This window comes from Streptomyces sp. NPDC053048 (assembly GCF_044547045.1).
Classification (GTDB): Bacteria; Actinomycetota; Actinomycetes; order Streptomycetales; family Streptomycetaceae; genus Streptomyces.
Genome location: NZ_JBITZS010000015.1, coordinates 1 through 56,771, shown reverse-complemented (window position 1 = coordinate 56,771; position 56,771 = coordinate 1). Strand labels below are relative to the sequence as shown.

Annotated in this window: 56 protein-coding genes, 1 tRNA gene and 1 pseudogene (1 of these 58 running past the window's edge); 42 read left to right on the top strand and 16 right to left on the bottom strand. The window is 70.0% G+C overall.

Annotated elements, in window-relative coordinates; all coding sequences use genetic code 11:
* The 11 genes from ACIG36_RS31630 to ACIG36_RS31580 all read left to right on the top strand — a co-directional run.
* Positions 1–682, top strand: the 3' portion of a protein-coding gene (locus ACIG36_RS31630) for a hypothetical protein (protein ID WP_399935445.1). It extends 677 nt beyond the left edge of the window; 682 of the gene's 1,359 nt are visible here — the last part of the coding sequence; its start codon lies off the left edge, out of view; it ends in the stop codon at positions 680–682.
* A gap of 113 nt (positions 683–795) precedes the next feature.
* On the top strand, positions 796–1,314 hold the full coding sequence (locus ACIG36_RS31625) for a hypothetical protein (RefSeq protein ID WP_399935442.1): 519 nt from the start codon (positions 796–798) through the stop codon (positions 1,312–1,314).
* 152 nt (positions 1,315–1,466) lie between these two features.
* Positions 1,467–2,306, top strand: a complete 840-nt coding sequence (locus ACIG36_RS31620; protein ID WP_399935439.1) for a hypothetical protein — start codon at positions 1,467–1,469, stop codon at positions 2,304–2,306.
* 134 nt (positions 2,307–2,440) lie between these two features.
* Complete coding sequence (locus tag ACIG36_RS31615) at positions 2,441–3,154, top strand: hypothetical protein (RefSeq protein ID WP_399935437.1); 714 nt, start codon at positions 2,441–2,443, stop codon at positions 3,152–3,154.
* Positions 3,155–3,342: 188 nt separating this feature from the next.
* A complete protein-coding gene (locus ACIG36_RS31610) occupies positions 3,343–3,606 on the top strand; it encodes a hypothetical protein (protein WP_399935435.1) in 264 nt (87 codons plus the stop codon).
* A gap of 267 nt (positions 3,607–3,873) precedes the next feature.
* Positions 3,874–4,380: a hypothetical protein gene (locus ACIG36_RS31605; protein ID WP_399935432.1), complete on the top strand. Its 507-nt coding sequence runs from the start codon at positions 3,874–3,876 to the stop codon at positions 4,378–4,380.
* Between the two features lie 314 nt (positions 4,381–4,694).
* Positions 4,695–6,959 (top strand): phage/plasmid primase, P4 family, encoded by a 2,265-nt coding sequence (locus ACIG36_RS31600; RefSeq protein ID WP_399935429.1) that lies wholly within the window; start codon positions 4,695–4,697, stop codon positions 6,957–6,959.
* Between the two features lie 75 nt (positions 6,960–7,034).
* On the top strand, positions 7,035–8,891 hold the full coding sequence (locus ACIG36_RS31595) for a DNA polymerase (RefSeq protein ID WP_399935426.1): 1,857 nt from the start codon (positions 7,035–7,037) through the stop codon (positions 8,889–8,891).
* Between the two features lie 394 nt (positions 8,892–9,285).
* Positions 9,286–10,092, top strand: a complete 807-nt coding sequence (locus tag ACIG36_RS31590; RefSeq protein ID WP_399935423.1) for a sigma factor — start codon at positions 9,286–9,288, stop codon at positions 10,090–10,092.
* Positions 10,093–10,592: 500 nt separating this feature from the next.
* Entirely contained in the window at positions 10,593–10,844 is a 252-nt protein-coding gene (locus ACIG36_RS31585) for a hypothetical protein (protein WP_399935421.1), read from the top strand.
* A 643-nt stretch (positions 10,845–11,487) separates the two neighbouring features.
* A complete protein-coding gene (locus ACIG36_RS31580; RefSeq protein ID WP_399935418.1) occupies positions 11,488–11,922 on the top strand; it encodes a hypothetical protein in 435 nt (144 codons plus the stop codon).
* A 207-nt stretch (positions 11,923–12,129) separates the two neighbouring features.
* On the opposite strand, the gene ACIG36_RS31575 is transcribed toward ACIG36_RS31580, so the two are convergent.
* Entirely contained in the window at positions 12,130–12,351 is a 222-nt protein-coding gene (locus ACIG36_RS31575) for a DUF397 domain-containing protein (protein WP_399935415.1), read from the bottom strand.
* Complete coding sequence (locus ACIG36_RS31570; protein WP_399935413.1) at positions 12,348–13,175, bottom strand: Scr1 family TA system antitoxin-like transcriptional regulator; 828 nt, start codon at positions 13,173–13,175, stop codon at positions 12,348–12,350. The genes ACIG36_RS31575 and ACIG36_RS31570 overlap by 4 nt, the downstream gene beginning before the upstream one ends.
* A 140-nt stretch (positions 13,176–13,315) precedes the next feature.
* Here ACIG36_RS31570 and ACIG36_RS31565 point away from each other — a divergent pair, with 140 nt between their 5' ends.
* The 6 genes from ACIG36_RS31565 to ACIG36_RS31540 all read left to right on the top strand — a co-directional run bounded on the left by ACIG36_RS31565 (position 13,316) and on the right by ACIG36_RS31540 (position 15,959).
* On the top strand, positions 13,316–13,522 hold the full coding sequence (locus ACIG36_RS31565; RefSeq protein ID WP_399935410.1) for a hypothetical protein: 207 nt from the start codon (positions 13,316–13,318) through the stop codon (positions 13,520–13,522).
* Positions 13,519–13,755, top strand: a complete 237-nt coding sequence (locus tag ACIG36_RS31560; protein WP_399935407.1) for a hypothetical protein — start codon at positions 13,519–13,521, stop codon at positions 13,753–13,755. Before ACIG36_RS31565 ends, ACIG36_RS31560 begins: the two co-directional genes overlap by 4 nt.
* A gap of 537 nt (positions 13,756–14,292) precedes the next feature.
* Entirely contained in the window at positions 14,293–14,676 is a 384-nt protein-coding gene (locus ACIG36_RS31555) for a hypothetical protein (protein ID WP_399935404.1), read from the top strand.
* 11 nt (positions 14,677–14,687) lie between these two features.
* Positions 14,688–14,786: transfer RNA gene (locus ACIG36_RS31550), tRNA-OTHER, on the top strand.
* 179 nt (positions 14,787–14,965) lie between these two features.
* Complete coding sequence (locus ACIG36_RS31545; protein WP_399935402.1) at positions 14,966–15,097, top strand: hypothetical protein; 132 nt, start codon at positions 14,966–14,968, stop codon at positions 15,095–15,097.
* Positions 15,098–15,197: 100 nt separating this feature from the next.
* Positions 15,198–15,959 carry a hypothetical protein gene (locus tag ACIG36_RS31540; protein ID WP_399935399.1) on the top strand — a complete coding sequence of 254 codons (762 nt, stop codon included), beginning with the start codon at positions 15,198–15,200 and terminating at the stop codon, positions 15,957–15,959.
* On the opposite strand, the gene ACIG36_RS31535 is transcribed toward ACIG36_RS31540, so the two are convergent.
* Positions 15,930–16,208 (bottom strand): winged helix-turn-helix domain-containing protein, encoded by a 279-nt coding sequence (locus tag ACIG36_RS31535; RefSeq protein ID WP_399935396.1) that lies wholly within the window; start codon positions 16,206–16,208, stop codon positions 15,930–15,932. The genes ACIG36_RS31540 and ACIG36_RS31535 overlap by 30 nt on opposite strands.
* Positions 16,209–16,360: 152 nt before the next feature.
* Here ACIG36_RS31535 and ACIG36_RS31530 point away from each other — a divergent pair, with 152 nt between their 5' ends.
* Together ACIG36_RS31530 and ACIG36_RS31525 are read left to right on the top strand one after the other, a co-directional pair.
* Positions 16,361–16,822 (top strand): hypothetical protein, encoded by a 462-nt coding sequence (locus ACIG36_RS31530; protein ID WP_399935393.1) that lies wholly within the window; start codon positions 16,361–16,363, stop codon positions 16,820–16,822.
* Between the two features lie 487 nt (positions 16,823–17,309).
* Complete coding sequence (locus ACIG36_RS31525) at positions 17,310–17,966, top strand: response regulator (RefSeq protein WP_399935390.1); 657 nt, start codon at positions 17,310–17,312, stop codon at positions 17,964–17,966.
* 12 nt (positions 17,967–17,978) lie between these two features.
* On the opposite strand, the gene ACIG36_RS31520 is transcribed toward ACIG36_RS31525, so the two are convergent.
* Complete coding sequence (locus ACIG36_RS31520; protein WP_399935389.1) at positions 17,979–19,097, bottom strand: DUF5937 family protein; 1,119 nt, start codon at positions 19,095–19,097, stop codon at positions 17,979–17,981.
* A gap of 98 nt (positions 19,098–19,195) precedes the next feature.
* Between ACIG36_RS31520 and ACIG36_RS31515 the strand changes: the two genes are divergently transcribed.
* From ACIG36_RS31515 to ACIG36_RS31460, 12 genes and pseudogenes are all read left to right on the top strand, one after another.
* Complete coding sequence (locus ACIG36_RS31515; protein ID WP_399935386.1) at positions 19,196–19,462, top strand: hypothetical protein; 267 nt, start codon at positions 19,196–19,198, stop codon at positions 19,460–19,462.
* A gap of 86 nt (positions 19,463–19,548) precedes the next feature.
* A complete protein-coding gene (locus ACIG36_RS31510; RefSeq protein WP_399935383.1) occupies positions 19,549–20,469 on the top strand; it encodes a Rossmann-like and DUF2520 domain-containing protein in 921 nt (306 codons plus the stop codon).
* Positions 20,466–21,341, top strand: coding sequence for a pantoate--beta-alanine ligase (panC, locus tag ACIG36_RS31505; protein ID WP_399935380.1), 876 nt, complete (start codon positions 20,466–20,468; stop codon positions 21,339–21,341). Before ACIG36_RS31510 ends, panC begins: the two co-directional genes overlap by 4 nt.
* A pseudogene (locus ACIG36_RS31500) lies at positions 21,338–23,008 on the top strand (L-aspartate oxidase); the annotation flags it as partial. The gene panC and the pseudogene ACIG36_RS31500, both read left to right, overlap by 4 nt.
* A gap of 6 nt (positions 23,009–23,014) precedes the next feature.
* The gene (gene nadC / locus ACIG36_RS31495) at positions 23,015–24,040 is read left to right on the top strand and encodes a carboxylating nicotinate-nucleotide diphosphorylase (protein ID WP_399935621.1); all 1,026 of its coding nucleotides are present in this window, start codon (positions 23,015–23,017) and stop codon (positions 24,038–24,040) included.
* Positions 24,040–24,837, top strand: a complete 798-nt coding sequence (locus ACIG36_RS31490; RefSeq protein WP_399935377.1) for a type III pantothenate kinase — start codon at positions 24,040–24,042, stop codon at positions 24,835–24,837. Before nadC ends, ACIG36_RS31490 begins: the two co-directional genes overlap by 1 nt.
* 157 nt (positions 24,838–24,994) lie before the next feature.
* The gene (locus ACIG36_RS31485) at positions 24,995–25,600 is read left to right on the top strand and encodes a hypothetical protein (protein WP_399935376.1); all 606 of its coding nucleotides are present in this window, start codon (positions 24,995–24,997) and stop codon (positions 25,598–25,600) included.
* A 118-nt stretch (positions 25,601–25,718) separates the two neighbouring features.
* Positions 25,719–26,471, top strand: coding sequence for a hypothetical protein (locus ACIG36_RS31480; RefSeq protein ID WP_399935374.1), 753 nt, complete (start codon positions 25,719–25,721; stop codon positions 26,469–26,471).
* Positions 26,472–26,633: 162 nt separating this feature from the next.
* Positions 26,634–26,813, top strand: a complete 180-nt coding sequence (locus tag ACIG36_RS31475; protein ID WP_399935371.1) for a hypothetical protein — start codon at positions 26,634–26,636, stop codon at positions 26,811–26,813.
* A 130-nt stretch (positions 26,814–26,943) separates the two neighbouring features.
* A complete protein-coding gene (locus ACIG36_RS31470) occupies positions 26,944–27,339 on the top strand; it encodes a BlaI/MecI/CopY family transcriptional regulator (RefSeq protein WP_399935369.1) in 396 nt (131 codons plus the stop codon).
* Positions 27,340–27,348: 9 nt separating this feature from the next.
* Positions 27,349–27,867 (top strand): amino-acid N-acetyltransferase, encoded by a 519-nt coding sequence (locus ACIG36_RS31465; RefSeq protein ID WP_399935366.1) that lies wholly within the window; start codon positions 27,349–27,351, stop codon positions 27,865–27,867.
* Positions 27,868–28,030: 163 nt separating this feature from the next.
* Complete coding sequence (locus ACIG36_RS31460) at positions 28,031–28,369, top strand: Lsr2 family protein (RefSeq protein WP_399935363.1); 339 nt, start codon at positions 28,031–28,033, stop codon at positions 28,367–28,369.
* Here the strand turns inward: ACIG36_RS31460 and ACIG36_RS31455 are convergent.
* Complete coding sequence (locus ACIG36_RS31455) at positions 28,308–29,009, bottom strand: SCO3374 family protein (RefSeq protein WP_399935361.1); 702 nt, start codon at positions 29,007–29,009, stop codon at positions 28,308–28,310. The two genes, ACIG36_RS31460 and ACIG36_RS31455, sit on opposite strands and share 62 nt — an antisense overlap.
* Positions 29,010–29,509: 500 nt before the next feature.
* On the opposite strand from ACIG36_RS31455, the gene ACIG36_RS31450 reads away from it, so the two are divergent.
* A complete protein-coding gene (locus tag ACIG36_RS31450) occupies positions 29,510–32,035 on the top strand; it encodes an ATP-dependent Clp protease ATP-binding subunit (protein WP_399935358.1) in 2,526 nt (841 codons plus the stop codon).
* Positions 32,036–32,108: 73 nt separating this feature from the next.
* Here the strand turns inward: ACIG36_RS31450 and ACIG36_RS31445 are convergent, their stop codons facing one another.
* Positions 32,109–35,342: an NACHT domain-containing protein gene (locus ACIG36_RS31445; RefSeq protein ID WP_399935354.1), complete on the bottom strand. Its 3,234-nt coding sequence runs from the start codon at positions 35,340–35,342 to the stop codon at positions 32,109–32,111.
* On the bottom strand, positions 35,339–35,671 hold the full coding sequence (locus ACIG36_RS31440; RefSeq protein WP_399935352.1) for a trypco2 family protein: 333 nt from the start codon (positions 35,669–35,671) through the stop codon (positions 35,339–35,341). Before ACIG36_RS31440 ends, ACIG36_RS31445 begins: the two co-directional genes overlap by 4 nt.
* Positions 35,672–36,040: 369 nt before the next feature.
* Here ACIG36_RS31440 and ACIG36_RS31435 point away from each other — a divergent pair, with 369 nt between their 5' ends.
* Complete coding sequence (locus tag ACIG36_RS31435) at positions 36,041–36,775, top strand: M23 family metallopeptidase (protein WP_399935349.1); 735 nt, start codon at positions 36,041–36,043, stop codon at positions 36,773–36,775.
* Between the two features lie 87 nt (positions 36,776–36,862).
* On the opposite strand, the gene cseC is transcribed toward ACIG36_RS31435, so the two are convergent.
* The 5 genes from cseC to ACIG36_RS31410 form a co-directional block, all read right to left on the bottom strand.
* Positions 36,863–38,167: a two-component system sensor histidine kinase CseC gene (cseC, locus tag ACIG36_RS31430; RefSeq protein WP_399935346.1), complete on the bottom strand. Its 1,305-nt coding sequence runs from the start codon at positions 38,165–38,167 to the stop codon at positions 36,863–36,865.
* A 27-nt stretch (positions 38,168–38,194) separates the two neighbouring features.
* Entirely contained in the window at positions 38,195–38,905 is a 711-nt protein-coding gene (gene cseB / locus ACIG36_RS31425; protein WP_399935343.1) for a two-component system response regulator CseB, read from the bottom strand.
* A gap of 7 nt (positions 38,906–38,912) precedes the next feature.
* The gene (locus ACIG36_RS31420) at positions 38,913–39,593 is read right to left on the bottom strand and encodes a hypothetical protein (RefSeq protein WP_399935340.1); all 681 of its coding nucleotides are present in this window, start codon (positions 39,591–39,593) and stop codon (positions 38,913–38,915) included.
* On the bottom strand, positions 39,581–40,129 hold the full coding sequence (locus ACIG36_RS31415) for a SigE family RNA polymerase sigma factor (RefSeq protein ID WP_190067176.1): 549 nt from the start codon (positions 40,127–40,129) through the stop codon (positions 39,581–39,583). The genes ACIG36_RS31420 and ACIG36_RS31415 overlap by 13 nt, the downstream gene beginning before the upstream one ends.
* Before the next feature lie 210 nt (positions 40,130–40,339).
* The gene (locus ACIG36_RS31410; protein ID WP_399935337.1) at positions 40,340–41,284 is read right to left on the bottom strand and encodes an A/G-specific adenine glycosylase; all 945 of its coding nucleotides are present in this window, start codon (positions 41,282–41,284) and stop codon (positions 40,340–40,342) included.
* Positions 41,285–41,409: 125 nt separating this feature from the next.
* Here ACIG36_RS31410 and ACIG36_RS31405 point away from each other — a divergent pair, with 125 nt between their 5' ends.
* Both ACIG36_RS31405 and ACIG36_RS31400 read left to right on the top strand, forming a co-directional pair.
* Positions 41,410–41,895: a pyridoxamine 5'-phosphate oxidase gene (locus tag ACIG36_RS31405; RefSeq protein WP_399935334.1), complete on the top strand. Its 486-nt coding sequence runs from the start codon at positions 41,410–41,412 to the stop codon at positions 41,893–41,895.
* 160 nt (positions 41,896–42,055) lie between these two features.
* On the top strand, positions 42,056–42,889 hold the full coding sequence (locus ACIG36_RS31400) for a hypothetical protein (RefSeq protein WP_399935331.1): 834 nt from the start codon (positions 42,056–42,058) through the stop codon (positions 42,887–42,889).
* Positions 42,890–42,975: 86 nt separating this feature from the next.
* Here the strand turns inward: ACIG36_RS31400 and disA are convergent, their stop codons facing one another.
* On the bottom strand, positions 42,976–44,103 hold the full coding sequence (gene disA / locus ACIG36_RS31395; protein WP_399935329.1) for a DNA integrity scanning diadenylate cyclase DisA: 1,128 nt from the start codon (positions 44,101–44,103) through the stop codon (positions 42,976–42,978).
* Positions 44,104–44,266: 163 nt separating this feature from the next.
* On the bottom strand, positions 44,267–45,733 hold the full coding sequence (gene radA / locus ACIG36_RS31390; protein ID WP_399935325.1) for a DNA repair protein RadA: 1,467 nt from the start codon (positions 45,731–45,733) through the stop codon (positions 44,267–44,269).
* A gap of 209 nt (positions 45,734–45,942) precedes the next feature.
* Here radA and ACIG36_RS31385 point away from each other — a divergent pair, with 209 nt between their 5' ends.
* On the top strand, positions 45,943–47,523 hold the full coding sequence (locus tag ACIG36_RS31385; protein ID WP_399935322.1) for a hypothetical protein: 1,581 nt from the start codon (positions 45,943–45,945) through the stop codon (positions 47,521–47,523).
* A 258-nt stretch (positions 47,524–47,781) separates the two neighbouring features.
* Here ACIG36_RS31385 and ACIG36_RS31380 read toward each other — a convergent pair whose 3' ends face one another.
* Entirely contained in the window at positions 47,782–48,651 is an 870-nt protein-coding gene (locus ACIG36_RS31380; RefSeq protein WP_399935319.1) for a hypothetical protein, read from the bottom strand.
* A 44-nt stretch (positions 48,652–48,695) separates the two neighbouring features.
* Here ACIG36_RS31380 and ACIG36_RS31375 point away from each other — a divergent pair, with 44 nt between their 5' ends.
* The 4 genes from ACIG36_RS31375 (at position 48,696) to ilvD (ending at position 53,182) form a co-directional block, all read left to right on the top strand.
* Entirely contained in the window at positions 48,696–49,625 is a 930-nt protein-coding gene (locus ACIG36_RS31375) for a Ppx/GppA family phosphatase (protein ID WP_399935317.1), read from the top strand.
* 148 nt (positions 49,626–49,773) lie between these two features.
* Positions 49,774–50,598, top strand: a complete 825-nt coding sequence (locus tag ACIG36_RS31370) for a sugar phosphate isomerase/epimerase family protein (RefSeq protein ID WP_399935315.1) — start codon at positions 49,774–49,776, stop codon at positions 50,596–50,598.
* The gene (locus ACIG36_RS31365) at positions 50,595–51,233 is read left to right on the top strand and encodes a TetR family transcriptional regulator (protein ID WP_399935313.1); all 639 of its coding nucleotides are present in this window, start codon (positions 50,595–50,597) and stop codon (positions 51,231–51,233) included. Before ACIG36_RS31370 ends, ACIG36_RS31365 begins: the two co-directional genes overlap by 4 nt.
* Before the next feature lie 98 nt (positions 51,234–51,331).
* Positions 51,332–53,182 (top strand): dihydroxy-acid dehydratase, encoded by a 1,851-nt coding sequence (ilvD, locus tag ACIG36_RS31360; protein ID WP_399935310.1) that lies wholly within the window; start codon positions 51,332–51,334, stop codon positions 53,180–53,182.
* A 65-nt stretch (positions 53,183–53,247) separates the two neighbouring features.
* Here ilvD and ACIG36_RS31355 read toward each other — a convergent pair whose 3' ends face one another.
* Entirely contained in the window at positions 53,248–55,374 is a 2,127-nt protein-coding gene (locus tag ACIG36_RS31355; protein WP_399935309.1) for a PQQ-binding-like beta-propeller repeat protein, read from the bottom strand.
* A 140-nt stretch (positions 55,375–55,514) separates the two neighbouring features.
* Here ACIG36_RS31355 and ACIG36_RS31350 point away from each other — a divergent pair, with 140 nt between their 5' ends.
* Positions 55,515–55,796, top strand: coding sequence for an SH3 domain-containing protein (locus ACIG36_RS31350; RefSeq protein WP_399935306.1), 282 nt, complete (start codon positions 55,515–55,517; stop codon positions 55,794–55,796).
* A 58-nt stretch (positions 55,797–55,854) separates the two neighbouring features.
* Positions 55,855–56,367 (top strand): hypothetical protein, encoded by a 513-nt coding sequence (locus tag ACIG36_RS31345; RefSeq protein ID WP_399935302.1) that lies wholly within the window; start codon positions 55,855–55,857, stop codon positions 56,365–56,367.
* Positions 56,368–56,771 lie beyond the last annotated feature (404 nt).

Here is a 56,771-nt window from a genome sequence, read left to right as displayed (position 1 = left end):
GCTTGCGGTGAGCAAGTTCAAGGGCGGGCACGAAATCGCGGAAATCATTCTCGACATCCGTACCCGCGTCCTCAACAAGAACGGTCACCCCGACCTGAACGCCGACAGTGACGCGGCGAAGAAGAACACGGCCAGGGTCTTTGACGACCTTCTTGAGGGGCTGCCCGAAGAGGGTGAGGACGAGGCGGCTGACGCGATCCGCGCCGAAATCGGCAGCATCAAGAAGAGCTACCGAAACGCCATCAAGGACGTGCGGGCGAACTACCTCAAGTCGCTGGACCACTCGCCGGAAGAGGCGAAGAAGTACGAATACGCGCTTGAGGCGCACCCGGACCTCAAGCCTTCGGAAGCCGTGGCGCAGTTCCACGGGTACGAGCTTCGCACCCGCGCTGAGATCGCAAAGGCGGATCGGGAGCGCAAGGCGCTTGAGAAGAAGAAGGTTGAAGAGGCAGTTGAGGCGGGCGAACTCTCTGAGGCAGAGGCAGCCGAAGCGCTGAGTGAGGGGGACGCCGAAGAGAAGACCCCCAAGGAGATCCGCGCCGCGTACATCAAGCGCGTGACGAACTCCTGGAAGAAGCACGTCAAGGAGATTAAGGCGATCAAGGACACGGAGGAGCAGGAAGAGGCAATCGATGAGCTGACTGCCCTCATCGCCGTACTGCGCAAGGAACTCAAGGTCTGACCTCAGCCACTCGGGCCACCAAGGCACGGAACCCCCGGACTCTTCACAGCAAGGGCCGGGGGTTCCTCGTTGGACCACCGACTCACGTGAGTCGGTGCCTAGGAGGGAAAGCGATGGGTATCGCAGACAACAGCGATCAGCAGCACATGCGACGCATGACCCTGGACTACTCGTACGAGCAACTGAACGGACTTCTCACCACACTGCAATTGGCCAAGGAGGAAAGCGAGCGTGAGGCGGAAGCGTCCAGCCATCCGCATAAAGCCCTGGCCCATCGGCTCCTTGCGCAGTGGACCAGCGAGCACATCGACCGGCTACAGGCGGCATGGGAAGCCGGGGAACCCCTAGAGGAGCGGGCGGAGTCATCCGGAGTCACGCTGACCGGAGTTACCGGCGTTGGCTCGGTGCACGTGTTCAGTGAAGACCTTGAAACGTACGTGACGATTGAAGAGCAGGAAAGCGAAGCGTCCGTGACTTTCGTGGGCTACGGGCGGACAAATGGAGATCAGTACATCCATGCGCTGACAGGTCGGCGAACCGTGTGCGGTACGGCAGCGAGTGAGACAGCCGATGGACCAGCCACTTGCCCGGACTGCCTTTACCACCTTGAGAAGGCACAAGAGCGGCCCTGAGTGCCCGCCTGAGCGTCTTCTGGCCCCGTCTGGCCCTGAGGGTCGGGCGGGGCTCTTTCGTGCCCGCAGACGGCCGCACAGCGGCTCGCAGGGGCACGGGCAACCGTCGCGCTCCCCACTAGGTGACAGACACCTAGTCGAAGGGGGTACGCGTGGGACGCGTACGCACAATCCAGCGGGGCGGTAGCCGCTTCTACATTCACCCGGACCGGCCGGAGATCAAGGCCCCCGGCGTTACGTCCATCATCAGCATGGCGCCGAAACCGTTCCTGCCGTTCTGGTACGCACGGATGACAGCCGAACTCGCCGTAGACAGCCTGCCGTTCGTGGCTCAGATGGCTGAGCGCGATCGGCAGGGGGCCATCGACTACCTCAAGGGTGCCGCTCGCCGGTACACCAAAGTCCGCGCCGATGTGGGCTCCGACGCTCACGACCTGTTCGAGCGCATGATCCGGGGTGGGCACGTCGGCAGGGTCCACCCGGACCTTGAGCTGTACCGCGCCAACTTCGCGGAATTCCTGGCAGCCGTGAACCCTGAACTAGTCCGTGCCGAAGACGTGGCATGGAGTGATGAGCACGGATACGCCGGATCGTTCGATGCCGTGCTCCGTGTGTGGCTGGACGACGACGGCAAGCCCACGCCGGACCGCTCCGGCGCTCCGCATCTGCTGATCGCGGATTGGAAGACCAGCAAGGACACCTACCCGGACGTGGCTCTACAGATGAGCGCATACGCCCACGCCGACCGGATCATTTCCCCGGACGGCCAGAGTGAGCCCATGCCGGAATTCAACGGCGCGGCCGTACTCCACATCACGCCGGAGCGCTGGGAGTTCAAGCCTGTGCGCATTGACGAAGAGGTCTTCTCGTTCTTCCTGGCGCTGCGAAAGGTCTTCGACTGGGATCGGGACGTGTCCAAGACGGTTCTTGGGCGCGCCATCGCCAAGAGCGTCGGTGGTCTCGTGACGGGCACGCAGCGTCGTGCGAAGTAGCCGGGCAACACTCGCGCTCTAGGTCAAGTAGAAGGGGCGGGTGGAAGACGGAGACCACCGACTCACGTGAGTCGGTGGGTCGGACCTCTTCCGCTCGCCCCTCTTCAATCCCGCAGCATTGAGGAGCAACGCGCATGGTGGCGCTAACCATCTTTGACACCGACCCCAACGCCAAGCCCAAGCCCCGACAGACCTTTTCGGATGACACCGTTGGCCGGTTCAGTTCCGGCCGCTCCGTCGATGGCGTCCCCGAGGCGCTTTCGGAGTGGCGTATCTCCACGGGGGACATGACCGTTGCAAAGGCGGTCGCTCAGCTCTTCGGGGGCGAGCCGGTCGAGACCGACAGTGCCTCTGAGAACTTCATCGACGTATTCACCGATCGAGAGACCGTGCTCATTGTGCTGGACGGCCCCGAGGCGATTCACGCTGACATGAAGCTCTGGAATCGCAACAAGCTCGTTCACCACTGTGACGGTTCGCTATTCCTCTCGCCGGATGAGAAGAAGGGTCAGCCGTGCCACTGCCCGGAACTCTTCGCTGAGCGGAAGCAGGCGGCAAAGGACTTGATGGGCCCGGTGCCCTCAATCACCGTCACGTTCCGGCTGGCCGATGATCCGGAGCTTGGGAAGTTCAAGTTCCAGACCGGTAGTTGGGTCATGGCGAGCGTGCTTCACGAGTATGAGAACGACCTTGCGGCAATCGACGGTTCGGCGCTGGCCGAACTCACCCTTGAGCTTGTCGAGTACACCATCAAGAAGGGCAAGAACAAGGGGCGGAACGTCAGCTACTACAAGCCCGTAATCAAGGTGCTCAAGAGCTACAACGACGCCATTGCGGATGAGCGGTAATCCCGTGGCGAAGCTGGACCAGGGCGCCCCGTACGACTGGGCGCGAGCCCTCAAGGGGGCGGCTGACGAAACTGTTGCGTCGCCCCTTTGGGAATTTCCGCCCGAAGCGCGCAAGGCAGTAATCCACGAACGACGTAGGCGCTTCGGCGTCGATGATGACGAAGGGCTTGAGATTGGCTAAGCGGGGCGTGGTCACCGACTACGCCGGGGAAGAGCTGTACCCCGGCGATCTCATCAACTATGCGGCACGGCAGGGGAATCGCGTGCGGGTCGCTGACGCCATCGTCGTGAAGGTGACGGCTGTACTTGAGGGCGGCAGGCTGCGCCCCATGCTCAAGGTGCAGCCGACCGGGACGGAGAGCGGATTCACGAAGCGGCGGACCATGCGCGCTGAGTGGATCAGCGCAGAACATGCGCGGCTCATCATGGCGAACGCCACGGGCGACGACTGACAGACACACAAGGGCCGGGTGGTTCCCAATGCGGGGATGCCCGGCCCTTTGGCATACCACCGACTCACGTGAGTCGGTGGTCAGGGGGAGGCATGGAACGAAGGATTGCAGCCGACGCTGCCCCCGCGCTGGGGGACGTTCGGCAGATGGGGCAGGGTGACACCGTGTGGCTTGCCCCCGGCATCGAGGGGCGCGCCGACTGGGGGCGGTATCTCGACGCGGCAGCAACGGCCATCACGCGCGGCGCTGAGGTTCGGTGGTGCCGACATGGCTAACCCAAACAAGGCCAAGGGAACGGCGTGGGAGTCGGATGTGCGCGACTACCTCAATTCGGCGCTAGGGCTGGTCGATGAGTGCGGGAAGTTCCTAAATCCGTTCGACGCTCACAACGTCCGGCGTCCAGCGCAAGAGGGGTCCGCCGACGTGGGCGACGTGCACGCGGTGCCGTTCGTCCTTGAGTGTAAGAACGTGAAGCGGGCGAGCGTCCCAACTTTCTTGCGGCAAGCGGAAGTTGAATCCGGTCACGCAGGCTTTCCGTACGGGGTCGCCGTGGTCAAGGCGCCCCGGCTGAATGTCCGGCGCGGCAAGGTGCATTTCACTGTCCGGACGTGGACGCGGGTGCGGCTCGCACTGGGCCTCTCCTCCCGCGCATTTGCAGACCGGTATGCGTTCACTGCCTCGCTGCGGGGCTTGGACTCCGGCAAGTGGTACATGACCCACGAGCTTGAGGACTTCCGGCTACTCCTTGCCGACGTGCGCGCGCTTCGTCACTGACAGTGAGAACCGCGGGGAAGCCGGCATCGGAATTCAGTGGGCAAAAACGGACATGCCGGGCCCCGCGGTAAGCACTCAGAGTCACGAGCGAACCGGGCAACAAGCGCGCTCAAGGGGGAGTGACGGAAGGGAGTGGATACGGAATGAAGTTCGCTCAAGTGCTCGCCCGGTTCGCAGACGTAACAGAACAGCCGGACGGGGGTTACCTGGCGCTCTGCCCGGCGCACCAGGACTCGCGCCCCTCGCTTCGCCTTTGGCGAGGGACGGACGACAAGGTACGCATCACTTGCCGGGCAGGGTGCCCGACAGAGAGCGTGATCAACGCGGTAGATCTCGCGTGGGGGGACCTGTTCAACGCGACCGGCCCCGGCTCCACTGTGCCGCGTGAGCGTCCGGCGTTGGTCGGAGCTGGCCCAACTGCCGCGCTCGCTCTGTACGTTGATGAGACTTCGGCGCGGCTCTTCGACTTCGAGCACGCTTACGCGGGCAAGGCGCGTGCGTACCTGTCTGCCCGCTTCGGTCTGGACGATGACGGCGCGGCTGACCTCCTGCTTGGGGTGGACAGCGGCGAAGACCCAACGGCGTTCCCGTACCGCTCGCGTGCCTTTACGCGGTATCCCCGGCTGACTGTGCCCCTTCTCGACTTCCGGGGGGTGGCCCGTGGCTTGCAGGGGCGGGACCTGAGCGGCGCGTGTCCCGGTCGATGGGTATCGCTGAGCAACCCCGAGGGGCAGCGATGGGCCCCGTACGGCGTTTTCAGGGGACAGGGCGGCTATGGGGTCACCCTGGTCACTGAGGGGCCCGGAGACGCGCTCACAGCGTGCGCTGTGGGCTATGACGCCGTTGCCGTCCGGGGCGCGTCGCTGGCCGGTAACCCGGACCTTGCCGCCGAACTCGCTGACGGACTCAAGGGCTCGCAAGTCATCGTGGCCGGTGACAACGACAGTGCCGGGCACGTGTTCACTCAGCGCCTTGCCGAAGGGCTTGCCGACCACGGCGTGAAGGTGTTCACGCTGGACGTCCCCAACTCGGGGGACGACCTTACGGATTGGCGCAAGCGCGACCCCCACGGCTTTCCCTTCGCGCTTCATCGGGCAGTCAAGTCGGCCCGGCCCGTGGCCAGTTCGGAAGAGGCTCAGGCCGAAGCGGTATCGGCTGAGCTGACCGACCGCACCGGAACCGACGTGGTGACGCGCGACGAAGGCAACGAAGCGGCGCGCATCCTCGCTGGGCTCATCAACCGGTACGGCGAGAGCGACGCCATGAACGCGCACGCCCTGGTGGCGTGGTCAAACGGCTGCATACGCTTCGCTCCGGGGCTTGGCTACTACGTGTGGAACGGTCGAACGTGGGAGCGCTCAGAAGTCCGCGTCCGCCAGGAAATCCATCGCATGGGGGCGGCGCTGGTGCTTGTCGGCGAGACTCAGAAGGCGCGCGGATTCACCATGACGACCAGGATTGACGCGCTGATGACTGAGCTTCGCAGCGTGCCGACCGTGCACGTAGACGCGGCAGAGTTCGACAACCGTCCGAACCTGCTCAGCTTCAACAACGGGACCGTTGACCTTCGCACCGGCACACTTCATCCGCACGACAAACGTGACATGCTCACCTATCGGCTTGATCTGGACTACAACCCCGACGCTGCGTGCCCCCGCTGGGAACAGTTCCTCACGGAAATCTTCCCCGGTGACCCGGAGTTGCCCGGCTACTTCCAAAGGCTCATCGGCTACGGGATCACGGGCTCGAACTCCGAACAGTGCTTCTGTGTTCTCTGGGGAAAGGGGGCGAACGGAAAGAGTGTCGCCACCGACACACTCACTGCCGTCTTTCGGGCTATCAGTCGAACGACCCCCTTCGCCACCTTTGAAGAGAAGCCGTCGGGTGGAATCCCCAACGACGTTGCCGCACTGAGGGGTTCGCGTCTGGTCATGGCATCCGAAGGCGAGTCGGGTAAGCCCATGTCTGAGGCGGTACTCAAGCGGGTCACTGGTAAGGACATGATCAGCGCAAGGTTCCTCAGGCAAGAATTCTTCGAATTCAAGCCGACGTTTCTCCTGATGTTGGCCACCAATCACAAACCGAAGTTCAAGGGCCAGGATGAGGGGCTCTGGCGACGCGTCAAGCTGCTGCCATTTACCCGCTGGTTTGCCCCCCACGAGAGGGATTACGGCCTTGACGCGAAGCTCATGCGGGAGACGGAAGGGATTGCCGCATGGGCCGTCCGGGGTGCTGTCGAGTGGTACCGCAACGGGCTCAAAGACCCTGCCGTGATCACCAGGGCAAGCAATGAGTACCGCGCGACCAGTGACGCGCTCGCCGGATTCTTCCCCGGCGTACTTGAGCAGTGCGACGACATGCACGTCATGAACGGCAATGACGCATTCAATCACTACTTGGATTGGTGCGAAGCGGAGAACCTGCCCCAAAGGGAAAGGTGGACCCGCCGCACGTTCTACAGCGCTCTTGAGGAGCGGGGAGTTACCCGCGTGATCAAGCGCGCGGGTGTCGCTCTTACTGGCGTTCGCATCGCTGACCCTGCGCCGTCCGCCCAAGGGCCAGAGATCTTCACCAAGTAACCCACACCCCACACCAGAGGGCAGACCACCGACTCACGTGAGTCGGTGGTCTGTCTGCGTTTGAGGAGCGCGCGAGTGCTGACCTATCGACATCCCGTAGCCGGGGACGTGGTGAACATCCATGTACCGGCGACCCCCGAAGAGCTTGACGCATTTGTTGACTGGGCTCAGCGCGCGAACGAGCGGGGGCCGATCGCGCTGGATACGGAGACCAGTGGACTGGACGTGTTCAGCGACGGGTACCGCTTGCGTACGGTCCAGTTCGGTGACGCGCATGACGCGTGGGTGATCCATTGGGAGCGTGGGGGCCACTTCCGTCGTGCCGCCCTTAAGGTGCTTACCAGGACTCGCCGATTCCTCATTCACAATGCCGCCTTTGACTGGCTGGTGTTGGACCGGCATGCGGGTACACCGCTGGAAGACCTTGCGCCCCGTACGCGCGACACCAAAGTCATGGCGGCTCTAGTCGATCCCCGCCAGCCACAGGAAGGCGGAATTGGAACCGGTCTCAAGCCTCTTTCCGCTCATCACGTTGACCGCACGGCCCCCGACACCCAAGGGGACCTAACGGCAGTATTCCGGTCGCTAGGGCTCACGAAGGCCAACGGCTTTGCCCTTATCGACATAGACAACCCGACCTACAACCTGTACGCCGGGCTTGACGTGGTGCTCCTTGCCCGTGTGGAACCGTGCCTTGCGGAAGAGCTTGCCCGGCTGGGAGTCCGTGAGCGGCTGATCGACTACGAGCATGAAATAGCCCGCATCTGCGCGCACATGCAGCGCAGGGGACTCATCCTTGACGATCAGTTCACACGGGAACTTGACGCCGCACTGTGCGAAGAAGCGCGCCAGAATGCCGAGACCGCCGCCCGGTATGGCGTTGAGTCGGTCAACTCCAACAAGCAGATTGCGGAAGCTCTCACCGGCATGGGGGAGACGCTGACGGAGCAGACGGCAAGCGGAGCCGTCAAGGTGGACAAAGCCGTATTGCTCGCGCTGGCCGATATGGACTTGCAATGGAAGCGCCTAGGAGTCCGCACGCCCAACCCACTTGCCGAAGCGGTATTGAGGAGCAAGCGCGCGGGCAAGTGGCGCTCTGCCTACGCCGAGACATTCCTAGAGACGGTGGACGCGTCCGGCAGGGTGCACCCCTTCGTGAATTCGCTGGCCGCACGCACGGGACGTATGAGTGTCACGCGCCCGGCGCTTCAAACGCTGCCTTCCAGTGACCAGATGATCCGGCGTTGCCTTCTCGCCGACGAAGGTCACGTCATGCTGAGCACCGACTTTCAGGCCGTGGAAATGCGCGTACTCGCCGCACTCGCTGACGTCAAGCGCATGAAGGAAGGATTCCAGTCCGGCGGGTCTGACTTCGATATCCACATGTTCACGGCTCGGCTCATCAAGGGGCCAGCCGCTACAGCGAAAGACCGGAAGCTGTTCAAGGGGGCGGGGTTCGGAAAGGTCTACGGGGGCGGAATCACCACGCTCGCCAGGCAGACGGGCGCGACTGAGGACGAGATCAGACGTGCGGTCAATGCCTATGACGCGACGTTCCCGGAAATCCGGCGAGCGTCCGCACGCTGGCAGCGTGAAGCGCGGGCAACGGGGATGGTCACGGTGTCGGCGACCGGCCGACGAATGCCGCTGGACCGTGACCGGACATACGCCGTCGTGAACTACCAGTGCCAGTCAGCAGCGCGGGACTTGCTCGGCCAAGCTCTCTTGAACGCTGAGAGCGCTGGACTTCTCGACGCCATGCGCCTGCCGATTCATGACGAAATCCTTGCGTCGGTCCCGGCCGGTGAAGCCGAAGAGTTCGCCCGCGAGTTTGAGAGGGCGATGACCTTCGACTTGTTCGGCGTGCCGATCGTTGCGACTGCTGATATCGGCGGTCGGTCGTGGGGGTCTCTGTATGGGGCCGACTTCTAGACCACCGACTCACGTGAGTCGGTGGTCCGTTACCGCTCCGTGATCTGCCTACTCCTCAAGGATGAGAAGTAACTCCCGTGCTCCTGCTCCAGGTTGAGCGCCGGTCTCGCCTTCGGAACTCTCTACAACCCTGCAAAAGACAAGCGGTCTAACCCGACATCAACACCATTGTTGGTGCCTTTTTCGCTGCCTAGGTTCAACGCCAACGCAACGGCGAAGGCAATGCGCAAGCCCCGTCCGAGCGATCCGGGACGGGGCTTTGCCATGCCCCCGTATGTCCAGGCGCTTCGGCTGACTTCGGCCACTCAGGTCTTGCGCGCGCTCTGCCCCGTTCCGGGCAACCCTGCCGCTCCCCAAGGAGCGGCAGCAACCCACGGAACACGCGGAGCCCTCCTTGATAGATCTCACCGAAGCTCAGATTGCCGCTGCGAAGGACAACGACCTTGAGGCCGTTACGGCAGTGGTCAAGGCAACGGAAGAGCGCATACAGCAACTCGCATGGAAGTACGCGACCGGCGCGGGGCGAACGGACCACTCCCTTGCCGAAGACCTTGCCCAGGTAGGACGCATAGCCGTTTGGGAAGGATTGCGCCGCTTCAACGGCAGCACGGTCGCGGAGTTCTTCACCTTCATTGACCGGACCCTCAAGGGGGCCATGAGCGACGAACGCAAAGTTCAGACCCGGCACGGGGTCTCGCGCGACCGGGCCGCGAACTTTGAGCGGGCTTTGTCGCTGGCCAATGGCGACCCCTACGAAGCGGAATTCCTGGTCACCACCGTTGAAGCAATGGGAAAGGAACGGACACTCAGCCCGGAAATGGCGTACGCCGCTCGCCTGAGCTATCAGGGCCTTGAATACCTGGACGCGCCCCTTGGTGAAAGCGAGACGGGAGAAGTTGTCACCCTTGCCGACACGCTTGCCGTTGAAGGCGAAGTGCCCGTTGACCTTCTTGAGCCCAGCGACTATGAGCGGGAGCGCCGCAAGAAGACCGGGTTGAAGGTGCGTAGGGTGCTTGCCCGACTGGGGGAGCAGCAGCGAGTAGTTCTCATGGCGCTGACTGGCATCATCCCCGTGGACTACTACGGAACCGAACGAGACGACGAACTGTCACGCGACTACGGAATACCGCTCCATCAGGTGCGCATAGTCCGAAGCAAGGCCAAGGATCGATTTGCTGAACTCTGGCCTACCGCCGCGTAGTCGCGTCGCACGACACCACCGACTCACGTGAGTCGGTGGTATCTTTGTGGCGTGGATCTCACAAAGCAGTGCACAAAGTGCGGAACGGTAAAGCCGATTGAGGACTTTCCGCGCAATGGCACACGTGCCGACGGCAGCGTAAAGCGGACGCAACCTTGCAAGCCATGCAAGGCGAAGCAGCAGGAAGAGCAGCGGCGGGCAGCAGAAGCGGAAGGGGCGGGGCGCGACTCCGGACAAGAGAAGATCAGAAAGCGCGCAAATGAGTTGGGTATCTCGCCGCGACAGTTGAACGCACTGATGGACAAGTCGTGCGACGTGTGCGGCTCGGAGTCCGGGGCCGGGAGGCAGCGCAACAGTGTCTTCGCGCATCCCGTCAGCGGAAAGGTTGCTGGCGTGGTCTGCCTTAAGTGCGCCTCTGGAATCGCCCACCTGGGCGCGGACGCTGAGAGGGTCGCTCGCGTCCTCCGGCTATTGCGGTGAGCGGATCAAGTAGGGGCGGCATGGCAAACAAGGGTGACCGCACGACATTCCTCAAGCGCTTCGGTGAAGTGCTGGGTGACGCGACCACGGCCGAACAGGTGGCCGCCGCGTATGAACTGGTGAAGACCGAGGGTCGCTCGCTGGGGCGCTCTGTTAACTGGCAGAGCGCTTGCGACTGGCTGATCGCGAACTACGAAGAAGCCGCCGACGATGCCCGGCGTCATTGGGTGATCTTGGAAGGGTCCATGATGATGACGTACGCCAACGCTTAGACCACCGACTCACGTGAGTCGGTGGTCCGCTCCTCTGGCCCCCGCTGTCTGATGTGAAGTCAGACGGTCGGGGGCTTTTCTTTATGCCGAGAGAGGCATGTGCATGACATAACGGAGGGCGACGCTCCAGTTGCGGAATAGTTGTATGGAATATGACTGGAATTTGTCGATCACGCTTTCTAACGTGACGCCATGGATGCACACGGTGGTATGTACCTGGCGCACCTGTCCGTTTGGGTGCCCATGGTCGATCAATGGGGGCGTGTGAAGTGGCGCCCAGCGCAGCAGATGAGCGGCCTACTGGCCGACGAACTGATACGTGAGTGCGCGGACCTACAGAGGGTGCTGGAAGCCCACGGAAGGCTTGTAGCCGGAGTGCTAACGCCCTGGTGGGCGCGCTACGGAGGCTTCCGTGTCGTGGCCCGTGACAGGGGCTCCGGGGCTCTCGTCGGCATGACGGAGTGGGCCCGCGACCCTTACGTCAAACCTCAGTGGATAGAGCCCGCAGACGGCCCGTGGACGAGCTGTCAGCACGGCCAGCACCACCAGGGCCAAGGGCTCGCAGAAGCGGCCTGAAAGCCCGCTGCCCATCAATGCGCCACCGTCCGTGGCGTACAGCACGCAACGATCTACGGGGGATCGTGTGAACAATCAGTGCAAGCGCGAGCAAGATCAAGTCAACGATGCGGCCAACAGGTCCGTCACGGTGAACCTGTTCGTGGTCGTCACGGACTCATGGGAACAGAGTGCCGTGTGGCTGCCCGCTCACAGCGTGGGGCACACCGAGATCGCCGACCCGGCTGGACGGGAGACGGTGAACTCATGCCGGGAGCTGCGGGCGCTCCTCCTGTCCATGGGCGGGTGGGTCGGCCGAATCCTCAAGCCCGCCGTGGTGCCCCGGTACCGGCTGATCGCCCGTGAAGTGAGTGAGGACGCACCCCTTGTCGGCATGGGGTGCTGGCAGACACCCGGCGGCAGCATCTACGTGTCCAGCGGCATCCCCATGACCTCATGCCACATGCTCGGAGAACCGGGCCATCGGTGTGAGTGGGGAAGCGTCGCGCCGCACGCCGCGTAAGGCATGGTGAAGCCCCCGTCACTCCCTGGTCCGGAGCGGCGGGGGCTTTCCTCGTTGTTACTGTCCGTACAAACCACGGGGCCCGTGATGTCCGTTTTTGGGGGCATGGCCCCGATGCCGGCTGAGCGCGAAAACTTACAGAGCGTCACAACGGAAGAAGCCCCGACGGTCGGTGCGACGGGGCTTCAACGGGGGAGTGCAGCGGCGTCAGCAGGCGCCGAACTCTCCACGACGGACAGCCGATACGAACGACGACCACGCACCGGGCTCGAAGGTCAGCGCCGGGCCAGCCGGGTCCTTGCTGTCGCGGACGGGGACGAGCCCGTGAGCCTCTGCGAACGCGGGCGCCCACTCCACACACTCCCCGCCGTTGGCTTGGCTGTGGGTCGAACTGGTCCAGTCCGCTTCCGGAATGTGGGCATGGGTCATGAGTAACAGTCCTTCGAAATGGAGTCGATCAACTCTGCCGACTCGTCCGGCGGCGCGGCCATGGCCTTGAGCAGATCATAGGCATCCTGTGCCGACGTCACGTCGTCTTGCTCGGCAAGGACATACCCCTTGGGGAAGCCGTCAACGTGCACCACGTCGGATCCTTCGCTGAATGACAGGAGACCGAACGGGCTCGCGTATCCGTGGTGGCGCCCGTTGTCGCGGATGATCTGTACGCGATGCATGGGGGTCTCGGCGATGTTTCGGAGATGGGTGAGTTGAGCGCGCATCACCTGATCGTCGCCGACTGTGTTCCTGAGCACCGACTCATTGAGCACCAGCCAAAGCCGGGCGGGCTTTTCTCGCGTCAGGATGCGCTGACGCTCTATGCGGGCCGTTACCAGGTCCTCAAGGTTTGTCGGGCGGCCGGTGCGTAGAACGGCGCGGGCGTAGTGCTCTGTCTGCACCAACCCCGGCAGTAGCTGCGGATGGAACATGCGGACCACCGTGGCTGTCCACTCCAGCTCGACATACCGCCGGAACCATGGTGGGAACGCATACCGCAGTGCCAACGGCCACAACCGCTCAAACCGCCCGTTCGAGTGCGGGAACACCCGATCGCAGGTTTGTGCGAACTCCAACCCCGGTACCCGCTCGCCCGATTCGATCTTCGCAACCAGGGAGTACCCGCAGTTGGCCGCCTTGCCCAGCTTCGACTGTGACCAGCCCAGCCGCTCCCGCTCCAGCTTGACCTCACTGCCGAAGTGCTTGAGCGGTGACGCGCTGGGGTCGCCCTGATCAGCGGCCTGAGTCTCAACACTCATCCGAACCCCCTTTCATGTTTGGACAGTTGCGACTGTCCAAGCGAAGTACCTGTTCAGCGTACGCGCGGAGCGCAACGCTTGCGGTACAGACGGTGATGAGCGCCCCGGGTGGGGCGCGCGAGACCGAAGAGGTACCCCCGATGGCGACGACAACCCCCAGTGTGAGCGCGGAGCCTGCCCCGGTGACGAAGCCCGCCCTTGAGCCCGTGCCCGTGGACGGCTGCGACGTCTGCGCCGCGCTGGCGAAGTCGCGGGAGGGGGCACGGGCCAACGGTGACCACGGCTATGTGGCCATGGTCAACGAGGAGTTGACGACGCATCCCCACGTAAGGGCGGCCCGCTCGTGAACAAGCCCCGGCTACTCCTGAGGCTGGAGACCTGGTGGTGGATGGACGGCTGCCACTCCTGGCCCCTGCGGTTGGTGAGTCGGACCGCCCGCAGGAAGCACGCGGAAGCCGAGCGGATCGCCGACAACGTCAGAAGCGAGATCTTCGGTCTTCTGCTGAACCAGGCGATTCTCAACGCCATGGACGACGTGGAGAACGGTAATAGGTCGGGGGTGCCGATCAGGTGGCCGTGATCGAGATCGGTCCGAGGATTTGGGAGAGGCATCTAGAATCCTTGGAAGCGTCCATAAAGTCGCAGCCCGCACCATGCGATGCCATTGCCGAGTGGTTTCCGGAATTGCATGCTGCGGCGCTCGCAACCGAAGACGAACTACCCGCCGACGATGACGACGTGTCGCCGAAGCCGTGGTGTGTGCTCCCGCCCGGTCACCGTGGTTGGCATCACGGAATTATGCGGCCCCTCACGGATGGTTCGGTATGGCTCCGCTGGAAAGGGCCGCTGGCCCAACTAGCGTCCTTGAAAGATTGCCTACATGAGTACATAGACGAAGACGGACTTGATTTCGTGTGCACTCTGTGGCGTGGGCATCCGGGAGACCATGACATGTGAGTGCCCCCAGACTCCCGCCCCCGTCCGGACGTTGCAGCAGCCTCTCCACCCTCCCACCCGGAGGCTCGCTTTCCCGGACGGGGGCGGGGCAAGCCCCCGCAGCCCCATCACAACTACCCGAGACGAAATCATGAAAATCCGCTGTAGCGCCACAACGAAAATGAGCGACTGGGCTATTGCCGTGGCCCTCCGGGTGAAATATCCGGGGTCGCAGTGGGACAAAGAACAAATTGAGTCGCAGGTCAAATGTTGGCTTGCCGACCACGGCGCCGGTCCCCATCAAGCCCTGGTGCGAGAACTCAACGGAGATGAATCGGTATGGGTCTCGTGGCAATCCGGCGACGAACCGCACAGCATCAGGACACGCAAGGACTGCCCGAAGCTTGGCCCTGACGATGACGAAGGCTGCACGCTGTACGACCGCCACGACGGGCCATGCGGATGGGAGATCCGAGATCCCGAAAAGGAAGCCGTAATCGAGCAATTGAAAAAAATTGTACCGGGGGTCGCCGACCTATTCCCCATTAGGCGCAACCCCTTGTAGGTCCAACCGGACCCCTTGTAGCTCAGTCAGGAAGAGCACCAGCCCCACGGCGCGACTTCGATCCTTCTCGCGTCTGGCTGGCGACCCCGGTTCGAGTCCGGGCAAGGGGGCGGGTCGCCTCCTGGGCAGCGTGTGTGAACGATCTGGCCCGGGAGGCGACCTAGACGCCCCACCCCCACAGCCGGTAGGGGTAGGGCTCCCGCTCCGGCGGGTGAGCAAGTGCACCACGGCACGGCACCACGGCACGGGGAACGTCCCCGGCCGATCCTCTCTGAGGAGGCGCAAGCCAGTGACACTCAAGGAAGCTCTCAAGAGGAAGGCCACCGTTCGCGGCGGCGAGGATGACGGCGGCCACGGCGGCGACAACACCGACATCGAAGACGGCGACGGCCAGGGCGGGAGCGGCAGCCCCGGCCACTGACTCCGGTGAGTAGGTGAACTGTCCCCGGCTGGCGAGAAGTTCAGCCGGGGACGGCGCCCCGCTCGCTAGGCTGCGATCAACCGAAGAGAGGTGACCCGAAGTGCAGAACTTGCTGGCCGTTGACTGGGACTACTTCTTCCCAACCCCGACGGCCGGTGCGCCGCTTGGGGGTCACCCGGAACTGTACGCGTGGCCCGTGGCGGAAGACGCGATCCACGTCGAGGCCATGTGGCTGAGGAGAGTCAAGGACTTCGTGGACAGGGGGTTGCCGCTCCCTCGTTGCAGCGGTTTCGAAGGCTTTTGGGACCGGTTCAACATCGCTCCCGGCGCGATGGTCGTATACGCCGACTCGAACGCTTGGGCTGGTCAGCTCTTCCCGTCCACCTTCGGTGGCGAAGGCCCGTGGCACAGCGTGCACCTGTACGACGCTCACCACGACTGCGGGTACAAGAACAACACTCGGAGTTTCGAAGAGTGGAAGCGCCAGGGGCAGATCAGGGCCGAAAACTGGATGCTCGCGCACTACTGGAACGGGTCGCAGCTCCACGTGCACTTCCCCCCGTGGCGCGAGACCATGGCACGGCCAACAGAAGAGCCCGTGATCCCCGTCAGCATGGCTATCGACGACGGCCACGGAGCGCCGGACGTCACCTTCGATGCCGTATTCCTATGCCGTTCGGGCGCGTGGGTGCCGAGTTGGTGTGACGACCAGTTCGAAGAGTTCTTGAGCGCGTGCCCGGCCAAGCCTGTGGAGCACCCACAGAACGTTTGGAAGCACCCTCGGGACGACGTCCGGCGGATGTACGAGCTGTCGTGCCGTCGGGGCGCAGGGTCAGACGTCGGAGGGAGGCATGGGCAGTGAGCGGTCCCGAGCGAACGTGCCCCGCTTCGGCACCTTGTACAACCAGCCTTCTTCCGCCAGGGCGGCAAGCGCGCGCCGGATCGTAGGCCGAGAAAGCCCGTACTCCTCAGCGAGTTCGTTTTCGCTGGACATGCGCCGGTTCGGCTTCCAGTCGCCACGTTGAAGACGCGTCCGCAGGATGCCTAGCAGTTGCTCGTAAGGGGCTTCCGGTGCGTCCCGGTCGATCTTGGCGTCTGGCCCGTACTCCATGCCTCTGACGCTATCCGGCCAGAGATGTGCCCGCATCACTCACAAGCCTTTACAAGGCTTCACAAGAGGCCCTAGCGTCGCAGGCGACAAAAGACCCCCGCGACCGTTGCGACCGATCCGGGGGCATGGCCGACCTGAGGAGACAGGACGACATGACGGAGCTTATCCACTGGTTGCTGCTGTGGGCGTTGTTCACGCTCGCCGCCTTCCACCCGAACCCGCCGCGCACCCCCGGCAAGCACGCCGTGAAGCCCGTACCCGCCGAGGAACCCACGCCCACCCGCAGGATTCACCCTTGGACGGGCTATCCGGTGAACGTGTGGCATGTGCCGTGGCGGACCGTGGCGCCTGAGCACGTACAGAAGCGCGAAGCGCTGACCATCGAAGACGACGGCCCCATGATCCGGCGGTACTACCTCGCCTACATGGCACTGCCCGAAGAGGTGAAGCGCCGCAACATGGAAGAGCGGCAGCGCATAGCGGAAATCCTGCGGCAGCATGAGCGACGCGCCCGTGAACTCCGCTGGGCAACGCTCGGATTCGACTACCCCGGCGTCAAGCTGCGCGGGCATGAGGAACTGGCCGCGCTGCGGGCCGGGGAGGCGGGGGCATGAGCGCCATCTGTTGTCGCTGCCGTCGCTGGACGGCCGAGGCCATCCCCGTCCGCCACATTGAGCGGGCAAGCGGGCCCAGCGTGACCCTGTACGGCTGTCCTGAGTGCCTGCCCGTCCTCAAGCCCGTGCGGGCCCCTGAGAGGGCCGTGAGCGGGCGCTGAGCGGCCCCGCGACTGCCCCGTACGTCTGCGCCCCCGTCGCGGACGTACGGGGCTTCTCCGTTCTCCAGACAGGGTGTCGGCATGCCCGGTAGGGTCGCCTCCGTTCCCCGGTGGTGAGGGCATGCGCGAAGGGCCGGAAGCCCGAGCGTCCACCCAACAGACAGCGGAGATATGACCGTGCCTGGACGCTTGCACGGAATGGAACAAGCCCCGTCCGAGTTGATCGCGGACGGGGCTTTTCGCTGGTCAGAACACCGCAACCCCGATACGCATACTCTGACTTCATGACTGATACCGAAGGCGCTCCGGTAAGATGTGTAAGAGTCATGCTCGTCGACGACCAGGTGCTGCTGCGCACCGGTTTCCGTATGGTGCTGGCGGCCCAGCCCGACATGGACGTCGTCGCCGAGGCCGGGGACGGCATGGAGGCGCTCGAGGTGCTGGCCGGCACCGCCGTGGACGTCGTCCTGATGGACGTCCGCATGCCGCGGCTGGACGGGGTGGAGGCGACCCGGCGCATCTGCGCCCAGGACGACCCGCCCAAGGTGCTGATCCTGACCACCTTCGACCTCGACGAGTACGCCTTCTCCGCGCTCAAGGTCGGCGCGAGCGGCTTCATGCTCAAGGACGTCCCGCCGGCCGAGCTGCTGGGCGCCATCCGGGCCGTGCACAGCGGCGACGCGGTGGTCGCCCCCAGCACCACCCGCCGCCTGCTGGACCGTTTCACCCCCATGCTGCCCAGCACCGGCAACGAGCCGACCAGCGCGGAGATCGGCCGCCTGACCGACCGGGAGCGCGAGGTGATGCTGCTGGTGGCCCAGGGCCTGTCCAACGGCGAGATCGCGGCCCGGCTGGTGCTGTCCGAGGCGACGGTCAAGACACACGTCGGCCGCATCCTCACCAAGCTGGGGCTGCGGGACCGGGTGCAGGTGGTGGTGATGGCGTACGAGAGCGGGCTCGTACGCGCGGGCGGCAAGGGCTGAGCCGGGCCCGGCTCAGCGCAGCACGCCCTCCAGGAAGTCGCTGCCGAGGCGGGCCACCACCGTCAGGTCCAGCTGGTGGAGCACGTACCGGCCGCGCCGGCGGGTGGTGATCAGCCCGGCCTTCTTCAGCACCGCGATGTGCCGGGAGACCTCCGGGGCGCTGATGTCCAGCGCGGTGGCCAGCTCGCCCGTGCTGAACGCGGCGCGCGCCAGGTAGCGGCACATCCGCATCCGCATCTGGTGGGACAGGGCCTCCAGCCGCAGCTTGAGCAGGTCGAGGGAGCCCGGCCCCGGTAGCTCGGGCGCGGCCACGGGGTAGTGGATCACCGGGCGCCAGCCCGGCGCGTGCCCCACCAGCAGATGGGGCCAGCCGAGCGAGGACGGGACCAGCGTGATGCCCGCGCCGACCGCCGGGTCGAGCGCGGTCGCCCGGCCGCTGCCGAGCTTGTCGACGGTGATCCGCGCGCCGTCGTCCGTCAGGGCGATCGCGGGCGACACCTCCGCCAGCGCCCCGGCCAGGCCCTTGCGGCGCAGCACCTCGGTCTTGTGCCGGGCGTCGGCGGCCAGCTGGACCCGCACCCGCTGCCAGACGTCGTTGAAGAACGCCTCCGCGCAGTCCTCGAAGAGGCGGCGCAGCCAGGCGCGGACGGCGGGCGGGTCGTCCAGCAGCCGCTTGGCGAAGTCCAGCTGCCGGGGGCCGCGCGCGGTGGCGCGTTCCAGGGCCAGCTCGCGGGCCCTCGCGTTCACCAGCGGCGAGGCGCCCTTCAGGCTGTAGTGCGGGGAGCAGGAGATCTCCAGGGCCGCGTGGGTGAAGACGTCGTCGTCGAGCCGGTCCAGCATGTCCAGGTCCTCGGCGAGCGTGTCGCCGGGCAGGCCGTGGGCGTCCGGCAGCGCGGCGAACGGCATGAGGATGTCCGAGAACGTCGAGACCCACAGGAAGTCCGCCTCGCACAGCCGGTCGGCGAGGTCCGGCTTGAGGCCGGCGTTGGTCGCGGTCGTCCAGCCGTGCAGGCCGGGGTGGTGGCCGGGCTCGGCCAGGGCGTGCAGCGCGGTGCACAGTTCGGCGAGGGGCGAGTGGCGGAACACCACGCGCTCGGGCGGCAGCCCTGCGATCTCGATCGTCACGCTCATGCGCTCATCGTGCCTCTCTCTTCGCAGGTCGGGCCGCCGATTGACGTTCCTCGTCAATCCACGCGCCGGATGCCCGGCGGCGGCGCACCGTGGAAGACATGAACGCCACTCAGCAGCACATGCTCGATCTGTACCGTTCCGCCCAGCACCAGGTACCCGCTCCGCCCGCGCCCGGCACCGGCGAGTGGCGGCTGGTCGAGGAGTTCCGCACCCGGCGGGAGTTCCGTGCCGTCGTCGACGCGCGGGCCGCCGCCCGGCGGGCCCGCTGGTCCGCGCTCCTGGGCCGCCTGCGCCGGCCGGCCACCACGGCCACTGCCGCCACGGGGCTCCCCGAGCGTCGCACCGTCGGCCACAGGGCCCGGTGACCCGAAGAGGCGTGCGCGGCCTCGCGTAGCATGACAAGGGAATCGTCCGGTACCCCCGCGGACTGGAACGGAAGGCATCCCGCCGCGTGAACGCACACCTCTCGCCCGAGCATGCGAGCCCTCAGGACCGCCCGGCCCGGCTCACCGTCGGCGTCGTCGGCGCCGGCCGCGTCGGCCCCGCCCTGGCGGCGTCCCTGCAGCTCGCCGGGCACCGCCCGGTCGCCGTCTCGGGCGTCTCCGACGCCTCCCTGCGGCGCGCCGCCGCCATGCTGCCGGACGTGCCGGTCATGGCCCCCGCCGACGTGCTCGCGCACGCCGAGCTGGTCCTGCTGACCGTGCCGGACGACGCCCTGCCGGGCCTGGTCGCCGGCCTCGCCGAGACCGGCGCCGTACGCCCCGGCCAGCTGCTGGTGCACACCTCCGGCCGGCACGGCACCGCCGTCCTGGACCCGGCGACCCGCGCCGGCGCCCTGCCGCTGGCCCTGCACCCCGCGATGACCTTCACCGGCACCCCGGTCGACGTGCAGCGCCTGGCCGGCTGCTCCTTCGGCGTCACCGCCCCCGAGGAGCTGCGGCTGGCCGCCGAGGCGCTGGTCATCGAGATGGGCGGCGAACCCGAGTGGATCGCCGAGAGCGCCCGCCCGCTCTACCACGCGGCCCTCGCCATCGGCGCGAACCACCTGGTCACGCTGGTCGCCCAGAGCATGGAGCTGCTGCGCACGGCCGGGGTCGAGCACCCCGCCCGGATGCTCGGCCCGCTGCTGGGCGCCGCCCTCGACAACGCCCTGCGCAGCGGCGACGCCGCGCTGACCGGCCCGGTGGCGCGCGGCGACGCGGGCACGGTGGCCGCGCACGTCGCCGAACTGCGCGCGCACGCCCCCCAGGCCGTCGCCGGCTATCTGGCGATGGCCCGTACGACCGCGGACCGCGCCCTGGCGCACGGCCTGCTCAAGCCCGAACTGGCGGAGGACCTGCTCGGCGTCCTCGCGGACGGAGGCAATCAGTGAACACCCGGCTCACCCGCACCGCCGATGAGCTCCACGCCCTCCCACGCGGCGGCCGCCGCGCCGTCGTGATGACCATGGGGGCCCTGCACGAGGGCCACGCCACGCTCATCCGCGAGGCGCGCGAGCTGGCGGGCCCGGACGGCCAGGTCGTCGTCACCGTCTTCGTCAACCCGCTGCAGTTCGGCGCCGGCGAGGACCTCGACCGCTATCCGCGCACCCTGGACGCCGACCTGGAGATCGCGCGCCAGGCCGGTGCGGACGCCGTGTTCGCCCCCGCCGTCGAGGAGGTCTACCCCGGCGGGGAGCCCCAGGTCCGGGTGAGCGCGGGCCCCATGGGCGAGCGCCTGGAGGGTGCCTTCCGGCCCGGCCACTTCGACGGCGTGCTGACCGTCGTCGCCAAGCTGCTGCACCTGACCCTGCCGGACGTGGCGCTGTTCGGGCAGAAGGACGCCCAGCAGCTGGCCGTGATCCGCCGCATGGTGCGCGACCTCAACTTCCCCGTGGAGATCGTCGGCGTGCCCACGGTCCGCGAGGCCGACGGGCTGGCCCTCTCCAGCCGCAACCGCTACCTCTCCGACGCCGACCGCCACACCGCGCTGGAGCTCTCCCGCGCCCTGCTCGCCGCCCACAACGTGGTCGAGCTCGGCCCCGACGCCGTGCGCCACGCCGCCCACGTCGTCCTGCACGAGGCGGCCGGCATGACCCCGCCGGCCGACCTGGACTACCTGGCCCTCGTCGACCCGGCCGACTTCACCGAGGTCCCCGCCGACTACACCGGCCCCGCCGTGCTCGCCGTCGCCGCCAAGGTCGGCACCACGCGCCTGATCGACAACATCCACCTGGAGTTCGAGGCACCCGGAGACGAGCGATGACCGGTATACGACTGCACGCGCCCCGCCCCGGCTGGGCGGTCGACTCCGACGTCGTCGTCATCGGCTCCGGCGTCGCCGGCCTGACCGTCGCCCTGCGCTGCGCGGCCGCCGGCGCGCAGGTCACCGTCGTCACCAAGGCCCGCCTGGACGCCGGCTCCACGCGCTGGGCCCAGGGCGGCATCGCGGCCGCCCTCGGCAGCGGCGACACCCCCGCCCAGCACCTGGACGACACCCTGGTCGCCGGCGCCGGGCTGTGCGACGACGCGGCCGTGCGCACCCTGGTCACCGAGGGCCCCGACGCCGTGCGCCGGCTGATCGCCTCCGGCGCCCGCTTCGACACCGACGACGACACCGGCGAGATCCTGCTGACCCGCGAGGGCGGCCACCACCGCAACCGCATCGCCCACGCGGGCGGCGACGCCACCGGCGCCGAGATCTCCCGGGCACTGGTCGAGGCCGTGCGCGCCGCCGGCATCCGCACCATCGAGCACGCGCTCGTCCTGGACCTGCTCAAGGACGGGGACGGCCGCGCCGCCGGCGTCTCGCTGCACGTCATGGGCGAGGGACAGCACGACGGGGTCGGCTCGGTGCGGGCCGGTGCCGTGGTGCTGGCCACCGGCGGCATGGGCCAGGTGTTCTCCGCGACCACCAACCCCTCCGTCTCCACCGGCGACGGCGTGGCGCTCGCGCTGCGCGCCGGCGCCGAGGTCTCCGACCTGGAGTTCGTCCAGTTCCACCCGACCGTGCTGTGGCTGGGGCCCGACGCCGAGGGCCAGCAGCCGCTGGTGTCGGAGGCGGTGCGCGGCGAGGGCGCGCACCTGGTGGACGCCGACGGCCACCGCTTCATGGTGGGCGCGCACGAGCTGGCCGAGCTCGCCCCCCGTGACATCGTCGCCAAGGGCATCATGCGGCGCATGCGCGAGCGCGGCACCGAGCACATGTACCTGGACGCCCGGCACTTCGGCGCCCGGATGTGGGAGCACCGCTTCCCCACCATCCTGGCCGCCTGCCGGGCGCACGGCATCGATCCGGTGACCGAGCCGATCCCGGTCGCGCCCGCCGCGCACTACGCCTCCGGCGGCGTCCGCACGGACCTGCGCGGCCGCACCACGATCGAGGGTCTCTACGCCTGTGGCGAGGTCGCCTGCACGGGTGTCCACGGAGCGAACCGGCTGGCGTCCAACTCGCTGCTGGAAGGCCTGGTCTTCGCCGAGCGCATCGCCGACGACATCGCCGCGAGCAGCACCGGCGGCCGGCGGCCGGGCGGCGAGCCCGTTGCCGCCGCAGGCCCCGTGGTGCCGCTGCTGCCGCCGGAGGCCCGCTTCGCGATCCAGCGCGCGATGACCCGGGGCGCCGGCGTGCTGCGCTCCAGGCAGAGCCTGGAACAGGCGGCGGCGGAGCTGGCCCGCATCGGCGACGCGGCGGACAAGGCCGTCGAGCCCGGCACCGAGGCCTGGGAGACCGCCAACCTGCTGCTCGTCGCCCAGGTGCTCGTCGCCGCCGCCCTGCGCCGCGAGGAGACCCGCGGCTGCCACTGGCGCGAGGACCACCCCGACCGCGACGATGCCGCCTGGGGCCGTCACCTGCTCGTGGCACTGCGCCCGGACCGTACCCTTGCGGTCTCCGCCACCGAATCGGCCGCCTTCCCTCCCGTACCTTCCGAGGAGCACCGCGTGAGCACCAACGACGACCGTCCGCTGCACCAGATCGGCCGCTCGGGCCAGGACGCCGCCGAGGAGGCGGCCGCGGGGGGCTGCGGCGACGCCTGCGGCTGCGGCGGCGGGGCGTACGACGTGGAGGCCTACGAGTGCGGGCTCGACCCCGAGCTCGTCCGGCTGCTCGTCGCGGCCGGCCTGGACCCGCTGCAGATCGAGGACATCGCGCACCTGGCCATCGAGGAGGACCTCGACGGCGGCAAGGACATCACCACCTTCGCGACCGTCCCCGACGACGCCGTCGCCACCGGCGACTTCACCGCCCGCGAGGCCGGCACCGTCAGCGGCCTGCGCGTCGCCGAGGCCATCCTCTCGGTGGCCTGCACCGACGAGTTCGAGGTCGAGCGGCACGTCGAGGACGGCGACCGGGTGGAGGCCGGCCAGAAGCTGCTGAGCGTGCGCACCCGCACCACCGACCTGCTCACCGCCGAGCGCAGCATGCTCAACATCCTGTGCCACCTGTCCGGCATCGCCACCGCCACGCGCGCGTGGGCCGACGTCCTCGAGGGCACCGGCGCCGCGGTCCGTGACACCCGCAAGACCACAGTCGGGCTGCGGGCGCTGGAGAAGTACGCGGTCCGCTGCGGCGGCGGCGTCAACCACCGCATGTCGCTGTCCGACGCCGCCCTGGTCAAGGACAACCACGTCATCGCCGCCGGTGGCGTGGCCGAGGCGTTCAAGGCCGTGCGCCGGGAGTTCCCGGACGTCCCGATCGAGGTCGAGGTCGACCGGATCGACCAGATCCCGCCGGTCCTCGCCGAGGGCGCCGACCTCGTCATGCTCGACAACTTCACCCCCGAGCAGACCCGCGAGGCCGTCGAACTCGTCGCCGGCCGCGCCAAGCTGGAGTCCTCGGGCCGGCTGACGCTGGCCAACGCCCGCGCCTACGCCGACACCGGCGTCGACTACCTGGCCGTCGGCGCGCTCACCCACTCCTCCCCGATCCTCGACATCGGGCTGGACCTGCGGGAGGAGAGCAACTGATGCTGCTCACCATCGATGTCGGCAACACCCAGACCGTCCTCGGCCTGTTCGACGGCGAGGACATCATCGAGCACTGGCGCATCTCCACCGACCCGCGCCGCACCGCCGACGAACTCGCCGTGCTGCTGCAGGGACTGATGGGCCGCCACCCGCTGCTCGGGGACGAACTGGGCGAGGGCATCGAGGGCATCTGCATCTGCTCGACCGTCCCCTCCGTGCTGCACGAGATGCGCGAGGTGACCCGCCGCTACTACGGCGACGTGCCGGCCATCCTGGTGGAGCCCGGAGTGAAGACCGGCGTGCCGATCCTGATGGACAACCCCAAGGAGGTCGGCGCGGACCGCATCATCAACGCGGTCGCGGCCGTCGAGCTCTACGGCGGACCGTGCGTGGTCGTCGACTTCGGCACGGCCACCACCTTCGACGCGGTCAGCGCGCGCGGCGAGTACGTGGGCGGCGTGATCGCCCCCGGCATCGAGATCTCCACCGAGGCCCTGGGCGTCAAGGGCGCCCAGCTCCGCAAGATCGAGATCGCCCGGCCGCGCAGCGTCATCGGCAAGAACACCGTCGAGGCCATGCAGTCCGGCATCCTCTACGGCTTCGCGGGCCAGGTCGACGGCGTCGTCAACCGCATGGCCCGCGAGCTGGCGGACGACCCGGACGACGTGACGGTCATCGCCACGGGCGGCCTGGCGCCGCTGGTGCTGGGCGAGGCGTCGGTCATCGACGAGCACGAGCCGTGGCTGACGCTGATCGGCCTGCGGCTGGTGTACGAGCGGAACGTCTCGCGGACCTGACGGTTCCGACGGGGCCCGGCCGGTCCCGGCGGGCCTGTCGGGCTGAAAATCCGTCACCCGCTCCCGCCTTCCGCCCGCTTGACGCAACCAACAGGCGCCCAGGACTGTCCTGACTGCTGGCAGGACGGCATTCGAACAACGGCGAACGGGCTGGGGCGTGGGCAGCGTGAAGCGATCACTACGGCTGGTGGCGACGGCCGCCCTCGTGGCGGCGGCCGGCCTGGCCCCGGCCGTCGCCCGCGCCGAGGGCGCGCCGCGCGCCGACTACCAGGCCATCGCCCACCCGGTCGAGGGCCGCGTGGGCGAGACCGTCGGCGTCGAGCTGGGCGTGCGCAACGCGGGCCCCGGCCGGGCCCTGGACGAGCGGGAGTACGAGGTCACCGCGCCGGAGGGCACCACGATCGTCTCGGCACCCGCCTGCGCCCCGGGCGACGAGGGCGGGCGCGTCTACCGGTGCGCCATCGGCGACCACTTCCCCGCGGGCGACCGCGAGACGCTGCGCTTCCAGGTCCGCATCGACGAGAAGGTCGAGGGTGCCGAGGGCCTGGTGCGCATCGTCGACCGCGACGAGGACCCCGCCCCGGACGCCGACCCCGGCAACGACGCCGCCCCCATCCTCGTCGAGGTCACCGACTCCGCCCCGGTGTACCGCGGGGCCGGGGACCGGGGGACCTCCGGCACCCTGCTGATCGCCACCACGTCCGGGACGGCGCTGTCCGCCGGCGCCATCGCCCTGGGCGTGGCCCGCCGCCGCGACCACTGACCCGGGCCCTTGCGGGCGCCTCCTTCCGGGGCCGTGCCTCCCCTGGCCGGGCATTCCATGCCACGCCGGAGATGTTGTGCTAAGCGAATTTTGTCCACTTAGCACTTAAGGTCGGCCCATGCCCACGCCTTATGGATCCCGCGGCGGCATGGCGTTCAGCGCGGACGAGCTGCGCGTGCTGCGCCGTGCCCTCGACATCGCACTCCGCCCCCACTCCGTCCGCACCCGCCCCGGCCCCGAGCGGGACACCGAGGTGCGCGACTGCCTCCGGCTCGCCGAGGCGATGACCGAGGCCGAGGAGGAGGGCGCCCGGCTGCGCGCCTTCCTGCTGGCCGACCTCACCCGCTACCGCGACGCCCTGCCGGGCGCCGCGCCCGGCTACCTGCGGCGGCTGCGGGACGCCCTCGAGGACGGCTACCGGCCCGGCGCCGAGGACCTGACCGCGCTCCGCTCGCTGTGCGCGGCCCCCTGCACGCAGGCCGAGGCCGCCCGCCGCGGCGCCCTGCTGCTGCGCTGCGAGCACCTGGCCGAGCAGACGGTACGGGCCCGCCTCGCCGCCCGCGCGGTCCCGGCGGTCCCGGGCGCCAGGCCGGAGCCCGGCCGCGGGCGCCTGCCGGGCCGTGTCCTGGCCCTGCCCGGCGGGCGGGCGCCGCGTGCCGCCGAGCCGGAGCCGCGGCCGGGCCCGAAGCCGGGGGAGAGCCCCTCGCCGCCACACAAGCCGGCCCCGAAGCCGCCGCCCGCCGCACCGCCCTCCACGCCCGCGCCGCCGCGCCCGGAGCGGCCGATCCCGACGCCCGGCGAGGTCTTCCCGCCGCGCCGCAAGCCCACCCGGCCCCCGGGCGCCGCCGCCCGCCTGGCCCGCCCCGCCTGACCCCGGCGGCCCGGCAGCGGGCGTCCGGCAGCGGGCGTCCGACTCGCCCCGTTCGCCCGGCCCGCCCCGGCCCGACCCGGCCGGTCCGGTGCGCGGGCGGGCGCGTAATCTGGTCGGGTCGTTCAGCATGCGCAGACCCCTATCCAGAAGGAGCCGACGGCCATGGACTATGTCGCCGCGCTGGTCCCGCCCGTGGTGATGGCGGTGGCTTTCACCGCGCTGGTCGTGACGATCATCAAGAGCCAGGGTGGCGCGAACAAGGCCAAGGAAGACGCCATCGTCGACGCCGCGCTGGCCCGCGCCGAGGCCGCGCAGCAGGCCGCCAAGGGCACCACGGCCTGATCGCGCGGGCGACCGCCCCGCGCCGGGCGTACGAGCCGGGACGGAATTCCCGGACCGTACGCCCTTTTTTGGTCCCGGATTGCCGCCCGATAAACCGGCATTCAAGACATCTCCCACTATTATTCGCAGTGTGGTTCGACGCCTGGGTGATCTGGAAGACGCCGTGATGACGCGCGTGTGGGAGTGGAACCGGCCGGTCACTGTTCGGGAAGTGCTGGAAGACCTCCAGCAGGAACGGTCCATCGCCTACACCACCGTGATGACCGTAATGGACAACCTGTATCAGAAGGGCTGGGTCCGGCGGGAAGCCGAGGGCCGCGCCTATCGATATGAAGCGGTCTCCAACAGGGCCGCCTACTCGGCCGCACTGATGAACGAAGCCTGGTCGCTCAGCGACAACCCCGCGGCCGCTCTCGTCGCCTTCTTCGGCATGATGTCGGCCGAACAACGCGAAGCCCTCCGCGACGCGATCCGGGTCGCCCAACTCGACGGGCCCGACGAGCCCCCGGGCGGGCCGGGACGATAGCGTCCGGACATGTCCGCTCTAACTAAAGTCGTCACTGTCCGCAGGGCCCGCACCAGCGATGTACCCGCGCTCCGCCGCCTCATCAACAGCTACGTACGCGATCGCATCCTGCTCGACAAAGCCACCGTGACGCTTTACGAGGACATCCAGGAGTTCTGGGTCGCCGAGCGGGACGAGGACGGTACGGTCATCGGATGCGGCGCGCTCCATGTGATGTGGGAAGACCTCGCGGAGGTGCGCACTCTGGCCGTCGACCCGGATGTCCGCGGCGGCGGAGTCGGCCACCTGCTACTGGACAAGCTGCTGCGCACGGCCGGCTGGCTGGGGGTGCGGCGCATTTTCTGCCTCACCTTCGAAGTCGACTTCTTCGCGAAGCACGGCTTCGTCGAGATCGGAGAGACCCCGGTGGACGGTGATGTGTACAGCGAGCTGCTGCGTTCCTATGACGAGGGCGTTGCCGAGTTCCTGGGTCTCGAACGAGTGAAGCCGAACACCCTTGGCAACAGCCGGATGCTTCTGCATCTGTGACAGCGGTCCCTATGTCCGAATCGCGCCCCTATCGTGCGGGCCCGGAAGCCATCGTTCCCATGCGGAAGGCGGGCTGAACCTTCCCGGGGGGTTTGTGTTTTTCCGGGAAAGGCGGTTTGCTATTCCTCCGTAATCCCTTTTACGCTGATGAAAGGAATCCCCCGTGGCGCAGAAGGTTCAGGTCCTTCTTGTCGACGACCTCAACGGCGGCGAGGCCGACGAGACCGTGACGTTCGCTCTCGACGGCAAGTCCTACGAGATCGACCTCACCACCGACAACGCGGACAAGCTGCGTGAGGCGCTCGCGGACTACGTGAAGGCGGCCCGTCGCACGGGCGGTCGCGCCACGGCCGGCCGCGGCAAGGCCCGCGCCGTCGCCGCCGGCGGCACCCAGGACACCGCGAAGATCCGCGCCTGGGCCAAGGAGAACGGCTACAACGTCAACGACCGCGGCCGCGTCCCGGCCGAGATCCGCGAGGCGTACGAGAAGGCCAACGCCTGATCACCGGATGGTCCCCCGGCGGCTGATCCCTGCGCGCCTCGCCGGCGCGCAGCAGTCGGGCCCGGTGGCACTCGGTGGCCGCCGCGCTCACGAGCCGTACGAGATCGGGGGCGCGACCGCCGCCCCCGAGGCCGGTCACCGGCAGCGTCGGCTCCACCTCGCCCCCAGGATCGGGAGGCCGCACCCACACGGCCTCCACGGCCTCCACGGCCTCCTCGGGGCCGCGGGACGCCCGTAGCGCCCCGGCGGGCGCCACGGAAGGCGCCGGAGCCACCAGGCGGCCGCCCCGGCCCAGCACGGTGAGCTCGAGGTCGATCCCGCCCCACTCCAGCCAGCGGAGCAGCCCCGGCAGCTCCTCGGCACTCCCCGCGGCGGTCAGGAACCACATCGTCCGGGTCCGTGTGTCCAGGGCGACCGGCCCCGTCGCCGGTACCCGCCCGAGCACGGCGAACCCGGCCCCGGCGGGCACCCCCAGCGCGTCGAAGCGCACCCCGGTCAGCAGCTCCAGGGGCCGCTCGGCCGGGGTCGGCCCGGTGGGCCAGCCCAGAACGCACTCGTACCACTGGCGCCACTCACGCCACGGACGCGGGCGGTCCGGGTCGTCCAGGGGGCGGCACGGGCGCGGGAGGACTACCGTCATGAACGGTGCAACTGTGGAAAACCCAAGAGGTTACGCACTGTGGATAGTTGGGCACGCTCCGTAGAGAACGGACGGTGCGCACAGGTGCTTCCCCTGGTGCGAGGGTGTTCGCCCGTAGCGGATGGCGGGGGCCGGCGCGGCATGGAGTGTCAGTCTCTGCGGGTAGGACATTCCCCGTGGGAAGAGGCTGTATAGCGGGCCCCGCAGCGCGTCACCGGGGGTGTGGCGGGGGCGCGGGCGGGCGTGTCGGCCCGGCCGGGCGTTCGCCGTGGGCGTAGTGGAGGTGGGCGTATATGCCTGGCCTGCGGGAACATCGTCTCCCACCATCGGGTTGGAGGAGATGTCGGCTGTTCGGCAGCAGGTTTCCCCGCCAACGCGGGGGTGATCCGGACGGGTGTCGGCAGTTGGAATGAGCTGTCCCGCCCAGCGGGACTAGCATGCGGAAGGACAGGGAGGGGACCGACCCCTAACTGCCTGACCGCTCTGAGGAGCGATTAACGATGTTCGAGAGGTTCACCGACCGTGCGCGGCGGGTTGTCGTCCTGGCTCAGGAAGAAGCCCGGATGCTCAACCACAACTACATCGGCACCGAGCACATCCTCCTGGGCCTGATCCACGAGGGTGAGGGTGTCGCCGCTAAGGCCCTGGAGAGCCTCGGGATTTCGCTCGAGGCGGTCCGCCAGCAGGTGGAGGAGATCATCGGGCAGGGCCAGCAGGCTCCGTCCGGGCACATCCCCTTCACCCCCCGTGCCAAGAAGGTCCTGGAGCTGTCGCTCCGCGAGGCCCTCCAGCTCGGCCACAACTACATCGGCACCGAGCACATCCTGCTCGGCCTGATCCGCGAGGGCGAGGGCGTCGCCGCCCAGGTCCTCGTGAAGCTGGGCGCCGACCTGAACCGGGTGCGGCAGCAGGTCATCCAGCTGCTCTCCGGCTACCAGGGCAAGGAGGCCGCCACCGCCGGCGGCCCGGCCGAGGGCACGCCCTCGACCTCGCTCGTCCTGGACCAGTTCGGCCGCAACCTGACGCAGGCCGCCCGCGAATCCAAGCTCGACCCGGTCATCGGGCGCGAGAAGGAGATCGAGCGGGTCATGCAGGTGCTCTCCCGCCGTACCAAGAACAACCCTGTCCTCATCGGCGAGCCCGGCGTCGGCAAGACGGCCGTCGTCGAGGGCCTGGCCCAGGCCATCGTCAAGGGCGAGGTGCCCGAGACCCTCAAGGACAAGCACCTCTACACCCTCGACCTCGGCGCCCTGGTCGCCGGCTCCCGCTACCGCGGTGACTTCGAGGAGCGCCTGAAGAAGGTGCTCAAGGAGATCCGCACCCGCGGCGACATCATCCTGTTCATCGACGAGCTCCACACGCTGGTCGGTGCGGGTGCCGCCGAGGGCGCCATCGACGCCGCCTCGATCCTCAAGCCCATGCTGGCCCGTGGCGAGCTGCAGACGATCGGCGCCACCACGCTCGACGAGTACCGCAAGCACCTGGAGAAGGACGCCGCCCTCGAGCGCCGCTTCCAGCCCATCCAGGTCGCCGAGCCGTCGCTGCCGCACACCATCGAGATCCTCAAGGGTCTGCGCGACCGCTACGAGGCCCACCACCGCGTCTCCATCACCGACGAGGCACTGGTCCAGGCCGCCACCCTGGCCGACCGCTACATCTCCGACCGCTTCCTGCCGGACAAGGCGATCGACCTGATCGACGAGGCCGGCTCCCGGATGCGCATCCGCCGGATGACCGCGCCGCCGGACCTCCGCGAGTTCGACGAGAAGATCGCGGACGTGCGCCGGGAGAAGGAGTCCGCGATCGACTCGCAGGACTTCGAGAAGGCCGCTTCCCTCCGCGACAAGGAGAAGCAGCTGCTGGCCGCGAAGGCCAAGCGGGAGAAGGAGTGGAAGGCCGGCGACATGGACGTCGTCGCCGAGGTCGACGGCGAGCTGATCGCCGAGGTCCTGGCCACCGCCACCGGCATCCCGGTCTTCAAGCTGACGGAGGAGGAGTCCTCCCGCCTGCTGCGCATGGAGGACGAGCTCCACAAGCGCGTCATCGGCCAGAAGGACGCCATCAAGGCGCTCTCCCAGGCCATCCGGCGCACCCGTGCGGGCCTGAAGGACCCGAAGCGTCCGGGCGGATCGTTCATCTTCGCCGGCCCCTCCGGTGTCGGTAAGACCGAGCTGTCCAAGACGCTCGCCGAATTCCTCTTCGGCGACGAGGACGCGCTGATCTCCCTCGACATGTCGGAGTTCAGCGAGAAGCACACCGTCTCGCGTCTGTTCGGCTCCCCGCCCGGATACGTCGGTTACGAGGAGGGCGGCCAGCTCACCGAGAAGGTGCGCCGCAAGCCGTTCTCCGTGGTCCTCTTCGACGAGGTCGAGAAGGCCCACCCGGACATCTTCAACTCGCTGCTGCAGATCCTGGAGGACGGTCGCCTGACCGATTCCCAGGGCCGCGTGGTCGACTTCAAGAACACCGTCATCATCATGACGACGAACCTCGGCACCCGGGACATCTCCAAGGGCTTCAACCTGGGCTTCGCCGCCCAGGGCGACGTCAAGACCGGGTACGAGCGGATGAAGGCGAAGGTCAACGAAGAGCTCAAGCAGCACTTCCGGCCCGAGTTCCTCAACCGTGTCGACGACACGGTGGTCTTCCACCAGCTGACCGAGGAAGACATCATCCAGATCGTCGACCTCATGATCGCCAAGGTGGACGAGCGGCTCAAGGACCGCGACATGGGCATCGAGCTCAGCTCCGAGGCCAAGTCGCTCCTGGCGAAGAAGGGCTACGACCCGATCCTGGGCGCCCGCCCGCTGCGCCGCACGATCCAGCGCGAGATCGAGGACATCCTCTCCGAGAAGATCCTCTTCGGCGAGCTCCGTCCGGGCCACATCGTGGTCGTCGGCACGGAGGGTGAGGGCGAGGAGAAGAAGTTCACCTTCCGCGGCGAGGAGAAGTCGGCTCTGCCGGACACCCCGCCGGTCGAGTCCGCGACGGGTGGGGCCGGTCCCAACCTGTCCAAGGATGCGTAACGAGAAGTGAGTGAGTAGGGCATCGGCCCCGGAAGCGTGGAGACACGCTTCCGGGGCCGATTGCTATTCGCCGCTACTCGTACAAGGTCGAAATGGTCGAGTGGACCATCAGCCGGCCGCCGAAGTGGTCGGTGCCGCGGAGGGTCAGGCCGCCCTGGCTCTCCCAGACCTCCAGCGGGGCGGGGAGGGCCGACAGGCCCGACAGGTCCAGTACAGCCGGTCTCGCTTCGAGCGTCGACAAGTGCAGCTTGCGCAGGGACGGGAAGGTCAGGAAGAGCCGCGCGTCCACGGTGTCCTCCTTGGTGAGCTTGAGGCCCAGGGTGGTGACCCGTGACAGCCGCCCCACTCCCGTGAGGTCTTCCATGCGCTCCAGCCAGATGTGGAGGGAGCGCAGCCGGTGCAGTGCCAAGAGCTCGCCCAGGTCTCCGGGAGACTCGAGGATTCCGGAGACGTGCAATTCGCGGAGGCTTTCCCATGCCACGATGCCGGTGAGCCGCACGCCGGCTCCGGAATAGTCCAGCTTCAGCTCGTGGACGCCCGGATGCGGTGGGGGAATTACGCACCGACCGGAGGACCTACGGTCATCGATGTGCACAGACGAAAGCCGGGGCAGCGTCGGAAGGGCGCTCAGCGCCTCGATGTCCGTCAGCCCCGAGCAGTCGAAAATCCGCAGATTCTCGATCTTCGGATGTCCGCGGAGGAATTCGAGGTCCCTCAGGCGGTAATCGCCGCCCAAGGTCAGGGACCGCAGATCGCGGTCGTCCAGGGCCCGCTTCAGCTCATCCGACGGATATGGGCCCATGACGAAGAGGGAGCCCACCGGCCCGAGGCGTGGCAGCAGCGCCAGCTGATCGGCTCGTGTGATGTCGAGCTGGATGTCGTCCAGCCGCATGCCGGCCATGACCTCTTCCACATACGACGCGGCGTCCATGACGTGCCAGTGGGCGGCAACATGAGTACGCACCCTGGCCGACGGATGCTGCCCATACCGCCGCAGCAGCGGAACGGCCGCAGTGCCAAGGGAGGTGAGGACCTGCACCACCCGCTGTGCCGCCGTCGGGGACAGCCCCTCCGGCCCCGGCAGCACGTCGAGTACGTCCGGCCCGAGGGACGCCAGGTACTCCACCTCGACCTCGTCCTCCGGCGGTCCCAGCGCCCTGACCCGGTCCCAGACCGCCCGGCGCTGGTCGTCGGGCAGGTAGGTCGCGCTCGTCGCGCACTCCGCCGCCAGCGTGCGCAGCGCCCACCGGGGGGTGCGTCGCCGCTCCACGTCCCCGGCCGCGTTCAGGCCGGCGATGACCCGCTGTACCTCGCTGCGGCCGCAGTGCCCGACGACCAGGCGGATGACGTCCTGCCACTGCTCGTCGGCCGCGTGGCCCAGCAGTTCGTCCAGTGAATCGCTGTCCTGGAATTCCTTGGCCGCGAGATAGTCCTGGAAGGTGCGGTGGATGAACTGGAGCGAATCGGTGGTGCGTGCCTGGAGCAGTCCGCTGCGGTTGAGCAGATGGGTCAGGACCGCTTCCGCCGTGCCCTGCTCCCTGACCTGCCGCAGGCCGTCCATGGCCAGTTTCAGCTGGCGGACGGCCTGCCGGCGGGAGAGTTCGGCGCGGTTGTTGCGGACCAGCCAGACCGCGATGCGCTGCAGGAGATGCTGCCCGTCGTCGACCGTCAGCTTGATGCCCTCCGGGGCGCCGACGCGGCGGTGGGCGTCGCGGTTACCCAGCAGCATGGTCAGCGCGGCCTGGTAGAGGTGCCAGCGGGTGCGCGGCAGCAGGCCCCTGCGGCGGCGGTGCAGTGCGCAGATGACAGCGCAGAGCAGCGGGGTGCGGGCCAGGTCGCGCAGTCCGTCGTTGCGCTGGAACTCGGCGGCGAGGTCCCGTTCCAGGCCGGTGAGCCGGGCGCGTTCCTCGTCGGCCCACAGGGTGTCGCCGAAAGCGCCGCACTCCAGCCGGGCGGCCCGGTGCCAGGCGGCCACGAACGACTGGATGTCGGCGTTGCTCATGGGCAGCAGCTGCAGTTCCTCGAAGCCCTCCGACGCCAGCCAGGCCTGTTCCACGGCCAGCGGCCGCACGGTGACCAGGCAGCGGGTGCCCGGGTGCATCCGCAGCAGCTGGGCGAGCCATTTGCGTGCAGGGTCGCGGTCGGCCTGCGGAAGCTCGTCCAGGCCGTCGACAAGGAGCAGGGCGCGTTCCGCCGCCAGCACCCGCCCCGCCCATCCGGCCGGCGGATCGTCGACGGGCAGCTGGGCGATGGTGGGCAGCTGGGACGGGGTGGGGTTCGTGATGCCCTGGGCGGCGAGGCTGCGCATCGGCACGACGAAGGGGACCAGGCCGTTGAGGGCGCCGAGCTCCGCCGGCAGCGTGCGGCAGGCGGCGTGCGAGGCCAGCCACCATACGAGCGTGGTCTTGCCTGCGCCGGCCTCGCCGCGCAGGACGCTGCGGGGGCGGGAGCCGAGCAGTTCCTCCACTCGCCGTGGCTCCGGCGGCGGGCGCCGGGCGTCCGCGGAGGCCACCGCCTCCAGGCTCAGATAGGCCGTGTCCAGGTCCCAGCTGTTCTCGTTCGTGCCGAGGTCGTCGAGCCCGAAGATCTCCATCCGGCTGTAGCGGGCCTTGACCGCCCTCGCGTACTCCTCCTCGTAGGCGAGGTCGCGGGGGTCCGGGCTGGTGATCTCCTCCAGGTCGGGGGCGTCCGGCCAGTACTGCTTCAGGACGTGCGCCAGGCCCTCGGCGAGGATGTGCGCGACCGGCACCGCGTCGATGGCCGAGTGCTCCCAGCCGTGGGGGTCCTCGGTGGCGATGCCCAGCAGGAGCGGCCCGGCGAAGAGCGGCCCGCCGGACAGGCCCGCCCAGGGGGAACCCTCCGAGGAGGCCCCCGGCGGGTGATGGTCGCTGTGCAGGACGTAGCGGCCCCGAAGCCGCCCCGACAGCGGCGTGAGGGTGCCCGGGATCTGCACGGCCTCCAGCTCGTCGCCCCAGTAGCGCTGCACCTGCGGGAAGCCCAGGACCTGGCATCCGCCCACCGGCTGTTGACCGGCCAGCGTTCCCCATCGCAGCGGTGGCAGATCGTTGGCCGGGACGAGGTCCCGTCGGGCCCACAGCAGTGCGGCGTCGCAGCGCTCGGGCGGGCCGGCCCACAGGACCTCGCAGTCCACCGGGCCGGACCCGCCGGGGACCAGGACGTGGGGCGCCAGCCTGTGGGCGAAGTCGAAGATGTGCGCGCTGGTGAGCACCAGCCGCGGCGTCAGCAGCACCCCGCTGCCCTGCTGGGCCCCCAGCACCGCCACCAGCCGGTCCTCGACGGACCTCATGGGCTTGTCGGGGTGCCGAAGCCCGATACCCCTGCCGGCCGGTCGTTGCCGACCTTCCAGCCGTCGCCCGTGTGTCGGTCCCTGGGGGTGAGGGTGAAGGCCACGCGGTGGGTGCGGGTCGAGCCGCGGGAGGTCTCGGCGCCCGCGTCGACGACCCAGGCCTTCACCCCGCCCTTGCCCGTGGTGTCCCTGCGGAGCTCCACCGTGAATTCCAGGGCGATCTCGCCGACGTCGAACGCCAGCCGCTCCCCGGCCCCCGCCTCTGCCGCCTCCACCAAGCCCTCGCGGATCGCCCGTACCGCGTCGGCCAGCTCGATGTCCTTGTCCATTTGTGGTGCCCCCACCCGTTCCGTCCCGAAAATGCGAACGCTGTGTATGTGCTCGTTGACGGGGAGCCTATCGCCGGGGGCGGGTCTTTGGTCCCGAAACGGACGAGCCGGAAGTCCGTTCGCCGTGACAAGGCGCACAGGGCCTTTTGCGACTACTACGCGCTTTAGCGGATAAGGGGCGGAACGCGGCTCCGTCAAAAACCCTGTATTTGCACCCGAAGGGCCCTCGGTAAGGGACCGAATACCCTCACCCTTTCTACGGCATTCGCTAGTAGAAGGGCCTCTTGGCCCCACGGCGAATGCGGGTTACCAAGGTATGGCGATCCCGGTCCGCAGCCGGGACCTGTTTATGCCTGGAGGTTTATCCGTATGTCGAAGCGCACCGCTTTCCGTAACTCGAGCAAGACCGTTCTCCGTGCCCGCGCCGCCGTCGTTGCCGCCGGACTGGGAGCCTCGGTCGCGCTGGGTTCCGGGGTCGCGCTCGCAGCCGACACCACCGCCACGGTGAGCCAGTTCCCCGCGTTCGCGTCCGTCGCCGCCCTCGGTGACGCGCTGAACGCGCAGGCCGCCACCCAGCTCAAGGTGGCCGAGAAGGAGAAGCAGGCCGCCGAGCAGGCCAAGCGGGACGCCGCCAAGCGTGCCGAGGAGGTCCGCAAGCAGGCCGAGGCCTCGCGCAGCCGCGCCGACGCCTGGGTCGCCCCGCTGGACAGCTACCAGGTCGGCCAGCCCTTCGGTAAGGCCGGCAAGATGTGGGCCGCCAAGCACAGCGGCCAGGACCTGGTCTGCAACAGCGGTACGCCCGTGAAGTCCGTGCACGGCGGTACGGTCGTCAAGGCCGGCCCCAACGGTGGCGGTGACGGCCCCGCGTACGGCAACGCCATCGTGATCAAGCACGACGACAACACGTACTCGCAGTACGCCCACCTCTCGACCGTGAAGGTCTCCGTGGGCCAGACCGTGACCACCGGCCAGGTGATCGGCCTCTCCGGCTCCACCGGCAACTCCTCCGGTCCCCACCTGCACTTCGAGATCCGCACCACCCCGAACTACGGCACCGCCGTCGAGCCCGTCGCCTTCCTGAAGGCCCACGGCGAGACCCTCTGACGGCCACCCGCCGCAGACACGCAACGCGAAAGGCGCACCCGCTCCGGCGGGTGCGCCTTTCGCGCGTTGGGGGGGGGGCTGGCCGGCTCAGTCCGGCACCTGGATGATCGGGAACGTGCCCGTGCTCGTCGGCGACGACTCCGGCAGCCACAGCACCGCGATCGCGCCGCCCCCGCCCTCCGCCTCGGGATCGGCGTTGCGGAAGGTCAGCCGGGCGCCCAGGACGCGGGCCTGGCCCGCGGCGATCGTCAGGCCCAGGCCGTGGCCCTTGCCGGCCCGGTCCTTGCTGCCGGTGCGGAAGCGGCTGGGGCCCTCGCGCAGCAGCTCCTCCGGGAAGCCGGGGCCGTGGTCGCGCACGCGCAGCACCCGGCCCTCGACGGCGACCTCGACCGGGCCCTTGCCGTGCTTGGCGGCGTTGGCCAGCAGGTTGCCCAGGATCCGCTCCAGGCGGCGCGGGTCGGTGGAGACGTAGGCGTTGCGCACCACGGTGACCCGGGCCTCCGGGGCCACCGACCGCACCCGGCGCTCGACGAACTCGCCCAGCTCGATGTCCTGCATCTCGGCGCGCTCGGCGAAGCCGTCCAGCCGGGCGACCTCCAGGACGTCCTCGACGAGCGTGCGCATGGCCTGGGCGCGGTCGCGCACCAGCTCGGTCGGCCGGCCCGGCGGCAGCAGCTCCGCCGCCGTCAGCAGGCCTGTCACGGGCGTGCGCAGCTCGTGGGCGATGTCGGCCGTGACGCGCCGCTCGGCCTCGAGCCGGTCGCGCAGCGCCTCGGCCATGCCGTCCACGGCCCGCGCGAGGTCGTCCGTCTCGTCGCGCACGCGCCCGCCGATGGCGTCGCGCACCCGGACGTCCGGATCGTCTCCGTCGGCGAGCTTGCGGGCGGCGGTGGCAGCCTTGCGCAGGCGGCTCGAGAGCTGGCCGCCGACGAGGATGCCCAGCGCGCAGCCGCCCAGGACGACCGACACCGAGCCGATGATCAGCGCCCGGTCGAGGTCCCTGAGGATGTCGTAGCGGTCCTTGAACCGGGTGTGAATGGAGAGGATCTTGCCGTCCCGCAGCGGCGTGGAGGCCCAGACCTCGGGGGCGCCCGTGCCGTTGTCCTGCAGGTAGGTGGCGCGCAGCCCGAGCTCGGCCGCCTCGCGCAGCGGCTTGGGCAGCGCGGGGTCGTTCACCTGGGCGCGCAGCATCCGCTTGCCGCCGGTGGACTCGTAGTAGCGCTGGGCAATCTGTACGCGGTCGTCCATCTGGTCGCGGCTGCTGTTGAGCATGGAGACCCGCGCCGCGTTGTGCACGACGACGCTGAGCGCGACGGCCACGAGCGCGCCGACGCCCGCGATGGCCAGGCTGACCTTCCAGCGCAGGCCGCTGCGGAGGGCAAGTTTCACCACGGGAGTCTCACCACGACACGATCACGATCAGCCTCGGAGCTTGTAGCCGAAGCCACGCACCGTCTCGATGCGGTCCTGGCCGATCTTTCCGCGCAGGCGCTGGACGTGCACGTCCACCACTCGGGTGTCGCCGCCCCAGCCGTAGTCCCAGACGCGCTCGAGCAGCCGGTCGCGGGAGAGGACCGTGCCGGGCGCGGCCGAGAACTCCAGCAGCAGCCGCATCTCGGTGGGGGTCAGCGCGACGGGCGCGCCGGCCTTGCGGACCTCCATGCCCTCGGTGTCGACCTCCAGATCGCCGAAGCGCAGGACGCCGCCCTCGATCGCCTCGGACGCGGCCTCCGGCCCCGCGCCGCCCGCGGCGCCGCTGGCGTGCCCGAAGCGGCGCAGGACGGCCCGTATGCGGGCGACCAGCACGGCGCCGTCGAAGGGCTTGGTGACGTAGTCGTCGGCACCGGCCTCCAGGCCCAGCACGACGTCGATGGAGTCCGCGCGCGCGGACAGCATGATCACGGGGACGGTCGACTCGTCACGGATCCGGCGGCACAGGCTGACGCCGTCCAGCCCCGGGACCATCACGTCCAGCAGGGCGATGTCGGGCCGCCGGGCGCGGAAGCTCTCCAGCCCCGTCAGCCCGTCCGGCACCGCGGTGACCACGAAGCCGTCGCGCTCCAGGGCGAGCTGCGTAGCCTCGCGGATGACGTCGTCGTCCTCGACGAAGAGGACATGCGTATCGGCCACGCTGCTCTCAGCCCTCCGTTCCTTCGCTCGGCACCTTGCCGGTGTTGCCGACCTTGCCGAAGTCGGTGTGGGTGCGGCCGGTCTCGCGGAAGGAGTCGTCGGTCCAGTGGTAGGTCACGACGTCCTCGCCGGAGGCGCAGCAGACGGCGTCGCCCGGCCCGTAGACCTGCCGGGTGATCGTGAGATCACGCCGGTCGATGTCGGCGTAGACGGGCGCCTGCTCGGCCACGAACACATTCTCGTACGTGTTGCCCTTGGCACGGTACACATAGGAACCGACACCGACGGAATCGCCGCACGTCAGGACGTTCACCACGACGTCGGGCCGGGAGCCGCCGGTCAGCTTCCCGTAGATCACGTCGACCGGGTACTGGTCCTTGACGCACGGCTTGAGGTTCTTCTTGACCTGCTCGCTGACCTTGGGGTCGGACTTGATCAGCTTGACGGCGTCGACCTTCTCCTGGGGTGCGACGGCCGACGCGGACGCCGAGGGCGTCCGTGGGGTGGCGGCCTTGGCCGCCGGCTGGGTCTGTGCGGGCCCCTCCTTGCGCACGCCCTCGCCGCTCGTACCGCATCCGGCAAGCAGCAGACCGGCGGTGGCGGCCATCGCCGTGACCGCCCCGCCGGTGATCAGTGCCGGTCTGATCCTGGAGATCCGGTGACCGGCAGCCCTGCTCAGGCCGCGCACCGTTCGCGCCCCCGATCGTTGCGCTCGAGGGCGTGGAAGTCCAGGTCGCGGCTCTCCAGCTCCTGGCGCAGCCGGGCCAGCGCACGGTGCAGCGTGCTCTTGACCGTACCGGTCGACATGCCGAGCGCCTCCGCGGTCTCCTCGGTGCTCATCTGCTCCCAGTGTCGCAGGACGACCACGCTGCGCTGCTTCGGCGCCAGCACGCCGAGGATGTCCATCAGCAGGGCGCGGTCGGCGTGCTGCTCGGTGCCGTCCTCGACGCTGGCGTCGGGAAGCTGCTCGGTGGGCACCTCGTCGAGCTTGCGGGCGCGCCACCACTCCGTACGGGTGTTGATCATGACGCGGCGCAGGTAGGCGTCGGCCAGCGACTTGTCCGCTATGCCCTCCCAGCGGCCGTAGGTGCGGACGAGGGCGGTCTGGAGCAGGTCCTGCGCGTCGATGGGGTCCGGGACGAGGCGGCGGGCGCTGCGCAGGAGGGCGTCCTGACGGTTGCGCACGTACTCTTCGAAGTCCAGAACCTTGCCGCTGCTGGCCATACTCGCAGCCTCCATTCCGCTTGCGTTCCCCGCGCCACGCTGGCAGTCGTCCAGCACGGGTAGGACGCTACGGACGGGCTGTTGCGACGTGATGTGCAGCAGCCCTTCGGCTGGTGCACAGCTATCCATAGGTTGTGTAACAGCGGGTCGGCAGGGGTGGGGAAAGGGCGGCTCTGTCCGGTTAGGGAGGGCTGGAATGCGGGGCTTCTGTTACGTGAGTGGCAGGCGGTACATCCCGCCCGGGAGCGGCTCCACCAGTCCGTCCGCCACCAGCCCGTCCAGCGCCCTGGCCCGCTGCACCGGCTCGTGCCAGACCGCGTCCAGCGAGGCCTGCGGAACGGGCGCCACCGCCTCGCGCAGCACCGCCAGCAGCTTGCCGCGCACCTGCCGGTCCGTGCCGGCGTAGGTCTGGCCCCGGCGCGGCGGGCCGTCGTGGGCCGGGGAACCGGCGGCCAGCCAGGCGCACCGGTCGGCGATCGGGCAGCGGCCGCACGCGGGCGTGCGGGCCGTGCACACCAGCGCGCCCAGCTCCATCGTGGCCGCGGCCCAGCGGGCCGCCACCGGCTCCTGCTCGGGCAGCAGGGCGCGGGCCAGCCGCCGCTCGGCGGCCGTGGTGGCGTTCGGCGGGTACTGCTCGCCGCTCACCGCACGGGCGAAGACCCGGCGGACGTTGGTGTCGAGCACCGCGTGCCGCTGCCCGTACGCGAAGGAGGCCACGGCCGCCGCCGTGTACTCGCCGACTCCCGGCAGCGCCAGCAGCTTGGCGTGATCGCTCGGCACCTCGCCGCCGTGCCGTTCGGTGATCGCCGAGGCGGCGGCGTGCAGCCGCAGGGCGCGGCGCGGGTAGCCCAGCCGTCCCCAGGCGCGGACCGCCTCGCCGGGCGGCTCGGCGGCCAGGTCGGCCGGGCGCGGCCAGCGGGCGAGCCACTGCTCGTACAACGGCAGCACCCGGTTGACCGGGGTCTGCTGCAGCATGAACTCGCTGACCATCACGCCCCACGGCCCGGCCTCCGGGCGGCGCCAGGGCAGGTCGCGGGCGTGCGCGCCGAACCAGTCGATGACGGGGGCGTGCAGCAGGGTGGACGTCTGGGGCGTGGTGGCCGTCCGGCGGGTGGTGGCCGGCGGAGCGGGCGGCGTGGCAGGCATCGCAGTCATGACCCTTCCGATCCTGGCATGCGTGTGTGCGGCGGCGAAACGCGCCGGGCCCTGCTCGGCCATACGTACGTGCCCATGACACCTCGTTCGGGTGACCGGGCCCTGCTCTCCCTAGGCTGGCCCCCATGACGGATACGCAGGCCGGGCCGCCGGAAGAGATCAGGGCCGCTCTCGGCGCGCACACGACCCTCACCCTGGCTTACGCGGATGAGGACGGGCCGCAGGCTTGCGCCTTGCTCTACGCGGTTCGCGACGGGCTCGTTCCCGTCCTTCTCTTTGTCACCTCTCCCACTACTCGCCATGGCCGTGCCCTCGCTGCGGGTGCCGGAGCCGCGCGCGTCGCCTTCACCGTGCAGCGCGACGGGCAGGAGTGGACCGAGCTGACCGGTATTCAGGGGCGTGGTGTGTGCCGCCCGCTGGAGGGTGAGGAGCGTGCTGCCGCCTGGCCTGCTTATGGCGCGCGCTTTCCCTACGTGGAACGGAATGAGCAACTCCGGATCGCTCTGGAGCGCACGGCCCTCTGGGAACTGCGGCCCGACTGGCTGCGTCTGATCGACAACGCGCGCGGGTTCGCGCACAAGGTCGAGTGGTCGCGCGTCGGTTCGGGCTGAGCGCGGCCCGAACGCGACGGCGACGCTCCGTGCTCGCGCGGTGCACAATCGGTGCACGAGCGCTCCAACAGGCCAGCTTCCGGGCACATGATGGGAAAAGTAGGCACTCCTACGGCGGGTACTGGCTGGTCCCGTGCCCGATCTCTCGTAGAGTCCTCCCGTGGGATCTCTGCGCAATCCGATCGGGCCGCTTCCCTCCTCCATCTACTGGCGGCGGAGGGCAGTTGCGCTTGGCCTGCTCGGCATTCTCGTACTGGTGGTGCTGTGGCTGCTGGCCCTCGGGGGTGACGGCGGCTCGGAGGGCGAGCAGAGCAAGGGCTCGTCCGACGGCAAGGGCCAGGCGGACACCACCATCACGCCCGGCCCCACGCCGTCCGGCCCGTACATCAGCCAACGGCCCGGCGGGCGTGGTGAGTCGGGCTCGGGCGGTGGCGCCGGCGGCGGCAGTGGTGGCAGTGGCGGCCAGGCCGGTTCCGGTTCCGGTGGTGGTTCCGGCTCAGGCAGCGGTGGTTCCGTCGGCAGCGGCTTCGGTGGTGGCCCCGGGCTGCTGGTGAGCGGCGGCGGCAAGGCCGTGGCGGCCGGAACGAGCCTGCCCGACTGCACGGCGGGATCGGTGAAGGTGAGCATCCGCACCGTCAAGGACACCTACAAGCCCGACGAGAAGCCCAAGTTCGAACTGGTCGTGCAGAACTCCGGCAGCAGCGCCTGCGCGGTGAACTTCGGGGCCGCCGCCGCGCTGCTGAAGATCACGGACAGTAAGGGCGAGGAGCATGTCTGGGCGTCCGACGACTGCCCCCGCGGCACCGGCGCCGTGCTCTTCGAGGTGCCGGGCTCCGGCGAGACCAAGCGCACGCTGGAGTGGGACCGCAAGCGCAGCGCCCCGCGCTGCGCGACGCCGTCGGGCAGCGGGGCTGCGGCCCCCGGCACGTACAAGGTCGAGGTCAAGGTGGCGGGCGTCACCGAGAAGACGGAGTTCGTTCTGGAGAAGGCCTGAGGCCTCGGCTCCGGGATGGATCTCCGGGATGGCTGAAGGCCCCGCCGGCTTTTCCGGCGGGGCCTTCAGCTCTGTTTGTGCGTGCCTTACACGTACCGTTCCAGGATCGACGACTCCGCCAGGCGCGACAGGCCCTCGCGCACCGAGCGGGCGCGGGCCTCCCCGACGCCGTCGACCGTCTGCAGGTCGTCCACGCTCGCGGCGAGCAGCTTCTGCAGCCCACCGAAGTGGTCCACGAGCCGTTCGATGATGGCGCCGGGCAGCCGGGGCACCTTCGCCAGCAGGCGGTAGCCGCGCGGGGAGACCGCCGAGTCCAGCGTCTCCGGGGAGCCGCTGTAGCCCAGGGCGCGCGCCACGATGGGCAGTTCGAGCAGCTCGGGGTGGCTGAGCGAGTCCAGCTCGGACATGGCCTCGGCGACCGTGCGGGTGCGCTTGGCGGTCGGCTCGGGGACGTAGTCCCGCACGACCAGCTCGCGCTCCGGCTCGACGCCCGCGATCAGCTCCTCCAGCTGCAGGGAGAGCAGCCGTCCGTCGGTGCCCAGCTCGACCACGTACTCCGCGATCTCCGTGGCGATGCGGCGCACCAGCTCGAGCCGCTGCGAGACGGCCGTGACGTCGCGGACGGTGACCAGATCCTCGATCTCCAGCGCGGAGAGCGTGCCGGCGACCTCGTCCAGGCGCAGCTTGTAGCGCTCGAGCGTGGCCAGGGCCTGGTTGGCGCGCGAGAGGATCGCGCCCGACTCCTCCAGGACGCGGCGCTCCCCGCCCACGTACAGCGCGATCAGCCGCATCGACTGGCTGACCGAGATGACGGGGAAGCCGGACTGGATGGAGGCGCGCTGCGCGGTGCGGTGGCGGGTGCCGGTCTCCTCGGTGGGGATCGACGCGTCCGGGTAGAGCTGGACGCCCGCCCGCACGATCTTGCTGCAGTCCTTGTCGAGGATCAGCGCGCCGTCCAGCTTGCACAGCTCGCGCAGCCGGGTGGCGGTGAACTCCACGTCCAGGACGAAGCCGCCGGTGCACATCGCCTCGACGGTCTTGTCCATGCCCAGGACGATGAGCCCGCCGGTGTTGCCGCGAAGGACACGCTCCAGGCCGTCGCGCAGGGCCGTGCCGGGCGCGACGGCGCTCAGGGAGGAGCGCATCAGCTGGTCGGAGCCACCGGAGCCGCCTCCGGCCTTGCCGGGGCCCGATGCCCGGTCGTTGGCTGCCACTGCACTCCTCCGGTCGCAAGGTCAGATGCCTCGGGCCGCCCGGCTGTCGCGTACGCGCCGTCGTACACGCCGTGCGCGTCGCGCGGGTCGTGTGCGTCGGTGCGTACGTACGGGCGGGACCAGGGCAAAGTCTACTGGCGCCCAGCCTATTAGGGGGCTGTCCTCAGCTCTCCTCAGGTCGGGCCCCGGCCACGGCGCCCCGTCCGCCGCCCCGGCCGCCCTCGCTCCGGCCCTCGACGCGGCCCTCTCGGCGGGGTCTGCCGGGCAGCACCCGCAGGGCCTCGCCTATGTCCGAGACCTCCAGGACGCGCATGCCGCTGGGCACCTTGCCGGGGTCGCCCGGCACCAGGGCGTGGGTGAAGCCGAGCCGGGCCGCCTCGGCCAGCCGCCGCTGGACGCCCGTGACCCGCCGCACCTCGCCCGCCAGGCCCACCTCGCCGATGGCCACCAGGTTCTTCGGCAGCGGGGTGTCGCTCGCGGCGCTGGCCAGGGCGAGGGCCACGGCCAGGTCGGCGGCGGGCTCGGAGAGCTTCACCCCGCCGACGGTGGCGCTGTAGATGTCGCGCTTGCCCAGGGCGCTGATGCGGCCGCGCTGCTCCAGGACGGCGAGCATCATCGAGACCCGGGAGGTCTCCAGGCCGGAGGTGGTGCGGCGGGGCGAGGGGATCTGGGAGTCGACGGTCAGCGCCTGCACCTCGGCCACCAGCGGCCGCCGTCCCTCGAGGGTGACCGTCAGGCAGGTGCCGGGCACGGGCTCGTCGCGCCGGGTCAGGAAGAGGCCGCTGGGGTCGGCCAGGCCCGTGATGCCCTCGTCGTGCAGCTCGAAGCAGCCGACCTCGTCGGTCGCCCCGTAGCGGTTCTTCACGCCGCGCACCAGGCGCAGCCGGGCGTGCCGGTCGCCCTCGAAGTGCAGCACCACGTCGACCAGGTGCTCCAGCAGGCGGGGGCCGGCGATGGCGCCGTCCTTGGTGACGTGGCCGACCAGCAGCGTGGACATGCCGCGCTCCTTGGACGCGCGGATCAGGGCGCCCGCCACCTCGCGCACCTGGGCCATGCCGCCGGGCGCGCCGTCGATCTCGGGGGAGGCCACGGTCTGGACGGAGTCCAGGATCAGCAGGGAGGGCTTGACCGAGTCCAGATGGCCGAGAACGGCCGACAGGTCCGTCTCGGCGGCGAGGTAGAGGTGCTCGGAGAGGGCATTGATGCGGTCGGCGCGCAGGCGGACCTGGCTCGCCGACTCCTCGCCCGTCACATAGAGGGTGCGGTGCTCGTCCGAGGCCGCGCGCGCCGCCACGTCCAGCAGCAGCGTCGACTTGCCGACGCCGGGCTCGCCCGCGAGCAGCACCACGGCGCCGGGCACCAGGCCGCCGCCCAGGACGCGGTCCAGCTCGGGCACGCCCGTGCTGCGCGCGGTGGCCTGCCGGCCGTCCACCTGCCCGATCGGCACGGCGGCGGACGTGACCCGGCCGGGGGCCGTCGTGCGGACGGCGGGCGCGCCGAACTCCTCGACCGTGCCCCACGCCTGGCACTCGGGGCAGCGGCCGAGCCACTTGGCGGTGGTCCAGCCGCACTCGGTGCAGCGGTAGGAGGGCCGGTCTTTGGAGGACGAGCGGGAGGTACGGGCAGCCATGCGAACCACCGTAGCGGTGGGCACTGACAGCGCCGGGCCGGCACCGGCCACCGCGCCGGAGTGGTCTCGTCCGCTCGTAGCCGCCTCATGCGGCATTCGGTGCGGAATTGATGCCTCCTGTCCCCCTTCGAGGGAGAGAGTCACCCGTATGGGTTAAACCTGGGTGGGCAGGGCGAACGAGAGCGCACCATCCGCCTACCGTCGCCGGGATGATGACGCCCGAGCCCCCCACGCATGCCACCGGCGCGCACCGCGCATCCCGCCGTGCGCCGCGCGCGGCCCAGCCCCCGGTCGTCGAGAACCCCGCCGCCGAGCCCCCCACCGTCGGAACCGCCGTCTTCGCCCCCCGCCCCGCCTCCGGGCCCATCGGCATCGCCCCCGCCCCCGCTTCCGCTCCCACCACCGAGGACGACTCAACCGAGGACGACTCCGCCGAGAACCGCTACGAACCCCACCTCGACGGCCTGTTCACCTATTGCCTGTCCGTCCTGTGCGACCACGACGCAGCCGTCGCCGCCCTCGGCGAGGCCCTCGCCCTCGCCGTGCGCCGCGCCGACCGCGCCCCCGCCGCGCAGGAGGCGCACCGCGCCTGGCTGTACGCCCTGGCCCGCTGGGAATGCCTGCGCCGCCTCGCCACCCCCGGGACGCGGCCCGCCGACCCCGGCACCGGCGACGCCCGCGCCCGCGCCGAACTGGCCCTGCTCGCCTGGCCCGAGGCCGCCGGCACCACCGCCGAGCAGCGCGAGGCACTCGAACTGGCCGTCCGGCACGGGCTGGCCCCCCACGAGGTCGCCGCCGTGCTGCGCCTCGACCACGAGGCCGCGCGGGCGCTGCTGTCCAGCGCCGCCTGCGAGGTCGAGCGCACCCGCACCGCGCTCGCCGTGGTGGAGTCCGGCCGCTGCGCGATCGTCACCCGCTTCGTGGGCGACACCGAAGTGCTGCTGGGCGCCGCGCTCCGGCGCGAGCTGGTGCGCCACGTCGACGAGTGCGCCGACTGCCGCCGCACCGCCGAGCGCGCCACCGCCGGCGAGCCCTGGCCCGGCACCGCGGCCTCCTCCGCCCCCCTGCCCGTCCTCGAGGCACCGCGGCCCGCGGCGCGCTCCGCGATGCTGCGCGCCCTGGGCCCGCGTCCCCCGCGCCGGCGCTCGGCCACCGCGCACGCCACCCCGCGCTTCGACCGCGGCGGCTTCCCGCTCGCCCCCAAGGACCGCGCCGCCCGCCGCGGCCGCCTGCGCAGCCGGGCGCTGACGACCACCGTCGTGGCGACCGTCGTCGCCGCGCCCGTCCTGGCGCTGTGGGCCGCCTACCGCGGCGGCTCGCTGGGGGAGGGGCAGGGCGCCGCCGCCGTCACCGCGCCGGACACCGACAGCCTGGGCGGCAGCCCCGACGAGGGCTCGTACCGCGATCCCTACGGGTACGAGGACGGGCACGAAGAGGAACCGGCCGGGCCGGCGGCCCCGTCGGCGGCCCAGCGGCTCTCCGAGGTCTCCGTCGCCGTCCTCGGCACGGGCCCCGGGCGGCTGACGGTTGAGGCACGGCCGGGCGGGGGCGCCACGCTCATCACCCTCACCGCCAGCGGCGGCGAGCTGGTCAGCTGGTCCATGTCGGCGGACGCGCCCTGGCTGCGGCTGAGCCAGCCCGGCGGCGTGCTGCGGCCGGGCCAGACGGTGACGGTCAGCGTGGACGTGGACCCCGGCCGGGTGCCGGCCGGGCCCTGGCGGGCCCGGGTCGCTGTTGCGCCCGGCGGCGCCTCGGTGACGCTGGAGGGGCGGGGCGGCTCGTTCCCCTGACGCGGCGGCGGGGGGCCCGGCCCCCCCCCGCCCCCCCCCGCCCCGCGCGGGCCCCCGCCGGGCCCCGGCCGGCGGGGGGCGGGGGGGTCCGCGGGGCCGGGCGGGACCCGGAGGCGGGGGGGGGGGGGGGGGCCCCCGGGCGGGGGGGGGCCCGCCGGGCCCCACCGCCGGCTGACCCAGGACGGGCGCGACCGCCGGCTGACCCAGGACCGGCGGTGACCGTCGGCTACGCAGGACCGGCGCGATACCGGAAGCCCCTCAGCGGGCGTCCGCCGGATGCGGGGCCATCGGCAGGAGCGAGGCCATCCGCTCCTCGCACAGCTCCACCAGGCGCGCGTACCCCTTCTTGCCCATCAGCTCGATCAGCTCCGCCCGGTACGTCACGAACACCGGCTCCCCGGCCCCGTGCGCGGACCGCGCGGACGTGCACCACCAGTGCAGGTCGTGCCCGCCCGGACCCCAGCCGCGCCGGTCGTACTCGCCGATCGTGATCTGCAGCACCTGGGTGTCGTCCGGGCGCTCGATCCAGTCGTACGTCCGCCGCACCGGCAGCTGCCAGCACACGTCCGGCTTGGTCTCCAGCGGTTCGCGGCCCTCCTTCAGGGCCAGGATGTGCAGCGAGCACCCGGCGCCGCCCGCGAAGCCGGGCCGGTTCTGGAAGATGCACGAGCCCTTCCAGCGCCGGGTCTGCCGCTCGCCGTCGTCCTCGTCGAGCTGCGTCCAGCCGGACTCGGTGCCCACGTCGTGGAACTGCCAGATGTCCGGTGTCAGCCGGGCCACGTGCCCGGCGACCCGCTTCTCGTCCTCCTCGTCGGAGAAGTGCGCGCCCAGCGTGCAGCACCCGTCGTCCGCGCGCCCGGCCTTGATGCCCTGGCAGCCGCTGCCGAAGACGCACGTCCAGCGCGAGGTCAGCCAGGTCAGGTCGCAGCGGAAGACCTGCTCGTCGTCGGAGGGGTCGGGGAATTCGACCCAGGCGCGGGCGAAGTCCAGCCCGACCTCGTCGGGGACCTCGACGTCGGCGTCGGGGGCGACCGTCACGGTCTTGGACGCCTTGCCCGCACCCTTTGTCTGCTTCTTGGAGGCCTTGTCCCGCGCTTTGTCCGGATTCGCCTTCTTCGTCTTCGCCACGCCTTAAGCGTAAGCGCCAGAAGCGGCCCAGTAGCGTTCAGGCCATGAGACTCGGTGTCCTCGACGTGGGTTCGAACACGGTCCACCTGCTGGTGGTCGACGCACACCCCGGTGCCCGTCCGCTGCCCGCCCACTCGCACAAGGCCGAGCTGCGCCTGGCCGAGCTGATCGACGAGGACGGAGCCGTCAGCGACGCCGGGATAGACCGGCTCGTCTCGGTGATCCACGACGCGCTCCGGGCCGCCGAGGACAAGGGCGTCGAGGAAGTCCTCCCCTTCGCCACCTCCGCCGTCCGCGAGGCCTCCAACGCGGACGCCCTCATCGCCCGCGTCCAGCGGGAGACGGGCGTCGCCCTGCCCGTGCTCACCGGCGTGGAGGAGGCCCGGCTCACCTTCCTCGCCACCCGCCGCTGGTTCGGCTGGTCGGCCGGAAAGCTGCTCGTCCTCGACATCGGCGGCGGCTCCCTCGAGATCGCCCTCGGCCTCGACGAGGAGCCCGACGCCGCCGCCTCCCTCCCGCTCGGCGCCGGTCGCCTCACCACCGGCTGGCTCCCCGCCGACCCGCCCGACCCCGCGGACGTACGGATCCTGCGCCGCCACGTCCGCACGGAGATCGCCCGCACCGTCGGCGACTTCGCCCGCCTCGGCACCCCCGACCGCGCCGTCGCCACCTCCAAGACCTTCAAACAGCTCGCCCGGATCGCCGGAGCCGCCCGTTCCGCCGACGGCCTGTACGTCCAGCGCACCCTCGGCCTGAAGTCGCTGACGGAGTGGGTGCCCAGGCTCGCCGCGATGACTGCCGGGCGCCGCGCCGAGCTGCCCGGAGTGTCGGAGGGACGCGCACGGCAGCTGCTCGCGGGCGCGCTGGTCGCGGAGGCGGCGATGGACCTGTTCGGCCTCGAGGAAGTGGACCTCTGCCCCTGGGCGCTGCGCGAGGGCGTCATCCTGCGCAGGCTGGACCACCTGCCGGTGTAGGGCTCGACCACCTGCCGGTGCAGGGACGGGTCCGCAACGTGACGTCCTCGGCGCGACGTCGGAGACGTGACCGACGGCACGCCCGTGACGCACCCCGCGAGCGGGACCACCTGCCCGCCGCCGGAGGGCCGGGCATACGCTGTCCCTCGTGACAGAGCCAGTGGTGCGCATTCCGGATGCGAAGGTCGCGCTGTCAACGGCATCGGTCTATCCCGAGTCGACGGCGACGGCCTTCGAGATCGCCGCGCGCCTGGGCTACGACGGTGTCGAGGTCATGGTGTGGACCGACCCCGTCAGCCAGGACATCGCGGCCCTGCGCCGCCTGTCCGACTACCACCGGGTGCCCATCCTGGCCGTGCACGCGCCCTGCCTCCTGATCACCCAGCGCGTCTGGTCGACCGACCCCTGGGTCAAACTGCAGCGGGCCCGCGCCGCCGCCGAGAAGCTGGGCGCGAGCACGGTCGTCGTCCACCCGCCCTTCCGGTGGCAGCGCTCGTACGCCCGGGAGTTCATCCGCGGGATCTGGCGGATGTCGAACGAGACGGACGTCAGGTTCGCGGTGGAGAACATGTACCCCTGGCGCTACCGCGACCGCGAGATGCTCGCCTACGCGCCCGACTGGGACGTCACCAAGGACGACTACCGGCACTTCACCATCGACCTCTCGCACACGTCGACCGCCCGGACGGACGCCCTCCAGATGATCGACCGGATGGGCGACCGGCTCGCCCACATCCACCTCGCCGACGGCAACGGCTCCGCCAAGGACGAGCACCTCGTCCCGGGGCGCGGCAAACAGCCCTGCGCCGAGGTGCTGGAACGGCTCGCCGTCAGCGGCTTCGATGGGCACGTCGTGATCGAGGTCAACACCCGGCGGGCGATGTCCGCCGCCGAGCGCGAGGCCGACCTGGCGGAGGCCCTGGCCTTCACCCGCCTGCACCTCGCCTCCCCGACGGGCGCCCCCAGGCGATGACCGGCATCCCCGACGCCCCCGGCGCCCCCCGCAGGCGCGGCCGCCCCGCCCGGACCGAAACCGGCGGCGGTCCGGGCGCGCGCGAGCGCATCCTCACCGCCGCCCGCGCCGAATTCGCCGAGCACGGCTACGACAAGGCGTCCATCCGCGGCATAGCCAGGGCCGCGGGCGTCGACCCCGCGCTCGTCCACCACTACTTCGGACCGAAGGAAAAGATCTTCGCCGCGGCCGTCGAGCAGGCCGTCGCGCCCGCCTTCAGCGCCCCCGCCGCGGTCACCGAGGGCCCGCCGGAGGGCGCGGGGGAGCGGCTGGCCCGGTTCGTCCTCGGCGTCTGGGAGGACCCGGTCACCCGCGAGCCGCTGCTCGCGATCGTCCGCTCGGCCGTGGCCAACGAGATCGCGGCGGGCGTCTTCCGCGACCTGATCACCAGCAGGGTGCTCGTCGGCGTCGCCGCCGAGCTGGGCGGGCCGGACGCCCAACTGCGGGCCGAGCTGGCGGCGGCGCAGTTGGTGGGAGTGGCCATGCTGCGGCACATCATCAAGATCGAACCGCTGGCGTCGGCGGACATCGAGCAGGTCGTCGCGATGGCGGCTCCGGCGGTGCAGCGCCACCTGATGGGCACGGGGGCCGACTGACCGGACCGGCGTCCGCCGGCCGTCTCGCATCCCGGAAACTCCGTCCGCGTCGCGGACGAGCGGCGTAGGCTCGAACTCCGACACCAAGGAGTGGAGCTATGCCCGAGCTGAGGTCCCGCACTGTCACCCACGGCCGCAACATGGCGGGCGCCCGAGCCCTTCTGCGGGCCGCGGGCGTAGCACGCGAGGACTTCGGCAAGCCGATCATCGCGGTGGCGAACAGCTTCACCGAGTTCGTGCCCGGCCACACCCACCTCCAGCCGGTCGGCCGGATCGTCTCCGACGCGATCAAGGCGGCGGGCGGCATCCCGCGCGAGTTCAACACCATCGCCGTCGACGACGGCATCGCGATGGGCCACGCCGGCATGCTCTACTCGCTGCCCTCCCGCGACCTGATCGCCGACTCCGTCGAGTACATGGTCGAGGCGCACTGCGCCGACGCGCTGATCTGCATCTCCAACTGCGACAAGATCACGCCGGGCATGCTGATGGCCGCCCTGCGCCTGAACATCCCGGTCGTCTTCGTCTCCGGCGGCCCCATGGAGGCCGGCCAGGCCACCCTCGTCGACGGCACGGTCCGCAAGCTGGACCTGATCAACGCCATCGTGGACGCGGTGAACGAGAACGTCTCCGACGAGGACGTCCTGCGCATCGAGGAGAACGCCTGCCCGACCTGCGGCTCCTGCTCCGGCATGTTCACCGCCAACTCGATGAACTGCCTCACCGAGGCCATCGGCCTGTCCCTGCCCGGCAACGGCTCGGTGCTCGCCACCCACACCGCCCGCAAGGCCCTCTACGAGGACGCCGGCCGCACGGTCGTCGAGATCACCAAGCGCTACTACGAGCAGGGCGACGAGTCCGTCCTGCCGCGCAACATCGCCACCCGCGCCGCGTTCGAGAACGCCATGGCCCTCGACATCGCCATGGGCGGCTCCACCAACACGATCCTGCACCTGCTCGCCGCCGCCCAGGAGGCCGGGCTCGACTACGACCTGACCGACATCGACGCCGTCTCGCGCCGCGTCCCGTGCCTGGCCAAGGTCGCCCCGAACGTCGCCCCCGGCGGCACGTACTACATGGAGGACGTCCACCGCGCCGGCGGTATCCCCGCCATCCTGGGCGAGCTCTACCGCGGCGGACTGCTCAACGAGGACGTCCACACCGTCCACGCCGCCTCGCTGGCCGAGTGGCTCAAGACCTGGGACGTGCGCGGCGGCTCCCCCTCCGCCGAGGCCGTCGAACTCTGGCACGCCGCCCCCGGCTGCGTCCGCTCGGCGACCGCGTTCTCGCAGTCCGAGCGCTGGGAGTCCCTCGACATCGACGCCGCCGGCGGCTGCATCCGCTCGGTCGAGCACGCGTACTCCAAGGACGGCGGGCTCGCCGTCCTCAAGGGCAACCTCGCGGTCGACGGCTGCGTCGTGAAGACGGCCGGCGTCGACGAGTCGATCTGGACCTTCGAGGGCCCGGCCGTCGTCTGCGAGTCGCAGGAGGAGGCCGTGGAGAAGATCCTCTCCAAGGTGGTGAAGGAGGGCGACGTCGTCGTCATCCGCTACGAGGGCCCGCGCGGCGGCCCCGGCATGCAGGAGATGCTCTACCCGACGTCCTTCCTCAAGGGCCGCGGCCTCGGCAAGGCCTGCGCCCTGGTCACCGACGGCCGCTTCTCGGGCGGCACGTCGGGCCTGTCCATCGGCCACGCCTCGCCCGAGGCGGCCTCCGGCGGCACGATCGCGCTCGTCGAGGACGGCGACCGCATCCGCATCGACATCCCGAACCGGTCCATCGAACTGCTGGTCCCCGAAGCCGAGCTGACGGCCCGCCGGGAGGCGCTCGGCGGTACGTACGCCCCGAAGAACCGCGAGCGCAAGGTCTCGGCCGCCCTGCGCGCCTACGCGGCCATGGCGACGAGCGCCGACAAGGGCGCGGTCCGGGACGTGAGCAAGCTGGGGTAGGCGGCGACGGGGGAGCGGGCTGGGGTCGGCTGCCACCGGGACAGGCGGCAGCCGACGGGCGCTCCCTACCGCCAGCGCGCCGGGTTCTGCCCGTCCACCGCGAACACGGTCCCGTCCGGCGCCGCCCCGAACACCTTGCCCCCGGCGGCCACCGGCGCCGGCAGCATCTCGAGGAAGCCCCGCCCGGCCCTGGCCAGGCGGGGCGACGTCTGTCCGAGCAGCACGCCCTTCGTCGTGTCCACGGCCAGCAGTCGGCCGTCGGCGGCGGAGAAGTACAACCGGTCGCCGGCCGCGACGAGCGCCGACGCGTTCGCGACGGACGTCTCCAGCCGCCAGGCGGGCACAGCCCTGTTGGTGTCGAGGGCGGTCAGCCCGCCGTCCGAGGACAGCAGATAGACCGTGTCGCCGGACGGCACGACGCTCGTCGCCTCCAGCGGAACCGACAGCGGGATCCGCCGCTCCCGCCCGATTCCGGGCGCGTAGCGCACGACGGCCGCCACGCGCGTGTGCGCATCGCTCTCAGTGAGATGCAGGACGCCGTGCGGCCCGGTGCCGACGGCCGTCAGGTTGCCGTCCGCCGTCCACTGCCACAGCGTCGTACCGCGCCGCGCGTCGACCGCGACGACCGTCGTCCGCCGGCCGTCCGGCGAGGGCGCGACCGCGTAGGCGGGACCGCTGCCGTAGAAGGAGAAGACGGGCTTGATCCGGCCGGGCAGCGGATGCCGCCACAGCTGCCGGTTCGTCCCGCCGTCGACAGCCGTGACCGTGCCGTCCGGCTCGACCAGCAGCACGGCGTCGCCCGCGTGAAAGACCCGGCCCCCGTACGCGGACACGTCGCGCGTCCAGCGCGGCTCGCCGGTCGCGGGATCGAGGGCGGCCAGCTCGCGCTTGTCGGGCGAGAGCGCGTGCACCAGCCCGCCGGAGACGACGGGCGCGCTCGGGGCGCCCCCGCCGGCCCGCACGGCCTGGGCCTTCCGCCGCCATGCCACCTTGCCGGTGGCGGCGTCCAGCCGGGCGGCGTGCACACCGCGCGCCGAGCAGTAGAGGGCGCGCTCCGCAGAGGTGCAGAACCCGGCCCGGACCTCACCGCTGCCCGCCGCGTCCTCGGGAACGGACGTCTCCCACGGCCGCCAGGACGAACCGGCGGGCGTGGGCCGCGCCTGCGCCGGCTGCCGGCCCAGCCCGTCGATCTCGTTCAGCGCCCAGGTGCCGCCCGCCGCGAGCGCCACGACGACCGCGGTGGCGGCGACGAGCCAGCGGGCGCGGGGGAGACGGGGGAAGCGGCGGGGGCGGGGGCGGGGCTCGTCGGTGGGCGGCTGCTTGACGGGCTGCTCGACGGGGGCGGGAGCCGGGGCCCCGTCCCCGGCCGGGACGGCCGGCAGCATCGCCATGATCGCGTCGGGGGTCGGGCGGTCGGCCGGGTCCTTCGCGAGGCAGGCGCGCACCAGCGGTACGAGATCGTCGGGGACGCCCGCCAGATCGGGCTCGTCGTGGACGACCTGGTACGCGACGATGTACGGACTCTCCGACTCGAACGGCCCCCGCCCGGTCGCCGCGTGCACCAGCAGCGAGGCCAGGGCGAAGACGTCCGCCGCCGGGCCCACCTCACGCGGACGCTGGAACTGCTCGGGCGCCATGAACGGCGGAGTACCGATGAGCTTGCCGGTCTCGGTGCGCAGCTCGCTGTCGTACGGCCGGGAGATGCCGAAGTCGATGACCTTCGGGCCGTCCTCGGCGAGCAGCACGTTGCTGGGCTTGAGGTCCCGGTGCACAAGCCCCGCGCGATGGATGTCGCGCAGCGCCTCCGCGAGCCCGGCCGCCAGCCGCCGCACCTCGTCGGGGCTCAGCGGGCCGTTTCGCTTCACCCGGGCGGAGAGAGTGGGACCGGGGATGTAGAGGGTGGCCATCCAGGGCCGGTCGCCGTCGGGGTCGGCATCGACGACGGACGCGGTGAACGCGCCGCTCACCCGCCGGGCCGCCGCGACCTCCTGCCGGAAACGCGCCCTGAACTCCGGATCCACCGCGTACTCGGCGTGCACCACCTTCACCGCGAGCCGCAGCCCCGAAGCGGACCGCGCCAGATGCACCACGCCCATGCCGCCGGAGCCCAGCCGGCGCTCCAGCCGGTACTGACCCGCATATTCCGGATCGTCCGCTTCCGGTCCCGTTCCGGCACTGCGCAGTGGCGGCATGCCCCCACCCCCGTGTCGCCATGTCATTGGCCGCATGTCGTTTGGCCACTCATTCGGCCGCTTTCGGCGGCTTGCGGAGCCTAATCGATGGGACACGGGGGACCGGGGAGGCGTGCCGTGGGTGCGTTGCTAGCCTGCGCATGACATTTCACCCACGGGGGGAGAGCACCATGGCGTACTACCCGATCGCTCCCGGCCACCAGGTCAACGTCCGCCGGGGACCGAGCACCGACAGCGAACTCGTGAAGGTCCTCCCGCAGGGCTCCAGCGTGCCGATCCGCTGCCAGACCCGCGGCGAGACGATCTCCGGCCCCTGCGGCACCACCGACATCTGGGACTGCATCGCGCCCGGCCAGTACGTGTCCGACTCCTACGTGAAGACCGGCAGCAGCGACTTCGTGGCGGTGCGCTGCTCGGGCTGAGCAGGAGGCGGGGAGAAGGGACGGGGAGAAGGGGAGCGGGGCTGGCGATAATCGACGTATGAGCGATGCGCACGAGCCGGCCGGCCCCCACCCGGAACCGATCCGCTTCTTCGGCACGACCTGGGTCGACCACGACGGCGGCTACGCACTGCGCCGGGCCGGCGTCGCGGTCGGCGCACTGGCCGCGGCCGCGGTGGGCGCGTTCGTCCTGCGGCTCGGCTACGAGGGCCTGGCCATCGCCGAGGTGGGCGGCCTGATCAACGCGATGGTCGTCGTGGCCTTCGCGGTCTGCAGCGCCCTGGCCTTCCGCCGCACGTGGGAGGGCTTCGTACGCCGCCGCCCGGACACGGCGGAGGACGAGGCGAGGGAGCGGTCGATGCAGAGCCTGATGATGATCGGCTTCATCGGCACACTGCTCGCCTACTTCTTCCGGTCCTTCGTGGAAGCCCCCGGCGAGAAGCTCCACCGCGAGGAGTACGAGCAGGCCCGCGCCCGCCATGAGCGCCGACGCTCGACCCGCACGGGCAACCCGGCGGCGAAGACCGCCAAGCGGCGGCGCAAGCACCCCTGAACGTCGTGTAGAGTTCTCCGAGTTGCCACGGGGTCCGCAAGGACGCCGGGACAGCACCTCGAGCCGCACCGGCGGCACTCACCACTTGCACGGCCCTTGAACGGGATGAATTTCGGCGTGCCCGAAATTCTGAACGGGATGGCCCGAGACTCCGATTAGGAGTCACCGGGAAAATCCGCTAAAGTAGTGATCACGCCGGAAGGCGCGAAACACCCCGCTCCAACAGGGGGCCGGAAACGGAATTCGGACCGACTGCTTCATTAAGAAGCGGGAGGGACCGGAAAACGGATCTGGTAAGGTTGGAAACAACGAAGGGAAGCGCCCGGAGGAAAGCCCGAGAGGGTGAGTACAAAGGAAGCGTCCGTTCCTTGAGAACTCAACAGCGTGCCAAAAGTCAACGCCAG

Bases quoted from the DNA above. Each gene is read 5' to 3' on its own strand.
- ACIG36_RS31625 (WP_399935442.1), top strand. From the start codon at position 796: ATGGGTATCGCAGACAACAGCGATCAGCAGCACATGCGACGCATGACC.
- ACIG36_RS31615 (WP_399935437.1), top strand. From the start codon at position 2,441: ATGGTGGCGCTAACCATCTTTGACACCGACCCCAACGCCAAGCCCAAG.
- ACIG36_RS31605 (WP_399935432.1), top strand. From the start codon at position 3,874: ATGGCTAACCCAAACAAGGCCAAGGGAACGGCGTGGGAGTCGGATGTG.
- ACIG36_RS31585 (WP_399935421.1), top strand. From the start codon at position 10,593: ATGGCAAACAAGGGTGACCGCACGACATTCCTCAAGCGCTTCGGTGAA.
- ACIG36_RS31575 (WP_399935415.1), bottom strand. From the start codon at position 12,351: ATGACCCATGCCCACATTCCGGAAGCGGACTGGACCAGTTCGACCCAC.
- ACIG36_RS31570 (WP_399935413.1), bottom strand. From the start codon at position 13,175: ATGAGTGTTGAGACTCAGGCCGCTGATCAGGGCGACCCCAGCGCGTCA.
- ACIG36_RS31565 (WP_399935410.1), top strand. From the start codon at position 13,316: ATGGCGACGACAACCCCCAGTGTGAGCGCGGAGCCTGCCCCGGTGACG.
- ACIG36_RS31555 (WP_399935404.1), top strand. From the start codon at position 14,293: ATGAGCGACTGGGCTATTGCCGTGGCCCTCCGGGTGAAATATCCGGGG.
- ACIG36_RS31535 (WP_399935396.1), bottom strand. From the start codon at position 16,208: ATGGAGTACGGGCCAGACGCCAAGATCGACCGGGACGCACCGGAAGCC.
- ACIG36_RS31530 (WP_399935393.1), top strand. From the start codon at position 16,361: ATGACGGAGCTTATCCACTGGTTGCTGCTGTGGGCGTTGTTCACGCTC.
- ACIG36_RS31525 (WP_399935390.1), top strand. From the start codon at position 17,310: ATGCTCGTCGACGACCAGGTGCTGCTGCGCACCGGTTTCCGTATGGTG.
- ACIG36_RS31520 (WP_399935389.1), bottom strand. From the start codon at position 19,097: ATGAGCGTGACGATCGAGATCGCAGGGCTGCCGCCCGAGCGCGTGGTG.
- ACIG36_RS31515 (WP_399935386.1), top strand. From the start codon at position 19,196: ATGAACGCCACTCAGCAGCACATGCTCGATCTGTACCGTTCCGCCCAG.
- ACIG36_RS31490 (WP_399935377.1), top strand. From the start codon at position 24,040: ATGCTGCTCACCATCGATGTCGGCAACACCCAGACCGTCCTCGGCCTG.
- ACIG36_RS31480 (WP_399935374.1), top strand. From the start codon at position 25,719: ATGCCCACGCCTTATGGATCCCGCGGCGGCATGGCGTTCAGCGCGGAC.
- ACIG36_RS31475 (WP_399935371.1), top strand. From the start codon at position 26,634: ATGGACTATGTCGCCGCGCTGGTCCCGCCCGTGGTGATGGCGGTGGCT.
- ACIG36_RS31465 (WP_399935366.1), top strand. From the start codon at position 27,349: ATGTCCGCTCTAACTAAAGTCGTCACTGTCCGCAGGGCCCGCACCAGC.
- ACIG36_RS31455 (WP_399935361.1), bottom strand. From the start codon at position 29,009: ATGACGGTAGTCCTCCCGCGCCCGTGCCGCCCCCTGGACGACCCGGAC.
- ACIG36_RS31450 (WP_399935358.1), top strand. From the start codon at position 29,510: ATGTTCGAGAGGTTCACCGACCGTGCGCGGCGGGTTGTCGTCCTGGCT.
- ACIG36_RS31445 (WP_399935354.1), bottom strand. From the start codon at position 35,342: ATGAGGTCCGTCGAGGACCGGCTGGTGGCGGTGCTGGGGGCCCAGCAG.
- ACIG36_RS31440 (WP_399935352.1), bottom strand. From the start codon at position 35,671: ATGGACAAGGACATCGAGCTGGCCGACGCGGTACGGGCGATCCGCGAG.
- ACIG36_RS31435 (WP_399935349.1), top strand. From the start codon at position 36,041: ATGTCGAAGCGCACCGCTTTCCGTAACTCGAGCAAGACCGTTCTCCGT.
- ACIG36_RS31415 (WP_190067176.1), bottom strand. From the start codon at position 40,129: ATGGCCAGCAGCGGCAAGGTTCTGGACTTCGAAGAGTACGTGCGCAAC.
- ACIG36_RS31410 (WP_399935337.1), bottom strand. From the start codon at position 41,284: ATGACTGCGATGCCTGCCACGCCGCCCGCTCCGCCGGCCACCACCCGC.
- ACIG36_RS31405 (WP_399935334.1), top strand. From the start codon at position 41,410: ATGACGGATACGCAGGCCGGGCCGCCGGAAGAGATCAGGGCCGCTCTC.
- radA (WP_399935325.1), bottom strand. From the start codon at position 45,733: ATGGCTGCCCGTACCTCCCGCTCGTCCTCCAAAGACCGGCCCTCCTAC.
- ACIG36_RS31385 (WP_399935322.1), top strand. From the start codon at position 45,943: ATGATGACGCCCGAGCCCCCCACGCATGCCACCGGCGCGCACCGCGCA.
- ACIG36_RS31375 (WP_399935317.1), top strand. From the start codon at position 48,696: ATGAGACTCGGTGTCCTCGACGTGGGTTCGAACACGGTCCACCTGCTG.
- ACIG36_RS31365 (WP_399935313.1), top strand. From the start codon at position 50,595: ATGACCGGCATCCCCGACGCCCCCGGCGCCCCCCGCAGGCGCGGCCGC.
- ilvD (WP_399935310.1), top strand. From the start codon at position 51,332: ATGCCCGAGCTGAGGTCCCGCACTGTCACCCACGGCCGCAACATGGCG.
- ACIG36_RS31355 (WP_399935309.1), bottom strand. From the start codon at position 55,374: ATGCCGCCACTGCGCAGTGCCGGAACGGGACCGGAAGCGGACGATCCG.
- ACIG36_RS31350 (WP_399935306.1), top strand. From the start codon at position 55,515: ATGACATTTCACCCACGGGGGGAGAGCACCATGGCGTACTACCCGATC.
- ACIG36_RS31345 (WP_399935302.1), top strand. From the start codon at position 55,855: ATGAGCGATGCGCACGAGCCGGCCGGCCCCCACCCGGAACCGATCCGC.